The organism is Arthrobacter sp. zg-Y1116, assembly GCF_024385485.1.
Taxonomy (GTDB): domain Bacteria; phylum Actinomycetota; class Actinomycetes; order Actinomycetales; family Micrococcaceae; genus Arthrobacter_B.
Map to the genome: position 1 here is coordinate 632,324 of NZ_JANFLR010000004.1, position 57,342 is coordinate 689,665.

The following is a 57,342-nucleotide window of genomic DNA, read 5'->3' on the forward strand; positions in this document are numbered from 1 at the left end:
GGACACCGTGGACCGTGCCGCCGCCGTACTGCTGGCCGACGCCGCCGAGCAGGCAGGAGCCGGCCGGTTCCTCCAGGTCTCCTCCGGCGGCCTCGACGCCGTCCGAGGCGGCGCCCGCCCGGAGTCGATGGACGAGGTGATGTACGCCTACCTGGTGGCCAAGCTCGCCGCCGAAGAAGACCTGATGGCACGCAGCCAGCTGGATTGGACAATTGTCCGGCCGGGCATCCTGACCAACGACGCCCCCATCGGCCTGGTGGAACTCGCCCCGGAGGTAGACCGGGAGTCCATCCCGCGGCAGGACGTCGCCGCCGTCCTCGCCGAGCTGCTGAAGACCGGCAACGGCGTCCACCAGGCGCTGGGTCTGGTCTCCGGGACCACGCCTGTTCCCGACGCCGTGCAGGCACTGCAGCCGGCCCGCTAGTTCCGGGTACCGGCTTCCCCGGCTTCACTGGCTTGCCCCCGGCTTCCCCGGCGCGCGGCAATGCGGAAGGCCGCCGGGCTGCGGGATACTGGAGGCATGCAGCCTTCCGACTCGATCTCCTCTGAATCCGACTACGTCCGTTCCCGCCGGCCCGGTTCGGACCATCTGCCCCGGCGGGTGGTCCTGCTCGGTTCCACCGGGTCGATTGGAACGCAGGCCATCGACGTGGCCGACGGCGCACCGGAGCGGTTCCGCATTGTGGCGCTGGCCGCCGGCGGGTCCAACCCGGAGCTCCTGGCCCGGCAGGCCGTGCACACCCGGGCGGAGGCGGTAGGCTGCGCCGCCGTCGACTTGCCCACCCTGCACCGGCACATCTCCGACGCTGCCGCCGCCGCCGGCATCACCGGATATACACCTGAACTGTTTGTCGGAAAGTCCGCGGCCACCGCAATCGCCGCCTGGACCGAAGCCGACGTCGTGCTCAACGGCATCACCGGGTCGATTGGACTGGAACCCACGCTGGCGGCCCTGGCCGCCGGGCACCTGCTGGCCCTGGCGAACAAGGAATCCCTCATCGTGGGCGGAGAGCTGGTCAAGCGTGCCGCTGCTCCCGGGCAGCTGGTTCCGGTGGACTCCGAGCATTCGGCACTCGCCCAGGCCCTGCGCTCGGGCACCCACGGCGAAGTGGACCGGCTGGTGGTGACGGCCTCGGGCGGTCCGTTCCGCGGGCGCAAGCGCGCCGAACTTGCGGACGTCACGCCGGAACAGGCACTGGCCCACCCGACCTGGAACATGGGCCGGGTGATCACCACCAACTCGGCCAGCATGGTCAACAAGGCTCTGGAAGTCATCGAGGCGCACCTGCTGTTCGACATCCCGCTGGACCGGATCGACGTCGTCGTCCATCCGCAGTCCATGGTGCATTCCATGGTGCAGTTCGTGGACGGCTCCACCATTGCCCAGGTCTCGCCGCCGGATATGCGGCTGCCGATCGCGCTGGGCATGGGCTGGCCGCACCGGGTGCCCGGCGCCGCACAGCCCTGCGACTGGACCCAGGCCACCGAATGGACCTTCGAACCCCTGGATGAGGAAGCCTTCCCCGCCGTCGCGCTGGCCAAGCAGGCGGCCGCCGCCGGGGGAACGCGCATGGCCGTCTACAACGCTGCCAACGAGGAAGCCGTGGACGCCTTCCATGACGGATTGATCGGGTTCACAGACATCGTTGATACGATCGCCGCCGTACTTGACGACGCCCCGGACTCGGGGCCGCTCACCCTCCAGTCGCTGCTGGCGGCGGAGGAATGGGCACGTGCCGCCGCGCGGAAGCGTTGTGGAAGATGACAAGAGCCGCAGTTGAACTGAAGGAAGCCCGTTGACCATTCTGCTTTTCATCCTTGGCGTGCTGTTCGTGGCGACCGGCATTGCTGCCTCCATCGCCCTGCACGAGGTAGGCCACCTCCTGCCGGCCAAGGCCTTCAAGGTGCGGGTCACCCAGTACATGATCGGGTTCGGACCCACCGTTTTCTCCCGGACCCGCGGCGAAACCGAATACGGTGTCAAGGCACTGCCCTTGGGCGGTTACGTTTCCATGGTCGGAATGTTCCCGCCCAACAAGGAACACGACGGCGAGGTGCGGCGTTCCAGCACCGGCATGTTCCAGCAGCTCGCCACCGAAGCGCGGCAGGCTGAGACCGACCGCCTGGTCGAGGGCGACGAGGACCGGGTCTTCTATAAGCTTCCCGTCTACAAGCGGATCATCATCATGCTCGGCGGGCCGTTCATGAACCTGCTGATCGGCGTCGTGCTTTTTGCGGTCCTGCTGATGGGCTTCGGCACCGCGCAGACCACCACCACGCTGGCCTCGGTCAACGAGTGCGTGATTTCCGCCGAGCAGCAGGCCTCCACCGGACAGACCGACTGCACGGAAGCGGACCCGGCCGCCCCTGCCCATGAGGCCGGCCTGCTTCCCGGGGACACCATCACGAAGTTCGACGGCCGGGACGTTACGTCCTGGGAAGAGCTCACGGGGTGGATCCGCGAGGCTGCCGGACGCACGGTTCCGCTGACCTATGAGCGGGACGGCGTCGAAACCCAGACCAGCATCACGCCGCTGCTCACGGAACGTCCGGTGGTGGGCGACGACGGCGCCGCCAAGACCGACGACGCCGGCAACTACCTCACGGAGGAAGTGGGCTTCATCGGAGTCGGCGCGGAGCAGGAACTGGTGAACCAGCCGGCCACGGCCGTGCTGCCGGCGGTGGGGGACAACCTGGTCAACATCGCCGGCGTGGTGGTCAACCTTCCCCAGCGCCTGGTGGACGTTGCCCAGGCCGCGTTCTCCTCCGAACCCCGGGACCCGAACGGACCCATGAGCGTGGTGGGCGTCGGCCGCATTGCCGGGGAAATCTCCGCCGAGGAAGCCATTCCGCTAACGGACCGGGTGGCAACGCTCATTGGACTCGTTGCCAGCGTGAACCTGGCGCTGTTCGTCTTCAACCTCATTCCGCTGCTGCCCCTGGACGGAGGCCACGTTGCCGGGGCGCTGTGGGAGGGACTGCGGCGCCGCGTGGCGAAACTGTTCCGCCGTCCGGACCCGGGGCCCTTCGACATGGCGAAGCTGCTTCCGCTGACGTACGCCGTGGCGGTGCTGCTGATGGGGATGGGCGCGCTGCTGATCTACGCGGACATCGTGAAGCCGGTCAGCCTGTTCAACTAGGTTTCCCCGGTCCCGGTGCCGGGTGCCCGGTCCCGGTGCCGGGTGCGCGGTGCCGGGTCCGGTGCCGCTCCGGCGTCCGGTCCCGCTCCGGCGGCCGGAACGGCGGCAACGAAATCCCTTGCTCGCAGAGCTCGCCGGGATATTAAAGCCGCCTTATCCGGGCGCCTGCGCGGGTGCTGCGCGGGCACTGAGCCGGTGGTTCCCGCTGGTCCGGTGACCCCGCCTTATCCGGGCGCCTGCGCGGATGCTGTGCCGGTGGTTCCCGCTGCCTGCGGTTTGTCCGGATCCCTGCGGTTTGTCCGGATCCCTGCGCTGCGCGGCGCAGGGATTGCGACAAAACGCAGGGAATCTGAGTCGGGCCTCGGATCCACGTGTTTCAAGGCACGGGGTGGCAGGATGGCAGGCATGAGTTCCGGGAGAGAAGCAGAAACAACCACCTTCCGTACGGGTTTGCCGGCACAGTACCGGCTGATCGTGGGTCTGCTGGGCTTGACGGCTGCAGGCGGGAGCATCCTTGCCGCACTCGAAGCCGGGCCGTTGCCGCTCGTGCTGGGCGTGCTGATAGCCGTGGTGTTCGTCGCCGTCGTGATGATGACAGCTCGGATCCAGGTAGGCCCGGAAAGTGTGCAGATCCAGGTGGCGGTGGTGTTTGCCACCGAGATTCCGTATCGGGACATCACGCGGGCCTCAGCAGGACCGGTTACCGGGCTGACGGAGGGTATGGGGCTCCGGAGCCTGCCGGGGGCCAAAGGCTACCTGGTTGGCGGACCGTCAGTTCGGATCGAATGCGGGCCGAGCGTCGTGCTGGTGTCCTGCCGTGAACCGGCACGGCTCCTGTCCTGCCTGGCCCGTCAGAACGTGCCTACGGCGTAGGCCTTCAGGATTCCAATTCCGGCCGCGCTGCCGCAGAGGGTCCCACTGTCTGGGACAGGTGGGTGCTGCTGGGGTCCCATCCGCCACAGCAGTACCACCGGGTGGGACGCTGTGCCCGCCGCCCGCCGCCCGCCGCCCGCCGCCCGCGCCACGGCACCCCGCGACCCAGGCCCAGCCCCCGCCTCAGCAGCTACCCCTCCCGCCGAGTTGCAAAAGAGAATGAACCCATAAACGGTTGCAATCTGATTTGCATACGCTTACGGTTGCAACATGTTCGTCCTCACGATCGACCAGCGCAACAGCCAGGGCAGCGAAGACAAGGTGCCGCAGCTCCTGGCTGCCCTCGCAGACCTGCCGATGCTGCTGGCCTTCGAACGGTCGGTGGGGGATGAGATCCAGGGCGTCTGCGACTCGGCCCGGACCGCTACCGACGCCGTTCTACGGGTCCTGCGGGACGGGGACTGGTACGTGGGTGTCGGCGTCGGAGGGGTCCATGAACCCCTGCCGGCCAGCCCCCGCGCAGCAGGAGGACCGGCCTTTGTCGCGGCCCGCCGGGCGGTGGACCGGGCCAAGAAAAGCGGCGACCGGCCGCCCGTTGCGGTGGAGGGATCGCCGGGCGCCCCCGAGGCAGAGGCGGTCCTGGTCCTGCTCGGCCGCTTGATCGCCGAACGCACGGACGCCGAATGGCGGATCCTGCAGCACGTGGACCCCGGTAAATGGGGTTCGCAGACTGCTGCTGCCCGTAAGCTCGGCATCAGTTCCCAGGCGGTGAGCAAGGCTGCCAGACGGGGTGGCTGGCAGGAGGAATGGGCTGCACGGCCCGCAGCGGCAGTGTTGCTGGAGCGTGCCGATGACCTCGCCGGCGGAACGGGACCAGCTCAACGAAGGACGGATCAATGACGATTGTGTGGGTTGTGACCGGACTCCTGGCCGCCGCGCTGCTCGGCTGGCCCGTGACTGCCGGCGTGCTGCGCCTGGCCAGTGCAGTCCAGAACCCGCCGCCTCCGCCGCCGGCTGCCATCCTCCGCGGCGGGCTGGCGATCGGCGTGCTGGAACGCCTCGCGGTGGCCGCAGCGGTCCTGGCCGACGAGCCGGTGGCGATCGCCTACGTCGTCGCAGTGAAGGGGCTTGGACGGTACGCCGAGCTCAAGGAGACCCCGGCGGCGGCGGAGCGCTTCATCATCGGCACGCTGGCCTCCATGCTGTGGGCCGTGGCAGTAGCCGTTCCCATCCGCTTGTTCCTGCTGTAACCGTGCGCTGCCGGGCCCCCTGACCCGCTGCAGTCCGGGCATCCCGTAGGCTTTAGGGCATGAGTATTTTTGCAGTTGAGTATGTCTACGACGCCGATTCGGCCGAACTCCGCGACCAGCACCGTCCCGCACACCGCCAGTGGCTGCAGCAGCTTGTGGATGAGGGGCATGTCCTGTCTGCGGGCGCGTTCGTGGACGGCGCCGGAGCGCTGCTGTTGGTTGTTGCAGAGGATGAAACCGGCCTGCTTGCCCTACTGAAGCAGGATCCGTTCGCCGTTGTCGGCGCTATTTCCGGCATGAAGACCACTGCCTGGAAACCTGCCCTCGGCGCATTCTCCGACCTCGCATAGCCCTGACGTTCTAAGCCCACAGTGATATTCGCCCGCCCCCAGCAGTCTCTGTCCGGGGCGGGGTGATAATAGGAAGGGCGCGTTTCATTAGCGCGCGCTTCACAGCCTAATACCTGCCGTTTCGGCACATGGAGGACGTTTTGACCTCGGTCAACCTTGGAATGCCAGCTGCACCGCCGCCCACGCTTGCGCCCCGCCGCAAGACCCGCCAGATCAAAGTGGGCTCCGTTGGAGTCGGCTCGGACTCGCCGATCAGCGTTCAGTCCATGACCACCACCCCCACCACGGACATCAACGCGACGCTGCAGCAGATCGCCGAACTGACGGCGTCCGGCTGCGACATCGTCCGCGTTGCCTGCCCCAGCGCCGATGATGCAGCCGCGCTGCCGATCATTGCGAAGAAGTCCCAGATCCCGGTGATCGCTGACATCCACTTCCAGCCGAAGTATGTCTTCGCGGCGATCGACGCCGGCTGTGCGGCGGTGCGTGTGAACCCCGGAAACATCCGGAAGTTCGACGACCAGGTCAAGCAGATCGCCAATGCCGCGAAGGACGCGGGCGTCTCCATCCGCATCGGCGTCAACGCCGGTTCCCTCGACCCGCGGCTGCTGGCCAAGTACGGCAAGGCAACGCCGGAGGCGCTGGTTGAATCCGCCGTCTGGGAAGCATCCCTCTTCGAGGAACACGACTTCCACGACTTCAAGATTTCCGTAAAGCACAATGACCCCGTGGTCATGGTGCGTGCCTACGAACTGCTGGCCGAACGCGGCGACTGGCCGCTGCACCTGGGCGTGACCGAAGCCGGTCCCGCTTTCCAGGGCACCATCAAGTCCGCCACTGCTTTCGGGGCGTTGCTGTCCAAGGGCATCGGCGACACCATCCGCGTTTCCCTCTCCGCTCCTCCGGTGGAGGAGATCAAGGTTGGAAACCAGATCCTGCAGTCGCTGAACCTGCGGCCCCGCAAGCTCGAAATCGTTTCCTGCCCGTCCTGCGGCCGCGCCCAGGTGGACGTCTACACGCTGGCCGAGCAGGTCACCGCGGGCCTCGAAGGCATGACCATCCCGCTGCGCGTTGCCGTGATGGGCTGCGTAGTAAATGGACCCGGTGAAGCGCGCGAAGCGGACCTGGGTGTAGCCTCCGGTAACGGCAAGGGCCAGATCTTTGTCAAGGGTGAAGTTATCAAGACCGTCCCCGAAGACCAGATTGTGGAAACCCTCATCGAAGAAGCGATGAGGATCGCGGAAGATATGGGAGAACCCGATGGCGAGGATGCTGGGACGGGTGGCCCCATGGTTACCGTCAGCTAAGTCCGATATCCGCAGCGCCTCCTCGAGTGCGGCGCTGCGGATCCTGCGCGACGACGACACCGTTGCACTGTGGGATCTGGCCGCCGCCGACCCGGTCGCCAACATTTTCATGCTTTCCCACTTGGAGACGGCCCGGACGGCAGCCCCCACCTCGGCGGGTGGACGGATTGTGGGAGTGTTCGACGGCGGCACGCTGATCGGTGCGTGCTGGTCCGGTGTGAACGTGGTTCCAGTCGGTCTCGATGCCGATACCGGCCCGGAGGTCGGACAGTATCTGGCCAAGTCGCGGAACCGGTTCTCGTCCATCTTCGGTCCCTCAGAGGCGGTGCTCTCCCTCTGGTCCGAGCTTCGGAATGTTTCCCCGCAGCCGTTCGATGTCCGTCCGGAGCAGCCCCTGCTGCAGATCGCCGAGCCCTCCGCCGTCGTTGCGGCGCCGGGGCTGCGTCCTGCCCGCCTTGAAGAGCTCGATGTGCTGCTGCCCGCCTGCACGGCCATGTTCGAGGAAGAAGTGGGCTACTCGCCGGTCTCCAACGGAGACCGGCACTACCGGCAGCGGGTCAAGGGCCTGATCGAACGCCGTCAGTCGCTGGTGGATTTCGACGCCGCCGGCCGGGTGGTGTTCAAGGCCGAGCTCGGTACGGTCTCCCGGCAGGCCGTGCAGGTGCAGGGTGTCTGGATGAATCCGGAATACCGAGGACAGGGGCTGAGCCGGTCCTACATGTCCGCCGTCGTTGGCGCCGCCCTGGACGTTGCCCCGGTTGTCAGCCTGTATGTGAACTCCTATAACGCGCCGGCCCGTGCCACGTATGAGGCCGTCGGCTTCAATCAGGTGGGTACCTTCGCAACCATCCTCTTCTAGCCTGCCCCCGCCCCAGCCCCTGCCCCGGCCGGTCTGTTCGGCGCGGTGTCCGGGATGCCGTAGGCTCTGGGCACGCACTCGGCACGGGGGAGCAGGTGCAATGCGCCGGCGGCACGCCCGCAGCCCCGTTCCGAGGTGCAGGCGCGGCCAGGCACCCTGTCCGCCGACAACGACGTTGGGGGATCAGGAAGATGAGTGCTTTCACCACAAAAACAACAAGTTCCGCATTGCGGGCCGGATCCCGGCGGGCAGGAGCCGCAGGCGCGGGTCTGGCGCTGGCCCTGGTCCTCACCGGCTGCGGAGGAGGCGATGAGCCTGCTGCCCGCGACGGCGGAGCGGCCGCGACCGGAACCGGCGCAGGAGCACTCAGCGGTGCGGAGCTGGCCGCCGTCCTGAGCGAGGTTAACACCGATCTGGACATCGGCGGCACGGTGCTGGAAGAGGCCCAGCTGAAGCAGAACACGGCCCGGAGCGTGGAGGCCATGAAGGGTGTCGAGTACAGCCCCTGCAACCCGACCGAGGGCATCGATCCGACGAAGGCTCTCCGCGAGGCCAGTATGGGTGCCTTGGCTATCGAGGGCAACGCGCCGGGCATGCCGGACACCATCTCCGTTATCAGCTGGTCCAGTGAAGAGGCCGTTGCGGAAGAATCCAAGATGAGTAAGCGGCAGTTCGCGTCCTGCCCCGAGTACAGCTTGACCGCCAACGGGCGGACGGTTTCCCTGGCTGGTGAAGCGCTTGACATGCCTACCGTCGGCGACGCGTCGCAGGCATACGTCACCCGCCAGACCGCCAACGGCACCACGCAGACGTCAGTGGTACTGACCGCTTGGTCCGGGACGAATTCGGTACAGATCACGCTCCACGAGGCAGATCCCCAGGAAAGCATCCGCTACGTCGCGCCGCTCCTCGAGGAGGTACTGGACCGCATTGGGGGCTAGCACCGATTTAGGGTGAGCCGGATCACGTGGTTAGGATTCTCAGCGGGCTTCCTATCCGGAAGCCATGGCCCAATGCCGGCGGCAAAACAAAAGAAATGTTGCCGGATTGCGGCCGGAGAAACATCCAAAATGGGGGAATAGTGAAGAAAACCATTAAGGCCGGCGCCTTGCTCTTAGCCGGCGTCTTTGTACTTTCGGGCTGCGGCAGCTCCGACGGCGATTCGGGATCCGCGGAGGCAGAGTCCTCACCCGCGCCCACGCTGGCAGTCGGCCAGGACCAGTATTCCGCAGATGAGCTGGAAGACGCGTTGGTGGCCGTCACGGAGGACGGGATCCTGACAGGCGACGTTGAAAACGATGCGATGCTGCGGCCCCAGTTCGAGGACGCGTCCTACACGGACATTTCAATTGAGCCGGAAAAATGCGCTGCCCTGCTTTCGTCCACCTTCGACAGGAAAATCCAGGAAGGCAACCTTGCCTTCGGCGGTGTCAACGACTCGGATGTGCTGACACTGGTCAGCTACGACGACGCATCGGTCCTTGAAGAGCAGGTTGAAGGCAGCGAAACGGCAGTCGCCGACTGTGCGCAAATCCAGATGGCCAACGGGGAAGCGGAGCTCGCCGCATCTTTGGAGAAGATTGAGGCCTCAACGGAGGCGCCCACCACCCAGGCATACCGGACGACGATTGACCGAATCGGTTCCGAGGGAACGGCCATCCACGTGATAGGGATCTCGGGCACCGTCCAAGTCAGCGTTTCCCTGTTCGATCCGGCCGACGAGGACGCAGCCATCGCCGACGCGGAGGAAGCCATCGACGCGGTGTACGCCGAGCTCGAATCGAAGTAGCGGCGTGAACGCACACACAACATCAACCGCGGCCGGATCGGCCCGCGGAGCATTTCAAACTGGGGGAAAAGTGAAGAAAACCATTAAGGCCGGCGCCCTGCTCGTAGCCGGTGTCGTTGTACTTTCGGGCTGCGGCAGCTCCGACGGCGATTCGGGATCCGCGTCGGCAGAGTCTTCGCCCACGCCCGCCACGCAGGCGGTCGGGGAGAAGCAGTACACGGCGGATGAGCTGGAAGACGCACTCGCTGCGGTCATGAAGGACAAGAATCTGGACGGCCCGCTCGGCAACGATGAGACGGTGCGCCCGGACATGATGAACGCCGTCGATCCCCTGGAAAACATCACCATAGCGCCGGCGGCCTGCGACGTGCTCGCCTCGACGAACGTCAACAAGGTGCTGGACAACGCCTATATTGCAGTCCTGCTGCTCAATGAGACCGATTCACTGACAGTCGTCAGCCACTCAGACCCGGCTGTCCTGGAAAAGCAGGTCGAGGACAACGACACACTGTTGGACGAATGCGCCCAATACACCATGGAAGGTCCGGGAGGGCAGGCGACGGTGGTCAATGAAGGCATTGACGCGTCGACAGACGCGGATACCACCCAGGCCTTCCACTCGATCACGTCCAACGGAACCATCGAGGAAGGCATCACCCAGGTTGCAGCCGCCAGCGGCACCACGAACATCGCAGCCCGGTTCGTGAACGCTTCCGATCCCGAGGCTTCCGTAGCCGAGGCCGAGGAACTCATCAACGCGGTGTACGCCGAGCTGGAAAAGAAGTAACCGGCACCTCACCCGGCGTTACCCGATTCCGGCGGGGCCGGACCTGCGCTGCAGGTCCGGCCCCGCCGTCGTCGTACGCCTGTCCGGCATCGACAGCCGGGCGCGTTAGATTAGTAGGGCATACATTCTTGAGAGATGCAGCCGACTGGCTGCAGAAACGGATTCCCAGCGTGGTCCTTCGACTTTCCACCCTTTTCCTGCGCACCCTGCGCGAAGACCCGGCCGACGCCGACGTCGCCAGCCACCGGCTCCTTGTCCGTGCCGGCTACATCCGCCGGGCGGCGCCGGGCATCTACTCCTGGCTGCCGCTGGGCCTGCGGGTGCTGGGCAAGGTGGAGAACATCATCCGTGAGGAAATGGCCGCCATCGGCGCCCAGGAAGTGCACTTCCCGGCGCTGCTGCCGCGTGAGCCGTACGAAACCTCCAACCGCTGGACCGAGTACGGAGAGAACCTGTTCCGCCTGCAGGACCGCAAGGGCGCGGACTACCTGCTGGCACCGACCCACGAGGAAATGTTCACCCTCCTGGTCAAGGACCTCTACAACTCCTACAAGGACCTCCCGGTGTCCCTGTTCCAGATCCAGACCAAGTACCGCGACGAGGCACGGCCGCGCGCCGGCCTGCTTCGCGGCCGCGAGTTCATCATGAAGGACTCCTACTCCTTCGACATGGATGACGAAGGCCTGGACGCCAGCTACCAGGCGCACCGCGGGGCCTACCTGCGGATCTTCGAGCGCCTGGGCCTGGAAATCGTCGTCGTCTCGGCTGTCTCCGGCGCCATGGGCGGGTCCAAGAGCGAGGAGTTCCTGCACCCGATGGCCGTGGGTGAAGACACCTACGTGCGCTCGGCGGGCGGTTACGCTGCCAACGTCGAAGCCGTCACCACCGTGGTGCCCGCGGACATCGATTACACCGGCGCGCCGGCAGCCCGTGTGGTGGACACTCCCGACACCCCCACCATCGAATCCCTCGTAAACGACGTCAACGCCCGCTTCCCGCGCGAAGCAGGCGAATGGTCTGCCGCAGACACCCTGAAGAACGTGGTCCTGGCCGTCACCCTGCCCACCGGGGAACGCCGCATTGTGGTTGTGGGCGTGCCCGGCGACCGCGCCGTCGACCTCAAGCGCATTGAAGCCAACATCAGCTCCCATGTAGGAATGGGCGGCGAGCTGGCCGTCGACGCCGCCACGGACGAAGACCTCAAGAAGCACCCCGGCCTGGTCAAGGGGTACATCGGCCCGGGGCTGAGCACCGACGAGCCCGTGCTGGGCACCGAATCCGCCACCGGTCTGCTGTACCTCGTGGATCCCCGCGTGGTCACCGGCACCAGCTGGATCACCGGCGCCAACGAGTCCGGCAAGCACGTCATCGGCCTGGTCGCAGGGCGCGATTTCACCTGGGACGGCACCATTGAGGCCGTTGAGGTCCGCGAAGGCGACGAGGCTCCGGACGGCTCCGGCCCGCTCGAAGCAGCCCGCGGCATCGAAATGGGCCACATCTTCCAGCTCGGCCGCAAGTACGCCGATGCCCTGGGCCTGAAGGTCCTGGACCGCAACGGCAAGCTGGCCACGGTCACCATGGGTTCCTACGGCGTCGGCGTGACCCGCGCGGTCGCTGCCCTTGCCGAATCCCACCATGACGACAAGGGGATCATCTGGCCCCGCGCGGTGGCACCGGCCGATGTGCACGTGGTGGCCACGGGTCGCGGCTCCGAGATTTTCGACGCCGCCGCCCAGCTGTCCGAAGAGCTCGAGGCTGCGGGACTGGAAGTCATCTACGACGACCGTCCCAAGGTATCCCCGGGCGTGAAGTTCGGCGACGCGGAACTGATCGGCGTCCCGACCATCCTGGTGGTCGGCCGCGGGCTGGCGGACGGCGTCGTGGAAATCAAGGACCGTGCCACCGGGAACGCCGAGAACGTTCCTGTTGCCGAAGCGGTGGAGTACGTGCGCCGCGCCGCAGCGCAGTAGCCCTTCGTGGTCTCCGGTCTCGAGGAGGTCACGCTTGCCACCATCGCGCTTGTGGTGGTGGCAGGCCTGGCTGCCGGCTGGGTGGATGCAGTGGTGGGCGGCGGCGGGCTGATCCAGCTTCCCGCGCTCCTCCTCGTACCGGGGATCAGCCCGGTCCAGGCCCTGGCGACCAACAAGATGGGCTCCATTTTCGGCACTACCACCAGTGCCGTGACCTATTACCGGCGGGCCCATCCGGACCTCCGGACGGCGCTGCCGATGGCGGGCATTGCCTTGGCCGGGAGCTTCGGCGGAGCCATCCTGGCCGCCTCGCTCCCGTCGTCGGTCTTCAAACCCATCATCGTGGTGGCGCTTGTGGCGGTGGCGGTGTTCACTGCAACCAAGCCCACCGTCGGCGAGTTGACGAAACTGCGCCACACCGGGCGCCGGCACTACGGCACCGCAGCCGGTATCGGCCTGGTGATCGGCTTCTATGACGGACTGATCGGCCCGGGGACCGGTTCCTTCCTGATCATCGCCATGGTGACCCTCCTCGGGTACAACTTCCTCGCAGCCAGCGCCAAGGCCAAGATCGTGAACATGGCGACCAACCTCGGGGCCCTGGCGTTTTTCCTTCCGAACGGATCGCTGCTCTGGGGGCTGGGACTGGTGCTCGGCTTCGCGAATATGATCGGCGGCTATCTCGGTGCCCGGATGGCGGTCAAGCAGGGCAGCAAGTTCATCCGGATAGTTTTCCTGGTGGTCGTTGCCGCCCTGATCGTCAAGCTTGGCCACGACGTCTGGGTGGAGAACATCCGCGCCTAGGCGGCCGGCAGCTCCTGCACCGGCGGAATGCCCGGATGCCGCCGGCCGGTCAGTGCCGATGCCACCCAGACGGACCGCTGCGCGTCGCCGTGCTGCCCTTCGCGCACGTAATCCAGCGCGTTGGTGACCTCACGCAGGACGCTCCAGTCCAGCGCCGCGTTCCGGTCCAGGCCCGCGGCGGCGCACAGGCCGTCCAGCCGTGCCAGCAGAGCCTCCTCCGGCGCCGAGGCATCCAGATCATGCAGGCGGTTCCACAGCATCGGAGCCACGGCGTACTCGGCCTCGCCGAAGACCGCCTGCGGGTCGATGGCGGCGTAGTCGCCGGGGTGTCCGGGACGGGCCAGGACATTGGCATAGTGCAGGTCCGCGTGGACCAGGACGTCCCGGCCGGACCGCCGTCCCACCGCGCCGCGGGTCTGGCAGACCTCCAGCGCGGCCTCCAGCAGCCAGCGTTCAAACGGACGCCCCAGGGCGTCCCACTCCGCGGGCAGCTCGTCCGAGAGCTGTTCGGCATGCTGGGCCAGGGAGGGGACGGCGGCCCAGTGGGGCGAATCGGATTCCGGCAGGCTCAGCCGGCGTACGAGCGAACCCCAGATCCGCACGGCAGCGTCCATGTCCACGGACAACAGCGTGCGGACGGGGTCGAGGCGTTCCAGGACAAGGCAGGTTCCGGCCGCGTCCCTGTCCAGCAGCCGTACGGCCCCTCTGCCGTCCCAGAGGGCCAGGGCAGCCGTCTCGGCGGCTGCTTCCGGATGCGGAAACGGGAACTTCAACACTGCGGGGTTCCCGTCGGCGGAACGCACGGGCAGCACCAGTGCTCCGTGCCCGTGCCAGGGCGCGGCCCCGGGCGGATCCGGAACGAGCCGGAAAGCGGCCAGGCTGGTCTCCACCAGTCCCGGCAGGCCAGCCAGCCAGGTACGGCCGTCCCGGGTGCCAAGGTAGCGTCGGCGCAGGGCCTCAGGTACGACGACGGCGGGTGCCATGCAGTTCTCCTCGGAGGTGGCGGCTACGGCTGCGGCGGGGATGGCGGCCGCCGGAACGGGGGAGCGGGCGGCGAAGGATCAGTTCCACGGCAGATCCTCCGGGACGGCGTCGAGGCCGGGAGATGCGGGGACGATTTCGGCCTGCAGATACAGTTCCGCTGAGACAGCGGCGAGCCGGTCGATCGCCCAGCCGCGGAGTTCTCCTTCGCTCAACGCCACCAGGTCAGCGTAGACCGCCGGGAACTGCTGTTCCAGTGGGGGCAGGGCGTCGGCAGGATTGCGCAGGAAACCTGCATCCAGGCGGTAGGCGGCCACCGGAGGCACCGCCGGCAGGCACAGGCCGGGCAGGTAGGCCACCGCGTCCGTGCCACGGGATTGATGCGCGGCCATGCGCGTCTGCCACTGCCCACCGCGGGTTGCGGCGGAAGGATCCTGCGCGAGGGCCACCTCATAGGCATAGGCGGCGCCGAATTCCGCGTCAATGGCGGCCTTCAGGGCAGCGGCTGCGTCGGGGGCCGCGGAACCGGCTGCCGCGCTGCCGGAGGGAGTTCCCGCTGCCGTGTCGGCGGTCTTTTCGCCGGTGCCGGCATCCGGACAGTTGGACAACTTCTTCTCCGCTGCCGGCGCTGCGGTTGCTTCGCTTGCGGCAGCCGGATCTCCGGTGTGCGGGCCGTTGGTCTCCGGCAAGGCCAGGCCGTATAGGCCCGCGGTACGAGTGGCCCAGACCTGCTGGGCGGCCCCGGTCGCGGCGAGCAGGCGCGCCGTGCCGGCGTCCGCCCGCCACGCTGCCTGGAGGTTGGCCGTTGCAGACGCCGCCAGTGCCCGCACATAGGGCTCGAGGTCCTTGGCATCCGGTGCCTCGGGAACTGCGGGCGAGCCCGCCCGGTCCTTTCCCGCCGAGCCGGAAACAATGAGCGGTTCCTCGAAGGTGTTCCGGGCAGCGGCCGGTTCCCGGCCGGTGCTGGTCAGAAGGGCAGCCTGAGTGCGCAGCCCCTCGGCCTGGGCCAGGAGTTCGACTGCTTCGGGGTTTTTCCCGGCAGCGGCCAGTGCCCCCGCCTCGGCGGAAAGGGCCCGGGCGCTGGTTCGCGCCTCGGCCAGGGCAATTTCCGAGAAGGAACGGGTGCGCTCCCGGCCGTCCCCGGTACCGGCCACCAGGCCGAAGCTGAGGATCACCGCCCCGAGTGCGAGGAACAACACAAGACGCAGCGTCCCGGCACCCAAACGGCGGAACCGGCGGGCAGGCGCGGGCTCGGGTCCGGGGTTTTCCAGGGGCTCATCCACAACAGTCGATGATGTCACGAACGCGCTCTCATCTGCATCGATGCCTCAAGGACACAGGAATGTCGGTAGTCTAGGACTACAACAACATCTAGTGGGAGGCAGCTATGGCGGTTCGGCCCAACCCCAAAAAAGACACGTCGTCGGATTACCGCAGGAATGCGATGCGTGCAGAAGTAGCCGCGGAGACGCAGCGGCTCAAGAATTACCTGGCCCCCACGGTAGAGATGCAGGATTTGTTCCTCGAGGACATCGAGATCAAGCTGGCAGGTGCCCACCGCACTGTCCACGTCATCGTGGACCTTCCCGAGGACCAGCCCGGAGGCGTCAGCCTGGACAGGATTTCGTCCGCAGCCCAAGTGATTTCCGAAGCCATGGACAACGATCCGGGCGATGACGGACGTCCCTACAACCTCGAGGTTTCGTCCCCCGGGGTTTCCCGTCCCCTCACCGAGCCGCGCCACTGGCGCCGCAACGCAGGCCGGATGGTGTCCGTTTCCGTTGAGCGCGGGGACGACGTGATGGGACGGCTGATCTCCGTCGAAGACGACGGCATTACGTTGATACCGGAACTCCCGGTCAAGAAAGGGATGAAGGCCAAACAGGGGGACCCGGTCCGCCTGGCATTCGCCGACATCCGCAAGGGGCGCGTTGAAGTCGAATTCGCCCACCTTGAAGACGACCCGGTAGGCGAGGACGCCCCGGATGATGAAACCACAGCTGAGGAGGCCTAGATGGAAATAGATATGAGTGCGCTGAGGCTGCTGGAACGCGAACGGGAGATCCCCCTGGATCTGCTGGTGCCGACCATTGAGCAGGCTCTGCTGGTTGCCTACCACAAGACCAACGGCGCCCAGGAGCAGGCGCGGGCGGAACTGGACCGGAAGACCGGTCACGTAACCATCTGGGCTGCTGAGCTCGACGACGACGGATCCACGGTGGGGGAGTTCGACGACACCCCGGCCGGCTTCGGCCGGATCGCCGCCAGCACGGCCCGGCAGATCATCCTGCAGCGCCTGCGCGATGTCGAGGATGACAACATCCTGGGCGAGTTCAAGGGCCGCGAAGGCGAACTGGTCTCCGGCCAGATCCAGCAGGGCAACAACCCGCACATGATCCAGGTGAACCTCGGTTCGGTGGAGGCACTGCTGCCCCCGCCCGAGCAGGTTCCGGGGGAGAAGTACCTCCACGGTTCCCGCCTGCGCGCGTTCGTCGTTGACGTGCGCCGCGGCTTCAAGGGTCCGTCCATCACGCTGTCCCGCTCCCACCCCGGCCTGGTCCGCAAGCTTTTCGAACTCGAAGTTCCGGAAATTGCCGACGGCAGCGTGGAAATCGTGGCGCTGGCACGCGAAGCAGGACACCGTTCCAAGATTGCCGTCAAGGCCAACGTCCCCGGCATCAACGCCAAGGGCGCCTGCATCGGTGAGATGGGCTCCCGCGTGCGTGCGGTCATGAACGAACTGCATGACGAGAAGATCGACATCGTCGACTTCAGCGAGGATCCGGCGACGTTCATCGCCAACTCCCTCTCACCGTCGCGCGTGAACTCCGTGACCATTACGGACGAGGACCTGAGGTCCGCACGCGTTGTGGTTCCCGACTACCAGCTCTCCCTGGCGATCGGCAAGGAAGGCCAGAATGCCCGCCTCGCGGCCAAGCTGACCGGCTGGCGGATCGATATCGTTTCCGACGCGAAGGCCTCCTAGGCTCCGGTGCCGGAAGCGGATGCAGCGCCGGACAAGAAAGGCGCTAGAATGTATAAGGCCGGGTCACCCTCCGCGTCCCATTCATCGGCAGCCGCTTCCGGCGCTGCCGCGGGAAATCGGGTATCCAGGCACGTTCCATTGCGAACGTGCATAGGGTGCAGGAAAAAGGATGACCAAGCTGTTCTGCTGCGGTTGGTCCGTGTCAGCATGGAAGGCGGCAACGCCGTCCGTGTCGACGAGGACCACCGAATGCCTGGAAGGGGTGCCTGGTTGCACCCCGACACGGCATGCCTGAGATTGGCAGTGAAACGTTCGGGCTTTCCGCGGGCCTTTAGGGGTTCCGTGGAAATATCGGACGTTGAACGTTGGTTCAAGGCCCTTGAGGACGTTCCGACCGGGAACGGACTCAAAACCGTCCAACCTGAAAGCGGGTCAGAAATCTGATGGAAACCCGATGAGTACCCAGCGATGAGTACTTTGTTGTGCTCTGCGATGGGCCCCGCTGCAACTGCAGTGGAAGCCCACAGTAAATAGACGGTTCGTACCTGGCTCGGTGCGGACCGAGACAGGAGAAATGTGGCCAAGGTCCGCGTACACGAGCTTGCTAAAGAGCTCGGCATTACCTCGAAGGATGCAGTTGCAAAACTGCAGGAACTGGGCGAATTCGTCCGTTCCGCCTCATCAACTATTGAGGCCCCGGTAGTCAAGAAACTTCGAGGCGCCTTCCCGGCGTCTGAAAACAAGGCTGCTGCTCCCCCGGCAGCCCCCGCCAAGGCTGACGCTTCCGCGTCCAAGCCTTCGGCCCCGTCCCCCAAGCCCGGCTCCGCGAAGCCTGCCCCGGCAGCTCCCGCAGCAGAGCAGCCCGCCGCTCCGGCACCGGCAGCTCCCGCTGAGGCCGCTCCGGCACCGGCAGCGCCGGCTGCACCCGCAGCCGAGGCTCCGGCAGCACCGGCTCCCGCCGCGGAACCCGCTGCACCCGAAGCCGGCAAGGAAGACGCCGCCAAGGCATCCGCCTCTTCGGCACCCCGCCCCGGCGCACCCCGCCCGGGCGGTGGCGGACCCCGCCCCGGCAACAACCCGTTTGCGCCTTCCCAGGGCATGCCGCGTCCGCGTGGCCGCGGCGACGGCGAACGGGGTACCGGCGCACCGCGTCCGGGCAACAACCCCTTCGCTACCTCGCAGGGCATGCCGCGTCCGGGTGGACGCCGCGATGAGGCCGAACGTCCCGGTACGCCGGGTGCCGCAGGCCCCCGTCCCGCAGCCGGTGCAGGTGGACCCCGTCCCGGCGCACCGCGTCCGGGTGCTCCGCGTCCCGGCGCTCCCCGTCCCGGCGCACCGCGTCCGGGCACTCCCCGTCCGGCAGGAGCAGGCGCCGGCGGCGCACGCCCCACACCGGGCATGATGCCCAACCGCACTGAACGTCCCGCAGCTCCGGGCCGTCCCGGTGCAGGCGGCGGACCCCGCCGCGGACCGGGCGGAGCCCCGGGTACCGGCGGCGGCGGCGCCCCGGTTGGCGGCGGCTTCGGCAAGGGCGGCCGCGGACGCGGCGGCACTGCCGGTGCTTTCGGCAAGGGCGGCGCAGGACGCGGCAAGCAGCGCAAGTCGAAGCGGGCCAAGCGGCAGGAACTGGAGCAGATGTCTGCTCCGTCGCTGGGTGGCGTTTCGGTACCCCGCGGCGACGGCAACACCGTTGTCCGTCTGCGCCGCGGTGCGTCCATCACGGACTTCGCCGACAAGATTGAGGCCAACCCCGCAGCACTGGTGACCGTACTGTTCCACCTCGGTGAAATGGCAACGGCCACGCAGTCCCTGGACGAAGAGACGTTCGGCGTACTGGGTACGGAGCTGGGCTACAAGATCCAGGTTGTCTCGCCGGAAGACGAAGAGCGCGAACTGCTGAGCACGTTCGACATCGACTTCGAGGCAGAACTGGAAGCCGAAGGCGACGACCAGCTTGAGGCACGTCCTCCGGTAGTCACCGTCATGGGTCACGTTGACCACGGTAAGACCCGCCTGCTGGACGCCATCCGCAACTCGAACGTTGTGGAAGGCGAACACGGCGGTATCACCCAGCACATCGGTGCCTACCAGATCGCCTTCGATCACGAGGGCATCGAGCGGGCCGTCACCTTCATTGATACTCCGGGCCACGAGGCGTTTACCGCCATGCGTGCCCGTGGTGCCAAGGTCACCGACATTGCGGTCCTGGTTGTTGCAGCCGACGACGGCGTTATGCCGCAGACGGTGGAAGCACTCAACCACGCACAGGCAGCCAACGTGCCGATCGTGGTCGCAGTGAACAAGATCGACAAGGAAGGCGCCAACCCGGAGAAGGTCCGCGGCCAGCTGACCGAATACGGACTGGTTCCCGAAGAATACGGTGGCGACACCATGTTCGTGGAGGTCTCTGCCCGCCAGAACCTCAACATCGACGCCCTGCTCGAGGCCGTTCTGCTTACCGCGGATGCTGCCCTGGACATGCGCGCCAACCCGAACAAGGACGCCCGCGGTATCGCGATCGAAGCCAACCTGGACAAGGGCCGCGGTGCAGTAGCAACTGTGCTGGTCCAGTCCGGAACGCTGAAGGTCGGCGACACCATCGTGGCGGGTACGGCCCACGGCCGTGTCCGTGCCATGTTCGACGAGAACGGCGACAACGTCACCGAAGCCGGACCCTCGCGTCCGGTCCAGGTGCTCGGCCTGTCCAACGTTCCCCGCGCCGGCGACACGTTCTTCGTTACCGACGACGAGCGCACCGCCCGCCAGATCGCTGAAAAGCGTGAGGCTGCGGACCGCAACGCCGCACTGGCCAAGCGCCGCAAGCGCATCAGCCTCGAGGACTTCGACCAGGCCGTTGCTGACGGCAAGGTCGACACCCTCAACCTCATCCTCAAGGGTGACGTTTCCGGTGCAGTCGAAGCCCTGGAAGACTCGCTGCTCAAGATCGACGTCGGCGAAGGCGTGCAGCTGCGCGTCATCCACCGCGGCGTCGGTGCCATCACGCAGAACGACGTCAACCTGGCGACGGTGGACAACGCCGTCATCATCGGCTTCAACGTCAAGCCGGCCGAGCGCGTTGCCGACCTGGCAGAGCGCGAAGGCGTGGACATGCGCTTCTACTCCGTCATCTACGCAGCAATCGATGACATTGAGCTCGCACTCAAGGGCATGCTCAAGCCCGAGTACGAGGAAGTCCAGCTCGGCACCGCCGAGGTCCGCGAAGTCTTCCGTTCTTCCAAGTTCGGAAACATCGCCGGCTCGATCGTCCGCTCCGGTGTTATTCGCCGCAACGCCAAGGCACGGGTCACCCGCGACGGCAAGCTCATCGGTGACAACCTCACCGTGGACTCGCTCAAGCGGTTCAAGGACGACGCCACTGAGGTCCGGACGGACTTCGAATGTGGTATCGGCCTGGGCTCGTTCAACGACGTGCGCGAAGGCGACATCATCGAGACCTTCGAGATGCGCGAGAAGCCGCGCGTCTAATCCGTGGCCGCAGGCCGCCGGGTCTCCCGGCGGCCTGCGGATACATGTTTCCAGTCTTAGTAAGGAGAGGTAATGGCAGATCCAGCACGCGCTGCGAAACTCGCTGACCGTATCAAGGTAGTAGTTGCCCAGGCGCTCGAGCGGCGGATCAAGGATCCCCGGCTGGGATTCGTGACCATCACCGATGCACGGGTCACCAATGATCTGCAGCACGCCACTTTGTACTACACGGTCTTCGGCGACGAAGAGCAGCAGGCAGATACCAAGGCAGCCCTGGAATCCGCACGCGGAATCCTGCGCGCCGAGGTGGGCAAGAACATCACTGTCCGCCTGACCCCCACGCTTGAATTCGTTGCCGACGAGATCCCGGTTAACGCCGGCCACCTCGAGGAACTGATCCGGGCAGCCAAGCAGCGCGACGCCGAACTGGCAGCGCTCAAGGAAGGTGCCAGCTACGCAGGCGACGCCGATCCGTACCGCAAGGACGAAGAGGACTTCGACGAAGACCTCGAATCCGATGCTCCGGTCGACTCGGACGCGAAGTAGGTCCTAGACCCTCAAAAAGGGAGCGGTTCCGTTTTACGGGGCCGCTCCCTTTTTGCTGCCCAACCTGCCTTACGCAGACTCAGGGCTCCGGCAGCCGGCTCACGCCTTCCAGCAGCTCCGCGCGGTCCCCGCACAGCGCAATCCTGATCCAGCCCTCGCCGATGGATCCGAACGCAGTACCCGGGGCTACGGCGACGCCGTGCTCGTCCAGGAAGCGGAGGGCCCAGTCCCGGACGTTTCCTCCGGTCGCATGGGAGACGTCCGCCCAGAGGTAGAAGGCGCCGCGTGCCTCGAGATACCGGATTCCCTTCCCGGCAAGGACGGAGCAGGCGGCATCCCGGTTGGCCCGGTAATGCGCGGACGCCATGTCTACGTAGTCCTGCGGCCCGGTGAGCGCGGCCAGGGCCGCATACTGCGAGGGGGAGGCCACACAGGACACGATGGACTCCATGACCGTGCTCAGGACCGGTTCCAGTCCCTTGGGCAGCACCAGCGCACCGATGCGCAGGCCGGTCAGGCCGTAGGTCTTGGACAGGGTGAGGGAAGTGATCACGCGTTCCCCGGCGTCGCCGTCGAACGCCAGGGGGCTCACATGCGGCACATCGAAGGTGAACGCCTCGTAACACTCGTCCGAAAGAATCCACAGGTCGTGCCGCCGCGCCAGCTCCACCAGCGCACGGGTCAGTTCCCCGCTGAACACGGCCCCCAGCGGGTTGGACGGGGAATTCAGCAGCAGCACCCGCGTGCGCGGCGTGAGCAGGGCTTCGATGTCTTCGATCCTCGGCTGGAACCCGTGCTCCGGATACAGGGGATACGCCACCGGCACTGCATGCAGGAGTTCGGCGGTCATCGCGAACGTCGGGTATCCCGGGTTCGGCACCAGGATCTCGTCTCCGGCGTCCAGGAGCAGGCTCATGGCCAAATGCAGGCCCTGCTGCGCCCCCGACGTAACGAAGACGCGCTCAGCGCTGATCTCTTTCCCGCAGGCGGCACCCGCATGCCGGGCGAAGGCGGAGCGCAGGGGAGCGATCCCCGCATTAGGGGTGTAACCGGTCTCATCCCGGTCCAGCGTGGCCCGGGCGGCGTCGAGGATATGCCCCGGGGTGGGGAAGCCGGGCTCGCCGATGCTCAGGACAATCGCATCCGGCTTCGCCCAGGCGGCCTGGGTGATTTGGCGGATCTGGTTGGCCGGGACTTTCCGGACGTGGGGTGAGAGCTGTGCCATATCCGAATGCTATCGCCGCCTGCGGGCGGCAGCGGTGCGGAACGGACGCCGGTCGCCGCAACATATACTGAAAGGCGTGAATTCAGGGCAGGTCCGTTCAGGACTGATTATTGTGGACAAGCCGCAGGGATGGACGAGCCATGACGTGGTCGGACGCCTGCGGAGGCTGGCGGGCACCCGGAAGGTCGGACACGCGGGCACCCTGGATCCGATGGCCACCGGCGTGCTGGTGGTCGGCATCAACAAGGCCACGCGCCTGCTGACCTACATTGTCGGCACCACCAAGACCTACGAAGCGACCATCCGGCTCGGCCAGTCGACCGTCACGGACGACGCCGAGGGCGAAGTCACGGCCGAAACCATTGCCGCCGCCGTGACGGACAAGGAAATCCGGGCTGCGGTGGCGAACCTGACGGGCGACATCCAGCAGGTCCCCAGCAGCGTCAGCGCGATCAAGGTCAACGGGGAACGTTCCTACGCAAAGGTCCGCGCCGGCGGCGAAGTGAACCTGCCCGCGCGGCCGGTTACCGTCTCCCGGTTCGAGGTCCACGCCATCCGGCGCGAGAACGGCGGGCGGCTGCGCGACGTCGACGTCACCGTCGACTGCTCCTCCGGCACCTACATCCGCGCCCTCGCCCGTGACCTCGGTGCCGCGCTCGGCGTCGGCGGGCACCTGACCGCGCTGCGCCGCACGTGCGTGGGACCGTTCAGCCTGGACCAGGCCTCCACCCTCGAGGAACTGGCCGAGGACCTGCGGGTCCTGGACCTCGACGACGCCGCCGCCGACCTCTTCCCGGTACGCCGCCTGTCCGCAGCCGAAGCCGAGGACCTCTCGCACGGCCGCCGGATCAGCGCCACCGGCACCGGACAGCCGGGACCGGTCGCGGCCATCGATCCGGACGGCCGGGCGGTGGGACTGCTCGAGGACAAGGGTGAGCAGGCGAAGGCACTGCTGGTCTTCACACCCGGAAACGAGAAGGCGTAAATGGACCCGCTGTTCCTCGTTGGTTCCCTCGTCTGCCTGGTGTCCGTGGTGCTGTGCATCGGTGCCGCCGTCCTGAAGCAGGGACCAAACGACCTCACCATCCTGTCTGCGGCCGCCGTCGAACTCTTCCTGCTGGTCTACGGCGCCGCTTCCCTGATCCGCCTCGCCGGAGGGGAAGGGATCGCCGGCGAAGCCTGGGAGTTCTGGGGCTATCTGCTGACCGCGCTGGTCATCCCGGTCGGTGCGGTCTGGTGGTCGCTCCTGGACCGCAGCCGCTGGAGCAACATCGTGCTTTCCGCCGTGGGAATCACCGTATTTGTCATGCTGTTCCGGATGGAACAGATCTGGGACGGAGCAACACTTCTATGAACCGCAGCATAAATCCCGACGACGCCGAGTCGGCGGACATGTCCGCTCCGGCGGCCCGCAACGCTGGACCCGGCCGCCTGCTGGTAGCCGTTTACGCGATTTTCGCGCTGGCGGCGTCGGCCCGCGCTGCGTTCCAGATCCTCACCAAGTTCGAGCATGCGCCGCTGGCCTACCTGCTGTCCGCTTTTGCCGCCCTGGTCTACATCGTGGCGACCGTCGGCCTGGCCCGCTCCGGCGCCACGGCCTATCGGATCTCCGTGGCGGCAGTGGGCGTGGAAATGGTCGGAGTGCTGGCCGTCGGCGTGTTCGGCCTGATCGACCCGGCCGCACTGCCCGAGGACACGGTCTGGTCCGGCTTCGGCAGCGGTTACGGGTACGTGCCGCTGATCCTGCCGATGATCGGGTTGTGGTGGCTTTACCGGCACCGCGCAGACGCGCGCCGATGAAATAAGTATGCTTACCTAATTCGCGCGGGTGCGTGAGACGATGGCAGGAACAACTTCAGTTCCAACTCCGTCAAAGGGGAGCCATGAGCAACGCAGCGCCGACACCGGGCGACCGGAACAGCCCCACGGGCACGGACGGCCCGGGAAACCAGGCACCGAAGGCGCCGGGGACATCAACACCGGGCGTGCCCGCGTCTGACGCCTCGACCCGCCGGGAGCGGTCCGGCAAGCCGGGCAGGGCAGCAAAGCAGCCCAAGGCTGCCAAGCCCTACAAGAGCAGTGACGACTGGGGCGTTTTCCGCGCCGTCGTCATCGGGGTGGGCATTCTCGTGGCCGGCTTCGGCCTCTATAACCTCATCACCGGCACGGCAGGCCTGCCGGACAGTTCCGGGGGAGAGGTCGATCCGACCCTCGAGAGCCAGTACCGGTTCTTCGCCGCCATGATGGTGGGCGTGGGTGCGGCGTTCGTGGCCATTGCCGTGAAATTCCAGTGGGCGAACATGCTCTGGCTCGTCTGCCTGATGGTGTTCCTGGGCGGCATCGGCCGTGTGCTTTCCTGGGCCTTCTCCGGAACCCCGCATTTCACCTTCATTGTGTTGATGATCGTTGAGCTGGCTTTCCCGCCGGCGCTGCTGGTCTGGCACCGGTTCATCGCCAAGACCTCCGACCTGCGCCGCGAATACAGCCAGCAGGCCGGAGGAGATGCCGGGATTGCGGGCGGTTCCCGGTAAGCGGCGCAGATCGGACATAATGGATAGGTCCCGGCGCGGCGAAAGCCGCCCGGAAACCTGGACCAGCCGTTCGACCGGCGCTGGAAAATGCTGTTAAGGAGCCTGTGTGTACTACTGGAATGACCTGGCGGAAATACCCGCCGATATTGGTCCGACAGTAATCACCATCGGCAACTTCGACGGGGTGCACCTGGGCCACCAGCATGTGCTCAACCGCCTGGTCAAGGTGGCCCGCGCCCAGGATGCCGCCGCCGTCGCCATCTCCTTTGATCCCCATCCGGCGCAGGTGCACCGGCCCGAAAGCGCACCCGAACTGATCATGGGCCTCGTGGACCGGGTGCAGGCGCTGGCGGATACCGGGCTGGACGGCCTGCTGATGATGCATTACACGCTGGATCTGGCGTCCCTGACCGCCGAGGAATTTGTCCGCACGGTCCTGGTCGAGGCGCTCCACGTCAAGACAGTCGTCATCGGCCACGACGTCCGCTTCGGACGGGGCAATGCAGGAGACCTGGACACCATGCGCGGACTCGGCCGCGAGCTTGGGTTCGACGTGGAAGCGGTGGAGGATTTCGGTGCCCTTCCGGACGGACCGGACTCCGGCCGGCGCTGTTCCTCCACCTGGATCCGCGAGGCACTGCGGGAAGGTGATGTCCGCATCGCTGCCCGCCTGCTGGGACGCACCCACCGGATGCGCGGCGAAGTGGTGCACGGGGCGGCACGCGGCCGCGAACTGGGTTTCCCCACCGCCAACCTCGCCCCGGAATCCTCAGGCCTTATCCCCGCCGACGGCATCTACGCCGGCTGGCTGGTGGACGAGGCCGGCGCCCGGTGGCCCGCCGCCGTGTCGGTGGGATCCAATCCCACCTTCGAGGGTGTGAGCCGCCAGGTGGAAGCCCACGTCATCGACCGTCCGGCCGAAGAGGTGGAGGACTTCAACCTGTACGGCCAGCACGTGGTGGTGGAATTCGTGGCCCGGCTGCGGGGCATGGTGGCATACACCGGGCCCGACGCGCTGGTCGCCCAGATGCGACTCGACGTCGAACGCACCCGCGAGGTCCTTTCGACAGAAAGCGGCCCGGGCAGGTAAACTGGTTTCAAATTCGGCTGCGGTCCGTGGCGGCTGAATTTCTTTATGTTCCGGGGCTGACGCCCCAGGGCAAAAAGATTCCCGGCAGCGAAGTGCTGACTCGGGCCTCACGGCACAACTCTAGGAGTTACATTGGCACTCGATCCCGCCGTCAAGCAGGAGATCATTCGGGAATTCGCTCGCGCTGAAGGGGACACCGGTTCCCCCGAGGTTCAGGTTGCTGTGCTTTCACGGCGCATCCTCGACCTGACCGAGCACCTGAAGACGCACAAGCATGACCACCACACCCGCCGCGGCCTGATGGCCCTGGTTGGTCGTCGTCGTCGCATGCTTAGCTACCTGCGCGAGACCGACATCGCCCGCTACCGTGCGCTCATTGAGCGTCTCGGCCTGCGTCGATAGTCTTTGTGAAAGGCGGCACCTGTGCACTGCACGGGGAGCCGCCTTTTGCGCAGGCAGGCATGGACACCGGGAAAGCCGGAAGCGCACCTGTCTGATTCCGGTCCCCCTCGAAGGGGACCGGCGAAGGTAGTTCAGCTGTAAAAGAAGCACCAGCAAACATCACAGGAGTCAGCCAGCATCGCAGCATTCGCGGTCCTCGGTAGTGGTCTCCGGGAGAATCTGCCCGAGGACCTCGATCGAAGACCGGGTGTTGAACGTGCGGCCCGTGCCGCGCGGAAAGAAGTTCGATACGGTGCTGGGTGCCTCCGCCCACAGAAGAAACGGAGGTGACTCTCATATGGAGGGTCCCGAAATTCAGTTCTCAGAAGCCGTTATTGACAACGGCAAGTACGGCAAGCGCGTCATCCGGTTCGAAACCGGCCGCCTTGCCCAGCAGGCAGCCGGTTCGGCGATGGTCTACATTGACGAAGACACCGCCCTGCTCTCGGCCACGTCCGCCGGTAAGTCCCCGCGTGAAGGTTTCGACTTCTTCCCGCTGACCGTGGACGTCGAGGAGCGTATGTACGCTGCCGGCCGCATCCCGGGCTCGTTCTTCCGCCGCGAAGGCCGCCCGTCCACCGAAGCCATCCTGGCCTGCCGCCTGATGGACCGCCCGCTGCGCCCCGCATTCGTCAAGGGCCTGCGCAACGAGGTCCAGATTGTCGTCACCGTCCTGGCGATCAACCCGGACGTTCTCTACGACGTGGTTGCGATCAACGCTTCCTCCATGTCCACCCAGCTGAGCGGCCTGCCGTTCTCCGGCCCGATCGGCGGCGTCCGCGTTGCCCTGGTCGACGGCCAGTGGGTTGCGTTCCCGAAGCACTCCGAGCTGGAGCGCGCCGTGTTCTCAATGGTGGTTGCCGGCCGCATTGCCGGTGACGACGTCGCCATCATGATGGTGGAAGCCGAAGCCACCGACAACGCCTGGAACCTCATCAAGGAAGAGGGCGCCACCGCCCCGACCGAAGAGGTTGTTGCAGAAGGCCTGGAAGCGGCAAAGCCGTTCATCAAGGTCCTGTGCGACGCCCAGTCGGACCTGGCTGCCCGCGCCGCCAAGCCCACCGTCGAGTTCCCGATCTTCCTGGACTACCAGGATGACGTGTACGAGGCCGTTGAAGCCGCTGCCGGCGAGAAGCTGGCCAAGGTCTTCTCGATCGCCGACAAGCAGGAGCGCGACGCCGCCGCCGACGAGCTGAAGAACGAAGTCAAGGCCGCACTGGCTGAGAAGTTCGAAGGCCGCGAAGGCGAAGTCTCCGCCGCATTCCGTTCCGTCACCAAGCAGGTTGTGCGCCAGCGCATCCTCAAGGAGCAGGTCCGTATCGACGGCCGCGGCCTGACGGACATCCGTCAGCTCACCGCCGAGGTAGAGGTTCTGCCCCGCGTGCACGGTTCGGCCATCTTCGAGCGCGGCGAAACCCAGATCATGGGTGTCACCACGCTGAACATGCTGAAGATGGAACAGCAGATCGACTCGCTGTCGCCGGTAACGCGCAAGCGCTACATGCACAACTACAACTTCCCGCCGTACTCCACCGGTGAGACCGGCCGCGTGGGTTCGCCCAAGCGCCGCGAAATCGGCCACGGCGCACTTGCAGAGCGCGCCCTGATGCCGGTGCTGCCCACGCGTGAAGAATTCCCGTACGCCATCCGCCAGGTCTCCGAAGCCCTGAGCTCCAACGGTTCCACCTCCATGGGTTCGGTCTGCGCCTCGACGCTGTCCATGCTCAACGCCGGTGTGCCGCTGCGCGCTCCGGTGGCAGGTATCGCCATGGGCCTGGTCTCCGACCAGGTTGACGGCGAAACCCGCTACGCAGCCCTGACCGATATCCTCGGCGCCGAAGATGCCTTCGGCGACATGGACTTCAAGGTTGCCGGTACCTCCGAGTTCGTCACGGCCATCCAGCTGGACACCAAGCTCGACGGTATCCCCGCCTCCGTGCTGGCAGCAGCACTGAAGCAGGCCCGCGAAGCCCGCCTGCACATCCTCGACGTGATGCAGGCCGCGATCGACGCACCGGACGAGCTCTCCGAGTTCGCCCCGCGCATCATCTCGGTCAAGATCCCCGTGGACAAGATCGGCGAGGTCATCGGCCCGAAGGGCAAGATGATCAACCAGATCCAGGAGGACACCGGCGCTGACATCTCCATCGAAGATGACGGCACCGTCCTCATCGGCGCAACCGACGGCGGCTCCGCCGAGGCTGCCCGCTCGGCGATCAACGCGATCGCCAACCCGCAGGTCCCCGAGATCGGCGAGCGTTACCTCGGCACGGTAGTCAAGACCACCACCTTCGGTGCTTTTGTCTCCCTGACCCCGGGCAAGGATGGCCTGCTGCACATCTCCGAGCTGCGTAAGCTCGCCGGCGGCAAGCGCGTGGACAACGTCGACGACGTCGTCTCCGTGGGCCAGAAGGTCCAGGTGGAAATCACCAAGATCGACGACCGCGGAAAGCTTTCGCTCTCCCCGGTGGTTGCTGAAGACGCCGAAGGCGAAGAAGCAGCAGAAACCGAGTCTGCAGAGTAAATGCCGGACTACTCCGATGGAAACCGTCCCGTGTCCCCTTCCTCACCGAAGGGGCACGGGACGGTTGTCCAGCTTCCGCTGACCACTCTTTCCTCCGACCCGACCCTTGTTGTCGGCACTCCGGGAGGCGCCGTCGTGCGCCGTTCGGTATTGCCCGGCGGCGTCCGGGTCCTGACGGAGGAAATGCCGGGCCAGCGCAGCACGGCCATCGGATTCTGGGTTGGTGTCGGCTCGCGGGATGAAGCCGCGGGCCGGCACGGCTCCACACACTTCCTTGAGCACCTGCTGTTCAAGGGCACCAGCCGCCGTTCGGCGCTGGATATCGCCTCGGCGTTTGACGAGGTGGGCGGCGAGTCCAATGCGGCCACCGCCAAGGAAAGCACCTGCTACTACGCACGGGTGCTGGATACCGATCTTCCGATGGCCATTGACGTCATCACCGACATGGTCACGTCCGCCGTCCTGGATCCTGAGGAACTGGAACAGGAACGCGACGTCATCCTCGAAGAGATCGCCATGGACAATGACGATCCGGCCGATCTCTGCCACGAAAAGTTTTCCGAAGCCGTCCTCGGCGACCATGCCCTCGGCCGTCCCATCGGCGGCACTCCGGACGCCATCCGGAGCGTGTCCCGCGAAGCGGTCCTTGACCATTACCGGCGGTACTACCGTCCGGAGGAACTGGTAGTCACCGCTGCCGGGGGACTGGACCACGAGCAGGTCTGCGCACTCGTGCTGGAGGCGCTGCAGACCGCCGGCTGGGAACTGGACCCGGCGGCAACGCCCGCGCCGCGCCGGGACACCGCGCCGGCGTCGATCTCCGGCACCGCCGGAGTCCACGTCATCAACCGTCCGGTGGAGCAGGCCAACATCGTGATGGGCTGCCCCTCACTGACCGCCACGGATGACCGCCGCTTTGCCATGAGCGTGCTGAACACGATCCTCGGCGGGGGCATGTCCTCCCGCCTGTTCCAGGAGATCCGCGAGAAGCGCGGACTGGTGTACTCCACCTACTCCTTCTCGGCGTCGTACGCGGACGCCGGCTACTTCGGCATGTATGCGGGCTGCTCGCCTGCCAAAACCCGCCAGGTCATCGATTTGCTCGGCAGCGAGCTCGAGCGACTGGCCGCCGACGGCGTTGAGCCGGCCGAGCTGGCCAAGGCACTGGGCCAGATCTCCGGCGGCATGGTGCTGGGCCTGGAGGACTCCGGCTCGCGGATGTCCCGCCTGGGCAGGGCCGAGCTGGTCAGCGGCGAGTTCATCGACATTGATGAGTCCCTGCGCCGGATCCATTCGGTCACCGCGGAACAGGTCCAGGAACTGGCCGTCGAACTGGCCGCCGCGCCCCGCACCATCACCGTGGTGGGTCCGTTCGAATCAGCGGCCGAACTGGGCTTCTAGCCGTTATACGAAAGGCACACCCGAACCGCGCCAAGCGGATCGGGTGTGCCTTTGCCGGTTAACCGCCGCGGGCGCTGCTTGTACCCGCCGTGAAGGGCGGCCTTCAGCGCCGTTGATATCAGTCAGGGTGTTGCCCGTTCGCGGAGCTCTCGCGGGGCAGGTATGGGCGCCAGCCCACGGTGGATTCCACCATGACGGCGTACGCGGCTTCGCGGTCCCGCCTTTCCAGGGCAGCGGTCATCCGCGTAAAGAATGCCAGGCGAGCACGAAGACCTTCTTCGGTTAAGGCACGGCCCATGGTTGAGATCGGCACCGCTTCACGCTCCAGGATGTCCAGGAGCGCGCCGAAGACCGGGCGCAGCATGGCGTTCGGCGACAAAGAGAGCACGTGTCTTTGATATTTGGTGCAGGCCTTCATGAAGCCGTTTATGTCCCAGGTTTCAATCGACTGTTCCATCTGGTCCAGATGTTCGTGCAGTCGGGCGATGTCGGCCATGGTCGCGTGATCCAGTGCATCCGACACCACGAGCGGATCGAGGGTATTCCGCATTCGCAGGGCCTCAGCCACGCTGGGGTCGCCGGTGTCCAAGGTCATCAGCTCGCCGCCGAGGCGTCCAAGAACGGTCCGTTCAACAGCAAAGATGCCCCCGCCGGGCCCTCGGCGGACCTCCACGGCGCCTCGGTCCTGCGCGATTTTGAGACCTTCGTTGAAGGACCCGGAAGATGCTCCGCTCCGTTCGCGGAGCTCATCCTTCTGCCCCAGGCGCGCCCCGGGCTGGGAGCTCTCGGAAAGGGATACCAGCAGGGCAGCCACGTCATGGGCGCGACTGCTTGGTTGGATCGACATCCGACCCTCCTTCCGCCCTGCGAGTTCGGGCCCCTTGGGTTCACCCTTGACGGGAATGTGCACCCAGTCTAGGCTCGAATTCATAGTGATGAATTTCACATTCATTATATCTTATTGGGTTGTCCTTCACTTATTGGGTGCGAGGCCCTGATTTCACCCCAGTACATCTTTCAAAGGAGAACGATGACCGAGGTCACTAATCACGTAGATGTCCTGATTATCGGAGCCGGCCTGTCCGGTATTGGTGCCGCCGCCCATCTCGTAAGGGAGTGTCCCGGTAAGCGGTACGCCGTCCTGGAGTCGCGCGGTGCCATTGGCGGGACCTGGGACCTGTTCCGCTACCCCGGCATCCGCTCCGATTCGGACATGTACACCTTCGGCTACTCCTTCAAGCCATGGAAGGAGCCGAAGGCGATCTCCGACGGGGAGTCGATCAGGCGCTACGTCGAGGAGACCGCCGACGAGTATGGAATCACCAGCTCCATCCGGTTCCACCACCGGGTCCTGTCAGCGGACTGGTCCACGGCGGATGCCCAATGGAGGGTGACCACAGAGCGGACGGACACGGGGGAGACCATTGAATTCACCGCCTCGTGGGTTATCGGTGCCACCGGGTATTACCGCTACGACGAGGGCTACCGCCCGGCATTCAAGGGCGAGGAGGGCTTCCGCGGCCAGATCGTGCACCCCCAGCACTGGCCGGAGGATCTGGACTACACGGGCAAGCGCGTGGTTGTCATCGGCAGCGGCGCCACCGCTGTGACACTGGTCCCGAACATGGTCGAGAAGGCCAAGCACGTGACCATGCTGCAACGCACCCCCACGTACATCGCGTCCGTGCCAACCGTCGATCCTCTGGCTGATGTGCTGCGGCGCGTACTGCCGGCCTCCCTGGCCTATTCGGTCCTGCGGTGGAAGAACTGGCTGAACCTGCACCTGCGATACACCCTGAGTCGCAGCAAGCCCGACATGGTCCGCGCCAAGATCCGTCAGGACGCCATCAAGCTGCTCCCCGCGGGGTACGACGTCGATACGCACTTCAATCCGCCCTACAACCCCTGGGACCAGCGGTTGTGTGCGGTCCCTGACGGCGACCTGTTCACGGCATTGCGTGGCGGCAAAGCCTCTATCGTCACCGGCGGCACCCGGACCTTCACCGAGGACGGGATAGAGCTTGAGTCCGGCGAGCAGCTTCCCGCCGACATTATCGTGACTGCCACCGGGCTGAACCTGCAGTGGCTGGGCGGCATGACGTTGAGCATCGACGGCGAGAAGGTCAATGTCGGCGAGCGGTTCGCCTATAAGGGCATGATGATCTCCGGTGTGCCCAACCTGAGCGTGGTCTCGGGGTACACCAACGTTTCCTGGACCCTGAAGGCCGACCTGATCAGCCGATACGCATGCCGTCTCCTGCAGCATCTGGACGCGAACGGGTATGCCAGCGCGACCCCGCTCACCCCCACCGATGAAACTCCCCATCCTTTCCTCGACCTCGACGCCGGCTACATCCGGAGGGGAGTCGACGGGATGGCCAAGCAGGGTTCGCGGGTGCCCTGGCGGCTGCACCAAAACTATATTAAGGACATCCGGCTCTTCAACGGCCGACGGCTTGAGGACGGGTCCATCAGCTTCCAGCGCAGGGGCGGCGCCCCGGTCCCGGCGCCGGAGGTGGCAGAGGGGCTGAATACTCCTCATACTCGGAGCATCCTGGTCGGGGGCGGACAGGTCCGGTATCGGGACGAGGGGGAAGGCACTCCGGTCGTGCTGGTGCACGGAATCGGCCGCAGCCTCGAGGACTGGACCGAGCAGCACGAGTTGCTCGCCGGCCACGGGTACCGCGTCGTAAGCGTCGACCTGGCTGGCTTCGGTGAATCCGCGCCTTTGCGCGAACCGTACACACTGCCGGCCCTGGCCCGCTTTATGGCGGCCTTCCTGGACGCGGTGGGTATCGCTTCGCCCGCGCACCTGGTGGGCAACTCCCTCGGTGGAGCCGTCGCCATGCAACTGTCGCTCCAGTCTCCCGAGCGGGTGCGCAGCCTCGTGCTCGCCGGCAGCGCCGGCTTCGGCCGCGAGGTCGCCCTGCCGGTCCGGCTGATGTCGGTCCGGCCGCTGGGCAAACTGCTCATGGGCAAACCCAGTCCGGCCTCGGCGCGACGCGTCGAGCTCAACCTCTTCCACGACCCTGCACTGGTCACAGACGAGAGGGTTAGCCGTGGATTCCGTTTGGCCTCGAGACCGGACGCCACCCGTGTCTTCCTGGACACCGCTGCGGCACTCGGCACAATCCGTGGTTCCCGCGATGCCTGGCGAGAGGAGCTGATGGCCGGAGTCGCGGCGCAGCGCGTGCCCGCCCTGGTCGTGTGGGGTGACAAGGACAGGATCTTCCCGTTCGCCCAGCTCGCCGCCGCCGGCAAACACTTGCCGCAGGCCCGCACCCACGCCTTCCGGGACACCGGGCACATGCCGCAGATCGAGCGGGCCGAAGAGTTTGCCGGTCTGATCCGCGGCTTCTGGGCCGAGGCGCCCCTCCCGCCCGCATCCGGCGGCGAAGATACCCTCACCGCATCCCGCTGAACCGCATCCCGCTGACCGGACGCGCCTAAGACACCCCTTCTCAAAACCGAAAGCAGACCACACGACATGCCCAGCCTTCAGAACTTAGGAATCGGATCCTGGCCGCGCCGGCGGGCGATGCTGAGCCCCAATCGAGTAGCAGTGGAGTTCGAGGGTGCAGCGCTGACATTCGCACAATTCGCTGCCCGGGTGGAGGCACTCTCCGCTTGGCTGGCCCGTCAAGGCGTCCGTCCGGGTGACCGGGTGGCCTACTGGGGCGTAAATCATCCGGCGCTGCTCGAGACTTTGTTCGCCACGACGCGGATCGGGGCGATCTCCGTGCTGGTCAACGCCCGCCTGGCGCCCGCAGAGGCGGAGTACATCCTGACGGACAGCGGTGCGCTCGTGCTGTTCTTCGGACGGGAGCAGGCCGAAGCCAGCAGGATGATCGCCGGGAGGATCCCCGCCGCCGTCCTGGTGGACATCGATGGCAGCGGGACCGCAGGAGTTGCATACGGGCAGCTGCCCGTTGATTCACAGCCGGTGCCGGAGGTCAACTGTGGCCTGGAGGATCCCGCGGTGCTGATGTATACCTCCGGTACTACCGGCCGGCCCAAAGGAGCGCTGCTCACTCACGGCAACCTGTTCTTCAATGACATCAATGTCCTCATCGATTCGGACATCCGTCCTGACGAGGTGTGCCTCGCGGCAGCCCCGCTGTTCCACATCGCCGGGCTCAACGGGCTCGTGCTGCCGACCTTCCTCAAAGGCGGCACCATCGTGGTGCACCGGCGGGTGGAGGCGGAAGCCATCTTCTCGGCAATCCAGGATCGAGGGGTGACCAGCCTGTTCGCAGTTCCTGCGATGCTCGACGCTCTGGCCCACCATCACCTGTTTGGCACATCGGACCTGTCATCGCTGCGGACCATTATCGTCGGCGGGGCGCCGGTACCCGAACGTATTCTGCGCAGCTGGGCCGCACGGGACGTCGCTGTCCAACAGGGCTACGGTCTGACTGAAACCGCCCCGGCGGTGCTCAAACTTAACGGCCAGGACGGGGTCAGCAAGGCCGGCTCCGCAGGCAAGCCGCAGTTTCTCGTCGATGTGCGACTCGTCGCCCCGGGCGGTGAGCCGGCGCGGCCGGGGGAGATCGGGGAAATCCAGACTGTAGGACCCAACGTGATCCGCGAGTATTGGCAGCGCCCCGACGCTACCGCTGCGGCGTTTACCGACGGGTGGTTCTGCACCGGGGACGCCGCGGAGAAGGACGAAGAGGGCTATTACTGGATCAGGGACCGGTACAAGGACATGTATGTCTCCGGTGGGGAGAACGTGTACCCGGCCGAAGTGGAGACCGCGTTGCTGAACGTGCCCGGTGTCGCCGAAGCCGCCGTCGTCGGGGTGCCCGACGAACAATGGGGCGAAGTCGGCAAGGCATTCATCGTGCCCGAGGCACGCGGTGAACTCATGAGCGGGGAAGGCATCCGCGAGGCGGTGGCTCCCCTCCTGTCCCGGTTCAAGATCCCTAAGTACATCGAGTTCATCGACCACATGCCGCGCACCTCCACCGGCAAACTGCTCAAGACGGATTTGCGCAACCACCAGGGAGTTTCCGGGTGAGCCTGCCCGGCAAAACCATTGCCGGGCTCCTGCGCCTACCCGCCTGCGAAGGGCGGGAGGATGTCCACGACGTCCCCCGGCTGCAGCAGCAGGTCCGGGTTCCGGGCAGCCGTTTCATTGACCAGGAACGTGCTGCGCGCAATCACCGTACCGAGAGCGGGGATGCCTGCACCCGGTGACGGGTACCGGGCGGCAAGCTTTTCCGCCAGCTCGGCCAGCGTCAGCGGCCCTTCATCCAGGTGTTCTTCTTCCGTGCCGGCTGCTGCCTTCGCAGCGCCGAAGTATCTGATCAGCACTTAGCCGCCTATCGCACTCATGGTTCGTTCGGGCTGGACATAGTCGGAGTCGCCGAGCCCGGCATGGCCCATGCCGTGTGCCCTGGGCTTGCCCCACATGGCTTCCTGCCAGCGGCGGACGACGGCGTCGTCGTCCACGCCGCTGCGCAGCAGTGCCAGCAGGTCCGTCTCATCGTGGGAAAACAGGCAGCTGCGGACCTTTCCCTCGGCCGTGATCCGGGTGCGGACACACTCGGCGCAGAAGGGTTCGGTGACGGAGGCAATGATGCCGACCGTCCCGACAACCGTTGCCGGGTCCGCGTGCCGGCGGACCTCCCAGCGCTGGGCCGGTGCGCCGTTGCGCTCCCGGGGGTCGGGCGTCAGGACGAAGTCACGTTCCAGCAGGGACCGCATCTCGGCGGCGGTGATCATTCCGTCCCGCGTCCAGCCGTGGTCCGCATCCAGGGGCATCTGCTCAATGAACCGCAGTTCGAAGCCGCGGCTGACCGCCCACTCCAGCAGGTCCGGTGCCTCGGCGTCGTTGATTCCCCGCATCAGCACGGCATTGATCTTGACCAGGCCCAGGCCCACCCGGGCGGCTTCCTCCACCCCGCGCAGCACCCGGTCTAGGAACGGGCGGCGGGTGAGCTGGGCAAAGGTATCCGGGTGGAGGGAATCCAGGGACACGTTGATACGGGTCAGGCCGGCGTCCTTGAGTGCCTGGGCTTTCTTGTCCAGGCCGAGCCCGTTGGTGGTCAGGGAAATCGGCAGCTCCGGGTGGTTGGCCCGGATACCGGCAACAATGTCCACCAGATCCGCACGCACCAGCGGTTCACCGCCGGTCAGGCGAAGCTCGCGCACGCCCAGCCGGTCGACGCCGAGCCGGACGAGGCGCACGATTTCGTCCCGGGCAAGTACCTTGTCCCGGGCCAGCCAGTCGAGCCCTTCGGCGGGCATGCAGTACGTGCAGCGCAGGTTGCATTTGTCCGTCAGCGACAGCCGCATGTCCGTGGCCCGGCGGCCGTGCCGGTCCAGCAGACCGTCTGCCGGGGAAAGCGCCAGGGCAGACGCGGGGGAGGGCAGCGCCGACGCGGCGGCGGAGGAACCGCTGCCCGGTGCCGCGGCTTCCGCCGGGCTGATTTCTGGTGTACTGGGGGAAGGGCGTACTGCAGGCATTCCCAGCTGTGTTCCCATTCCTCGAGGTTACGCCCTTTGACAGTTAGGCTCTATAAATGCGCTTTGTTCCGCGGGGCCGCCGGACCCTGGCAGCGTGCGCCGTGACGGTTCTTGCAGCTTCCACAGCCGCGTGCACGTCCCCGGACTCCACCGGCGCCGCCGCGCGCAGCGGAGCCGGCATCACGGTTTTTGCGGCGTCCTCGCTCACCGACGTGGTCGGGCAGCTGAATGCGGCGTACGACGGCGGCGGGCGCCTGCGCGTCAACATCGGCTCCAGCAGCCAGCTTGTAGCGCAGCTGCAGTCCGGCGCCGAAGCGGACGTGGTGATTACGGCCGACCTCGAGGCACTCGACCCCCTGCGGACCGGGCTGGACCGGGAGACGGTGCTGGCCAGCAACAACCTGGTGCTGGCCCTGGCCGCGGACAACCCGGCCGGGATCCGAGTGTTACGCGATGTTGCGGGCGACGGCGTCCGGGCCGCCCTGTGTGCACCCTCGGTTCCGTGCGGGCGGGCAACCTCACGGGTCCTGGAGGCAGCCGGCGTAGCCGTTCCCGCACCGAGCCTGGAGGACAGCGTCCGCTCGGTGCTGACCAAGGTCGCCACCGGCCAGGCCGACGCCGGGTTTGTCTACCGGACCGATGCCCTGGCCGCAGCCGGGTCCGGCGTGACCTACCTGCCGCTGGAGGATCCCGCCCCTAACCGGTACCCCGCGGGACTGACCGCTGAAGGGGCCGGCAACGCCGATGCGGCAGCATTCTACGAATGGCTTACGGGCCCGGAAGCGGCAGCCATCCTCGCCGAGGCAGGGTTCGGCCCGGCGGACCCGGGGAGCAACGATGCCCCTTAGGACGCAGGAATTCCAAGCGGCACCGGGCTCCGCATCCGCCATGAGCCGGGAGGCACGCGCCACGACGCCCGCCTGGCTCTGGGTGCCGGCCGGCGTCGCGCTGCTCCTGTGCGCCGGACCGGTCGCGGCGCTGCTGCTGAATGTCCCCTGGACATCGCTGCCGGAACTGCTGGGCTCCGACGCGGCCCGCACCGCGCTGGGGCTCTCCCTGGCCACCTCGGCCTGCTCCACGCTGCTCTGCGTCCTGCTGGGCCTGCCGCTGGCCGTGCTGCTCAGCAAACTGGAGGGGCCATGGATCCGGCTGATGCGCGGAATCCTGCTGATCCCGCTGGTGCTCTCACCCGTTGTCTCCGGCATCGCCCTGCTGTATTTCTGGGGCCGGCAGGGGATAGCCGGGAAGCTGCTCGGCACCGTGGGACTGGACGTGGGGTACTCGCCGGCCGCCGTCGTTATTGTCCAGGTATTTGTTTCCCTTCCATTCTTCGTGGTCGCGTCGCTGAACAGCCTGTCCGCCGTTGACCGGGACCTGGAAATGGCCGCCGCCACGTCCGGAGCGGGTCCCACCGCGATCCTGCGCCACATCACCTTGCCGCTCGCGCTTCCGGGCATCGTGGCGGGCACGTTGCTGGCCTTCGCCCGGTCACTGGGCGAATACGGAGCCACCATCACCTTCGCGGGGAGCATTGAAGGGAGCACCCGGACCCTGCCGCTGCAGATCGAACTGAGCCTGAACTCCAACCAGCCGCAGGCGGCCTTGGGCATCTGCCTGATGCTTATTGCCCTGTACCTGCTGGTCCTGCTGCTGGCCCGAATCGCCACCGGACGGCTGCTGCCGCGATGAGCACCCGGGGACGGCCCGCCCGGGGGTCCGCCGGAGGCCCGGAGCGGACCAACCGGTGGTGGGCGGCGGCTGCAGGACTGGTCGCCGCGGGACTCGGCGTGGCTTCCGGGGAGCTGCTCGCCGCCATTGCCAGTCCGTCGCTGTCCCCGGTTTCCGCCGTCGGTTCGGTGGTCATCGACGCCGTCCCCGGCCCGGTCAAGGACGCCGCGATCAACCTCTTTGGGACGGCTGACAAGGCCGCGCTGCTGGTGGGGATGGGACTGATCATCGCGCTTGCCGCCGTCGCTGCCGGTGTCTTGGAGCTGCGCCGTCCGCCGACGGGCGCCGCGGTGCTGGGGCTCTTCGGGGCCGCCGGGCTGGCGGCAGTACTTACCCGGCAGCAGTTCTCGCTGCTGGCCCTCCTGCCGCCGATAGCCGCTGCCGGCGTGGCCGTCCTGGTCCTGCGGGCGCTTACGGCGCGGATCCGGGACCTCGCCGCGGCGCAGACGAACGACGACGCCGCGGTGCGCCGCCGTACGGTGCTCACCTCGGTGGGCGGGGGCGCGGCGGTGGCCCTGCTCGGTGCCGCGCTGGCAGGGATAGCCCGCGGGGGTCAGGTGGGCGTCACGGCCCTGCGCGAAACGGTCCGGCTGCCGGTGCCGTCCCGGCGTGCGGCAGCGATACCCGCCGGAGCCGAGCTCGCCGTCGACGGCCTGGCGCCGCTGGTGACTCCCGCCGCCGATTTTTACCGGATAGACACGGCCCTGAGCGTGCCGCTGATCGACCCGGCGGACTGGCGGCTGCGGATCACCGGCATGGTGGACCGCGAAGTGGAACTGGGCTACGCGGAACTCCTCGCGGCGCCGCTGCAGGAAAGCTACGTCACCCTCGCCTGTGTTTCCAACGAGGTGGGCGGGAACCTGATCGGCAACGCCCGGTGGCTGGGGCTGCCGGTCCGGGACCTTTTGGCCCGGGCCGGGGTGCAGCCGGGCGCGGACATGGTGCTCTCCACCAGCCGGGACGGGTGGAGCGCTTCCACCCCTTTGGAGGCACTGACCGATGACCGGGACGCGCTGCTGGCCGTAGGCATGAACGGGGAACCGCTGCCGCTGGAACACGGTTTCCCCGTCCGGCTGGTTGTGCCCGGACTGTACGGATACGTGTCGGCGACCAAGTGGGTCACCGAGCTGCGGGTCACCCGGTTCGCGGATGAGACCGCCTACTGGACGGACCGGGGCTGGGGCGAGCGCGGCCCGGTCAAGCTCTCCTCCCGCATCGACGTTCCCGGCCGTACGCCGGTCTCCGCCGGCACGGTCACCGTGGCCGGCGTGGCGTGGGCGCAGCACACCGGCATCAGTGCCGTACAGGTGCGCGTGGACGACGGCGGCTGGCAGGACGCGCAGCTGGCTCCCGGGATCTCCGCGGATACGTGGCGGCAGTACCGGATCGCAGTGGAGCTTGCCCCGGGCGGGCACGACATCACGGTCCGGGCCGTGGACGCGAACGGCGTCCGGCAGGCGGAAGAAAAACGGCCAGTGCTTCCCGACGGAGCCACCGGCCTGCATACAATTCGGGTGACGGTGCGCTGAGGCCTTTCCAGCCCTCGACTTCCTGCCCACCCATCTCCCAAGGAGGAACATGTCGGTAGAACCGGCTCCACAAGGTGTCCCGGCACCGGCATCCGCTGCACCGTCCGACACCGCCGGACCCCGGCAGGCAGCGGCCCACCGGCAAGCCGTGGAGGACCTCCTGCGGACCTGGTTCCAGGCGCATCCGCCCGCCCACGAGACCGTGGCACTGAACGCCGCGGCCGGGCGGCTCCTTGCCGCCGAAGTGCGTGCACCGGGGAACCTGCCGCCCTTTACGAACTCGCAGATGGACGGTTACGCCGTCCGGGTTGCCGACCTCGCTGCCGCGGGGGACCTGCCGCCGGCCCCCGGCAGGGTCCGCCTGGCCACGGCCGCACCCATCCCGGCCGGCTCGGCACCGCCGCCGCTGCTCCCCGGCACCGCCGCACCCGTGATGACCGGTGCCATGCTGCCCGAGGGTGCCGACGCCGTCGTTCCGATCGAGGCCTGCACGCCCGACACCTTCGTGCCCGCCGCGGAGCCCCCTGGCACCGTGGCGGTCCCCGCAGAGGTGCCCGCCGGGCAGTTTGTCCGCAGGGCAGGCAGCGATATTGCCGCAGGAACCCCGGCGCTGCCCGCCGGTGCCGTGCTGGGTCCGCTGCAGCTGGGCCTGCTCGCGGCACTCGGCCTGGACCGCGTCACCGTCCGGACACGGCCGCGGGTGCTGCTGCTGACCACCGGAGACGAAGTCATCGAACCGGGCCGGCCGCTCGGGCCGGGCCAGATCCACGACGCGAACACCACCCTGCTCCGCAGCTCGCTCGAGGAGGCGGGCGCGGAGGTACTCCGGTCCCGGATCCTGGCCGACTCCCCGCAGGAGTTCACTGACCGGCTCCGTGCCGACGTCGCGGCAGACGCCCCGGACCTGGTCCTCACCTCGGGCGGCATCAGCAAGGGAGCCTACGAGGTGGTGCGCCAGGGCCTCGCCTCGCAGGACGTGGCGTTCCTGTCCGTGGCCATGCAGCCCGGCGGTCCGCAGGGCATCGGCACGGTCGACGGCGTCCCGTTCCTCGGGTTCCCGGGCAACCCGGTCAGCTCGCTGGTCTCCTTCGAGATGTTCCTGCGTCCGGCCCTGACGGCCGTCACCGGCGCGCCGCGGCCTCGGGCGGAAGTGCCCGCCCGCCTCACCGCCCCGCTCGGCAGCCCCGCCGGCAAGCACCAGGTGCGCCGCGGCCGGTACACGGCCGGAACGGTGGAACCGGTGGGCGGACCCGGGTCCCACCTGGTCCATGCCCTGGCCTCCTCCAACGCCCTGATCTCCGTCCCCGTGGGGACGGAGCACCTCGAAGCCGGCGCAGAAGTGACAGTATTGCTACTGGAATAACCGCAACTGTGTCCCGCCCGGACGCCGTGCCCGAAAGGACCCTGCCGTGAGCGCCGAACCCGAAGACCTCCACCCCGCCGGCCTGACCCACGTCCGCGAGGACGGCTCCGCGCACATGGTGGATGTCTCCGCCAAGACCGAAACCACGCGCCAGGCCACGGCACAGGCCGTGCTGCGCAGCACCGCCGAGGTGGTACGCCTGATTGCCGACGGCGGGCTGCCGAAGGGCGACGCGCTGGCCGTGGCCCGGGTGGCCGGCATCATGGCCGCCAAGCAGACGTCCAACCTCATCCCGCTGTGCCATCCGCTGCCCCTGACGAAGGTCACCGTGGACTTCACCCCGCGGGAGGGCGACGTCGTCGTGGAAGCCACCGTGAAGACCAAGGCACTCACCGGCGTCGAAATGGAAGCGCTGACCGCCGCCTCCGTGGCCGCACTGACGCTCTACGACATGATCAAGGCCGTCGACAAACATGCCCGCATCACCGACATCATGGTGCGGGCCAAGTCCGGCGGCAAAAGCGGAGACTGGGCGTTGTGAGCACTCCGTCATCCCGCCGCACCGCAGGGGTACTGATTGCCTCCACCCGCGCCGCCGCCGGCACCTACCAGGATGAATGCGGCCCGCTGATTGCCGACTGGCTGTATGCCCTGGGCTATGACATTGTGCTGGCCGAAGTGGTGCCCGACGGCGTGGAGGTCGCCGCGTCGCTGCAGCGCATCCTCGCCCTCGAACCTTCGGTCCTGCTCACCAGCGGAGGCACCGGGCTCAGCCCGGACGACGTCACCCCCGAGTCCACCGAGCCCCTGCTGGACCGGCACGTGCCCGGAGTCATGGAAGCCATCCGTGCCAAGGGGCTGGCCTCGACGCCGATGGCCGCCATCAGCCGCGGGTTCGCCGGCACCGCCGGCCGCACCTTTGTGGTGAACCTGCCCGGTTCCCCGGCCGCGGTGGCGGACGGGCTGGCCGTACTGGAACCGATCATCGGCCATATCTGCGGCCAGTTGGAAGGAAAGCGTGAACACTAGCGAAGTTGTCCGTGCCACCGTCTCCGCCGAGCCGCTGAGCAGCACCGAGGCCGAACAGAACGCGTGGTCGCCGGACTGCGGCGCCGTGGTCCTCTTCAGCGGCATCGTCCGCAACCACGACGACGGCAAGTCCGTCACGGCACTTGCCTACAGCGCCCACCCCACGGCACAGTCCGTGCTGGGCGAGGTAGCCGCCGGAATTGCGGCGAAATACGACGGCGTCCGGATCTGGGTGGCCCACCGCACCGGGGACCTGGACATCGGTGACGCCGCCCTGGTGGCTGCCGTCGCCTCGGCCCATCGAGGCACCGCGTTTGCGGCCTGCTCCGAGCTCGTGGACACGGTCAAGGCGAACGTGCCCATCTGGAAGGAGCAGGGCTTCACGGACGGCAGCACCGAGTGGGTGGGCGTCAGCGACCGGCCCTGACCGGTAATCTGGAGCCTATGAGCGAAAAACTTGCCGTAGCGGTCCTCGGGGCCGCAGGCCGCATGGGGTCCGAGGCCGTTGCCGCCGTCGAGGCCGCCGAAGACATGGAACTCGTTGCAGCGCTGGGCCGTACCGACCCGCTGGAAACCCTCGTCTCGGCCGGTGCCCGGTACGTAGTGGACCTGACCGTGCCGGACAGCACCGAGGCCAACGTCCGCTTCGCCGTCGAGCACGGCATGCACGCCGTGGTCGGCACCACCGGATGGGATGCCGAGCGGCTGGGCCGCCTGGCGAAGCTGCTGGAAACGTCCCCCGCTACCGGTGTGCTCATCGCGCCGAACTTCGCCCTCGGCTCCGTGCTGGCCTCGGCCTTCGCCGCCAAGGCCGCCCGCTACTTCGAATCGGTGGAACTGATTGAGCTGCACCACCCGGACAAAGTGGACGCCCCCTCGGGAACGGCCGTACGCACCGCGCAGCTGATCGCCGCCGCACGCGCCGAGGCCGCTGCGGCTCCCTCTCCGGATGCCACAACCAAGGCACTGCCGGGAGCGCGCGGCGCGGAGGTGGACGGAGTGCACGTGCATTCCGTGCGGCTGCGCGGGCTGGTGGCCCACCAGGAAGTGCTCCTGGGCGGGCCGGGCGAGCAGCTGACCATCCGGCATGATTCCTTCGACCGCGCCTCCTTCATGCCCGGTGTCCTGCTGGGCCTGCGGCAGGTCGCCGGCCATCCCGGACTGACCGTCGGACTTGACGGCTACCTCAACCTGAACGACTAAGGAACACGTTGTCTTTCTTCACCGGCCTTTTCTCCAACCGCGCCAAGCTCGGCGTGGCCCTGGTGACCCTGCTGCTCTTCTTCTACCTGTGGGTCTCGGCGCAGCGCGGCTGGCTGCTGCTCACTTCTGACGAAATTTCGGCCAAACTGATGGGCCTTGCCTACCTGGTGCTGCCGGTGGTCGGCGCGTGGGCGCTCATCCGCGAGCTGATGTTCGGCAACCGGACGGAGCAGATGGCCCGGATCCTGGCCGAGGAAGGCCGGCTGCCGGTGGATGACCTGCCGCGTACGCCTGCCGGACGGATTGTGCGGGAAGCCGCGGACGCCCAGTTCCCCGTGTACAAGGCCGAGACCGAGGCCGCCCCCGAGGATTGGCGCAGCTGGTTCCGGCTGTCCTGCGCCTACGACGCCGCCGGGGACCGCACGCGCGCCCGGCGCACCATGCGGCAGGCCGGCAGGCTCTATGCGGGAACCCGGAACCAGCCCGGAGCCTAGCGCTTCTGCCGGGCCGGGGCCGCGGTCCGGCCGCCCTTGCCGCGGGCCAGCCGGGAGGCGCCCGAGGTGACCAGTTCCAGCGGGCCGCGTGCGTCGATGCGTTGGAACAGGACGGCCAGCACCACCAGGATCGCCGCTTGGATCCAGTACACCGGCATCGGTTCCAGGGGCGGGCTCTGCTGGTCCACCATGGTCATCACCCACACGTGCAGGCTGTACAGGGTGAGGGTCATGGCGCCGGCCGCGGAGAGGGGCAGCAGGAGGTTCGGCCGGGCACGCGTCAGGAGCAGGCAGGCGCCCAGCACGGCGGCTGCGGTGCCGGCGGTGTGCAGCATGTCCAGGCTGGTGTTGGAATGCGGTCCTGCCAACGCGAGCCACCACCAGGAACCGGTCTGCTCCACCGAACTGAGATTGACCTCCAGCATCCGTGCCAGCGGCCACTGCTGCCCGGACTCGGTGGCCCGGAGGGCATCAAAACCGCCCAGCTCACCAAGCAGGTAATAGGAGGTCAACTTTGCGGTCACGGCGGCAAACACCCCGCCCGTGAGCAGTCCCACCTGAACCGGCAGGCTGGTCAACGCCAGCCGCCCGATCACCAGCCCCAGCAGGATATAGCTCAGCCACTGCAGCACCGGGTAGAACCCCGTGACGAAGACATCCGCTGCCAGCGCGGCGGGGGAGAGGAACGCCTCCCAGGTGATGTTTCCACCGATATCCGACGGCGAGAGGTTCCGCAGCAGCCAGTCCCGCGCCACGTAGGCAAGCACCGGGGACAGGAGCAGCCAGGCCCCGGCCCAGACGGCCAGCCGGCGAAGCGGCATACCCAGGAACGGCAGCGCCAGCAGGAACAGGACGGCGTAATGGAAGAGGATGACGGCGATGGTGGTTTCCAGTCCGCCCAGGGCCAGGCCCACCAGGGCGATGATGAGTGCCCGCACCGCAATTCCGCGCCGGTCCCGGTTCACTGCCTTCGCCTCATGGGGTTCGCTGCCGCCGGTCAGCAGCGCCAGCCCGACGCCGGCAACCACCGCGAACAAGGCCGAGGAACGTCCGGAGAACACCAGCCCGGTCAGGCTGGGATCGCCGGTTTCCTGGTTGTAGAGCGGCAGCACGTGCGTGGCGATCATGCCCAGCAGGGCGATCCCGCGGGCAGCATCGATGCCGGTCAGGCGGCGTTGGTTCATGCACAGAATCGTCTCACAGGCCGCCGGGCCGGCTGCCGCTTCCACATACTGTTGCCCCATTGCGGTGCGTAACGGGTAACGTTTCACCCATGGATTTCCAAAACAGCACGCTTCCTTTCGGCACCCTCGTCACCGCCATGGTGACCCCGTTCACCGAGGACGGGGAAGTGGACTTCGACGCCACTGCCTACCTGGCGAACAAGCTCGTCGAAGACGGCTGCGACGGCCTGGTGGTATCCGGCACCACCGGTGAAACCTCCACGCTGGAAGACAGCGAGAAGGAAGACCTGTTCCGCGTGGTCGCCCAGACCGTGGGCGGCCGTGCCAAGGTCATTGCCGGCACCGGCACCAACCACACGTCCCACTCGGTGGAGATGGCCCGCCGTGCCGAGCGTGCCGGCGTCGACGGCCAGCTGGTGGTCACCCCGTACTACAACAAGCCCACGCAGGCCGGCGTGCTGGCGCACTTCGACGCCGTCACCGCGGCCACCGACCTGCCGGTCATGGTGTACGACATTCCCGGCCGCGCCGGCATTGCCCTGAGCACCTCCACCATCTTCCGGCTGGCCGAGAACCCCCGGATCCTGGCGCTGAAGGACGCGAAGGCGGACTTCGCCGGCATCACCCGCGTGCTGGCCAACACCACGCTGGACGTCTACGCCGGCGACGACGGGCTGACCCTGCCGTGGATGGCCGCCGGTGCCGTCGGCGTCGTCAGCGTGTCCGCGCACGTGGCCACCGCGCAGTTCCGCGCCCTGGTCGACGCCGCCGCAGCCGGGGACTTCGCCACCGCCCGCCGCATCCACTTCGAACTGGATCCGGTGGTCCGTGCCGTAATGACCCACATTCCGGGCACCGTTTCGACGAAGCAGATCCTGGCGATGCAGAAGGTCATTCCCACTGCAGCGGTCCGGTTGCCGCTGGTGGCCCCCGACGCCGTCGAGATGGAAGCCATCCTGACCGACCTGGCCGAAGCCGGCATGGACTTCTCCCGGACCGAGGCGTAAGCAATCATGAGCGAAACTGCCGAAACCGCCGGACCCGGCCTGTTGACCCCGCCGCCGCTGGAGGCGGAAACCCTGAGGATCGTCGCGCTGGGCGGCCTGGGGGAGATCGGCCGGAACATGGCCGTCTTCGAAATCGACGGCAAGCTGCTCATCGTGGACTGCGGTGTCCTCTTCCCCGAGGAAACCCAGCCCGGCGTGGACCTCATCCTGCCGGACTTCTCCTACATCGAGGACCGCCTGGATGACGTGGTCGGCGTGGTGCTCACCCACGGCCACGAGGACCACATCGGCGCGGTGCCGTACCTGCTGCGGCTGAAGAACGATATTCCCCTGATCGGTTCGCAGCTGACGCTGGCGCTGGTGGAAGCGAAGCTGCAGGAACACCGCATCAAGCCGTTCTCCCTGACGGTCACCGAGGGGCAGATCGAGCAGCTCGGCCCGTTCGAATGCGAATTCGTGGCGGTCAACCACTCCATCCCCGACGCGCTGGCTGTGTTCATCCGCACCGCTGCCGGCACGGTGCTGCACACCGGCGACTTCAAAATGGACCAGCTGCCCCTGGACGGCCGGATCACGGACCTGCGCGCCTTCGCCCGGCTGGGTGAAGAGGGCGTGGACCTGTTCATGGCAGACTCCACCAACGCCGACGTCCCCGGGTTCACCACCGCCGAACGCGAAATCGGCCCGGTGCTGCAGGAACTGTTCGGCAAGGTGGACAAGCGCATCATTGTCGCTTCCTTCTCCTCCCACATCCACCGCGTCCAGCAGGTCCTCGACGCTGCCGCCGCGGACAACCGCTTCGTCTGCTTTGTCGGACGGTCCATGGTGCGCAATATGGCGATCGCCGAGAAACTCGGTTACCTCCACGTGCCCGAAGGCATCCTGGTCGACCTGAAGAACGTCGACGAGCTGCCGGACAACAAGGTGGTGCTGATGTCCACCGGATCCCAGGGCGAGCCCATGGCGGCCCTGTCCCGGATGGCGAACGGCGACCACCGGATCCGCATCGGCAAGGGCGACACCGTCATCCTCGCCTCATCCCTGATTCCCGGCAACGAAAACGCCGTGTTCCGCGTGATCAACGGGCTTATGCGGCTGGGCGCCGACGTCGTACACAAGGGCAACGCGAAAATCCACGTCTCCGGGCACGCAGCCGCCGGTGAACTGCTCTACTGCTACAACATCCTGCGGCCGAAGAACGCCATGCCGGTGCACGGCGAGACCCGGCACCTCATCGCCAACGGCCGCCTGGCCGCTGCCACCGGTGTCCCGGAGCAGAACATCATCCTGGCCGACGACGGCACGGTGGTCGACCTGCGCGACGGCAAGGCCCGCGTGGTGGGCGAAGTGGAGTGCGGCTTCGTCTATGTGGACGGGTCCAGCGTCGGAGCGATCACCGACACCGACCTGAAGGACCGGCGGATCCTCAGCGAGGAAGGCTTCATCTCCATCATTTCCGTGGTGAACCGCAGTACCGGCACCATCGTCTCCGGCCCGGAAATCCACGCCCGCGGCTTTGCCGAGGGTGACGCGGTCTTCGACGAGATCATTCCCAAGATCAGTGCGGCCCTGGAAGAAGCGGTGCGCTCCAACACCGACCACACCACCTACCAGCTGCAGCAGGTGGTCCGGCGGGTCGTGGGGACCTGGGTCAACCGCCGGCTGCGGCGCCGTCCCATGATCGTGCCGGTAGTGGTCGAGGCCTAGTCCGGGCCGTGGTACAGGGTGGGCAAGTAGCCCGAAAACCGTTCCCGGCCGCGTAAATTCAGGGTATCCGGGGCCCCATCGGGTAGCGTGGCTCGTATGGCGACTCGTACTTCCCCTGCCGCACGCAGCGGTGCCTCCGGCCGGACCTCGGCCCGGAGCGCCGGCGGCAGCTCAAGCAAGACATCAGGCAAGTCCAGCGCGCGCGGCGGATCCGGAGGCCGGGGGACCTCTGCGTCGCGCCAGGCGCCCCCGGACCAGCTGCCGCTGCCGCTGCGCGCGGTGGAGAGCGCCTGGATGGGCATCTCCCGCATCGCAGGGGCCGGCGTCCGCAAGCTCGGCGCCGATGTATCTCCCGAGCGCGAAATCCGCCGCGACGGGACCGGATTCTTCCTGATCCTGCTTGCCCTCGCCGTCGCCACCGTCGAGTGGTGGGCCCTGCGCGGTCCCGTCGCCGACGTGATCCACGCCGGCGCGGCCGGAACATTCGGCTGGATGGCCGTGGTGCTGCCCTTTATGCTCACCGCCGGCGCAGTCCGCCTGTTCCGCTACCCGGAGCGGCACCGAGCCAACAGCAGGATCAGCATCGGCCTCGTGATCATGCTGCTCGCCGGCTCCGGCATCACGCACATTGCGGGCGGCCTGCCCGCACTGTCGGACGGGTTCGACCGGCTCTGGGCCTCCGGCGGCATCGTCGGCTTCCTCGTCGCCGGACCGTTGTCCGCCGCCCTGACTCAATGGCCGGTGCTGGTCCTCCTTTCGCTGCTGGTGTTCGTGAGTGTCCTGATCATCACGGCCACGCCGTTCCGCCATATTCCGCTGCGCCTGCGGGCAATGTATGAACACCTCATGGGCCAGGACCTGGACCCCGATGATCCTGAAGCGCACGACCAGAGCTACCTCTACGGCACGCCTAAGCCGGAAAAGGTCCGCAAGCCGCGCAAGAGCCGCCGCGAAAAGGAAGCCGAGGCCGCTGCCGCGCAGGACGGTTTCGCCGGCGACGAAGCATTTGAACGCGCGCTGCTGCAGGACGAGGAAGATGAAGCAGCAGCCGCTGCCGCGGCCGCGCCGGCAGTACCCCCTGGAGTCCGGCGTCCCACGCAGTCCGAACTGGCCACGCAGAAGATCCGCCGCAACCAGGGCCTGCCCGTCGACGGCGGCATGGACACCGCCGAGCCGCCCACCGAGGCCATCAGCACCGTCCCCGGCGCCACCGAAGTCCTGAACCTGGCCGCCGTTCCGCCCGTAGCACCCGTGCCGTCCCGGCCGGTCCAGCCGGTCCCGCCGAACACACCCATCCCGCAGCGCACCGAGCAGCTGCAGCTCTCCGGCGACATCACCTATACGCTGCCGCCGTCGGACTTCCTGCCCCCGGGACCGCCGGCGAAGGAGCGCTCCGAAGCCAACGACGCCGTCGTCGCCGCACTGACGCACACGCTCGAGCAGTTCAACGTGGACGCGAAGGTCACCGGATTCTCCCGCGGCCCGACGGTCACCCGCTACGAGATCGAACTCGGCGAAGGCACCAAGGTGGAACGCGTCACCGCGCTGTCCAAGAACATTGCCTACGCCGTGGCGAGCTCCGACGTACGCATCCTGTCGCCCATTCCGGGTAAATCCGCCATCGGCATCGAAATCCCCAATGCGGACAAGGAAGTTGTTGCCCTGGGCGATGTCCTGCGGTCCAACTCCGCCCGGAAGACCGAGCACCCCATGGTCATGGGTGTGGGCAAGGACGTCGAAGGCGGCTTCGTGGTGGCCAACCTGGCCAAGATGCCCCACCTGCTGGTGGCCGGAGCCACCGGTGCCGGTAAATCCTCCTTCGTGAACTCGATGATCACGTCCATCCTGATGCGCTCCACGCCGGATGAAGTCCGCATGGTGATGGTGGACCCCAAGCGTGTGGAGCTGACCGCCTACGAAGGCGTGCCGCACCTGATCACCCCGATCATTACCAACCCGAAGAAAGCCGCGGAAGCGCTGCAGTGGGTGGTCCGCGAAATGGACACCCGCTACGACGACCTCGCAAACTTCGGCTTCAAGCACATCGACGATTTCAACAAGGCCGTCCGCAACGGCAAGGTGGTGCCCCCGGCCGGATCCAAGCGGGTCATCCGGGCCTACCCGTACCTGCTGGTGATCGTGGACGAGCTCGCCGACCTCATGATGGTCGCCCCGCGGGACGTCGAAGACTCCATCGTGCGCATCACCCAGCTTGCCCGCGCCGCCGGCATCCACCTGGTGCTGGCCACGCAGCGGCCGTCCGTCGACGTCGTGACCGGCCTGATCAAGGCGAACGTCCCCTCCCGCATGGCGTTCGCGACCTCCTCGGTCACCGACTCCCGCGTGGTGCTGGACCAGCCCGGCGCGGAAAAACTCCTCGGCCAGGGCGATGCCCTGTTCCTGCCGATGGGATCCAACAAACCCATCCGCGTGCAGGGAGCCTGGGTTACCGAGTCCGAGATCCACCGGGTCGTTGAGCACGTCAAGGGCCAGCTGCAGGCCGTCTACCGCGAAGACGTCGCCGTCACGGCACCGAAGAAGCAGATCGACGACGACATCGGAGACGACCTCGACGTCCTGCTGCAGGCGACCGAACTGGTGGTGACCACGCAGTTCGGTTCCACCTCCATGCTCCAGCGCAAGCTGCGCGTGGGCTTCGCGAAGGCCGGCCGGCTCATGGACCTGCTGGAATCCCGCGGCGTGGTGGGACCGTCCGAGGGTTCCAAGGCCCGCGACGTGCTGGTGAAGCCCGATGACCTGGCCGCCACCCTCGCTGCCATCAGCGGCGGCGAAGCTCCGGCGCCGTCCGGGGGAGCCGGAGCCGCGGCGCTGGCGGACAACGCCAATGCCAACCACGGCTTCGACCCTGCCGGGCCGGTGGACCTGGTTGCCGCGGACCTGGAGGGCAGGCCGCAGGCGAGCGACTACCACGACGACGCGGACGACCCGGACGGTTCCGAAGATGCCTGGAACCTCACCGGCCGGTGAATCTTCGCTAGGCTGAAGGCGTGAGCAATTCTCCTACCGATAGGGTTCCGACCCTCAATATCGCCAATGCCCTGACGGTGGCGCGGATCCTGATGGTTCCGCTCTTTATCTGGTTCCTGGCGTCCGACGACGGCCGTGACGGCCTGTTCCGTTGGCTCGCCGTGGCAACCTTCGCCGTCGCCATCTACACCGACAAGCTCGACGGCGATATTGCCCGCAGCCGCGGGCTGATCACCGACTTCGGCAAGATCGCCGATCCGATTGCCGACAAGCTGCTGATCGGTTCGGCGCTGGTGATGCTTTCCCTGCTGGGCGAGCTGTGGTGGTGGGTCACCATCGTTATCCTCGTCCGCGAACTGGGCATCACGCTGATGCGCTTCGTTGTGATCCGGTACGGCGTTATGGCCGCCTCCCGGGGCGGCAAGCTCAAGACCGTGGTCCAGACCTTCGCCATCTTCGTGTTCCTGCTTCCGCTGACCGCGTGGCTGGGTGCCTGGGCCTGGTGGATCGGAGCCGTCTTCATGTCTGCCGCGCTCGTCATCACAGTCGTGACCGGCGTCGACTACGTCCTGCAGGCCGTCAAGCTGCGCCGCGCCGGCAAGCGCGCATGAGCGACGCGCCTGCCGCCGTCCTGGCGGGCGAGGTTGTGGCCGTTGCCCGGGACACGGGGCGGACCGTCGCCACTGCAGAGTCGCTCACCGCGGGCATGCTCTGCGCCGAGCTGGGGTCGGTCCCCGGTGCCTCGGCGGTTTTGCAGGGCGGCGTGGTTGCGTATCAAAATGGAATCAAGCTGTCCGTCCTCGGGGTTCCGGCCGAGCTCCTGGCCCAAGCCGGATCCGTCGACGGTAGGGTGGCGGAGCACATGGCGGCCGGGGCGCGGCGGGTTCTTGGCGCCGACGTCGGGGTATCCACCACCGGCGTCGCCGGACCTGATACACACGACGGCAAGCCGGTTGGTACCGTGTTCCTTGGGATCGCTACTTCCGAAGGGACCTCCTTCCGGGAGTTTCTGTTCGCGGGGGACCGTACGGCCATCCGAACGGCGGCATGCAGGGAAGCACTCGCCATGCTGGCGTCAGTGCTGGAAGACCGCTAGCGGGGCGGAAATCGGGAAGCTGCGCAGGCGGGAACAAAACCGGCAGGGCGTCAGTTGTTAGTATCAGGAACCGCCAAGGTTCCTTTATTACGATCTTTGGACAGTCTGCGGTACCGCCGCAGTCCGTACTCACAGGGAGCAGGACGATACACATGGTTAAGCAACCCGTATCCGTGAACGGCGTGATCCGCTGGCGGGATGTAGGGTTGGCGGAAGACGCACACCGGGAGCCTAAGGAGCGCAAGATGGTAGTTCTTCGTCACGAGATTGGTGATGTACTCCGCGACGTGCGCCAGCGCCAGGGCCGGACCCTGCGCGAGGTGTCGCATAGCGCCCGCGTTTCTCTCGGCTACCTCAGCGAGGTTGAGCGCGGACAGAAGGAAGCATCATCCGAACTTCTGTCTTCAATCTGCAGTGCCCTCGATGTGCCCCTGTCCCTGATGCTCCGAGAGGTCAGCGACCGGGTGGCAAACGCCGAAGGCGTTGCCATTCCAGACACCGTGCCATCTGAGTTTTCGCGGGAGTTCGCCCGCGAATTCCCCGAAGACCTGGCACGGGATCTGGCCCGCACATCCTAAAAACCGCACACCGCACACCGCAGCGCGTCACGCAGGCCGAACGGAATCGGCCGTAGCGACCGTGTTGCCCCATAGACATACCCCTTGACGCTGTTGCATCAGGGCGAAGAAATCTCCAGAGGAAACCCCCGCAGGCGCGGTGCCTGCGGGGGTTTGTTCTGTCCGGTGCCTGAACTGTCCGGGGCCTAGCGGCCTTCCTCCACGGGAGGCTCGTCCTCCAACTGATCCCCGACGGGCCGGACGGAAGCATTCAGTTTGTGCAGCAGCCGGACCAGGGTATGCAGTTCCTCCGACTCCCACCCCGTCCAGGTACGCCGGAAGTGCTCCTTGCGCGCAGTGGCCGTTCCTTCCAGACGGGCAGCACCAACCTCGGTGAGATTGATCGGCTGTGCCCGTCCGTCCTCCGGGTCCGCATGCTTTTCCACCAGCCCCAGCGACTGCAGCATGGCTACCTGACGGCTCAGGGAGGGCTTGCCCACGCCGACCGCTGCGGCCAGATCCGTCAGGCGCATGGGCCCCTGCTGATGGAGCAGGACCATCAGGCCGTAGGCCGAAGGTTCCATATCCGGGTGCACCTCCCGGGCGATCCGGTGGGAGCTGGCCCGGGCGCGGCGCCACAGCACGCTGAGTTCCTGCTCAAGGTCCTCTATGGCCGTGTCCTTGTCCGGTTCGGCGCCGGAGGGAGGGTTGCCGTCGGGTAAAGCGGCGGGACCGGATGTTTCGGTCATCCTCCCATTGTAGGATCGCCGCCCTTCCACGGCACTGGAATACCTCGGGCTTTTGGAGCCGCGGGCCGGTTCGCTGCCGTGTTTCGTGCGTGAGAGGATTAATCGATGCGTATCAGCGATTTCTGGCGGCTTATGGATGACGAGTTCGGTGCGGCCTACTCCAGGGTCCTGGCCGCGGACCTGGTGCTCGGGCAACTCGGAGGGGTCACGGCCGCACAGGCCTTGGACAAGGGCATGGAACCCAAATCCGTATGGCTGGCGGTATGCGACATCCAGGACGTTCCTCCCGAACGCCGGCTGGGCCGCGACGTCAAGCCCAAGGCAAACTAGGGCTGCCGCCGCTCCCGGCCAACGGACACGCCGGGGTCCGCTGTTCGAATATTTGTTCGGATAAAGATATGCTCCTACACAGGGGCCCGTCCTAGCCGATGCGGCCCGGGATATCCACAAGACAACGAGTTATACGTTCCGGTCAGCCGTTTTGTCAGTGCCGCCGGATAGGGTCGTAGATAAGAAATGACGACCGGCCTACGGGCCGCCCACAACCACAACACGAGGTGAAGAATGGCTGCTCCAGCCGACCGCGCAAAAGCCCTAGAGGCAGCGCTGGCCCAGATTGACAAGCAATACGGCAAGGGCTCGATCATGCGCCTGGGCGACGAAGTGCGCGCCCCTGCCGAAACCATTTCCACCAGCTCCGTGGCGTTGGATGTTGCGCTGGGTATCGGTGGCCTGCCGCGTGGCCGCGTGGTGGAGATCTACGGACCTGAATCTTCCGGTAAGACCACCCTCGCGCTCCACGTTGTCGCCAACGCGCAGAAGAACGGCGGCATTGCCGCGTTCATTGACGCCGAGCACGCACTGGACCCCATCTATGCGGCCAAGCTGGGCGTGGATACGGACTCGCTGCTCGTTTCGCAGCCGGACACCGGCGAGCAGGCCCTGGAGATCATGGACATGCTGATCGGCTCCGGCTCGGTCGACGTCGTGGTCATTGACTCCGTTGCCGCACTGGTTCCGCGTGCCGAAATCGAAGGCGACATGGGCGACAGCCACGTGGGCCTGCAGGCCCGCCTGATGAGCCAGGCACTCCGTAAGATCGCCGGCCGCCTGAGCCACACCAATACCACCGCAATCTTCATCAACCAGCTGCGTGAAAAGATCGGTGTCTTCTTCGGCAGCCCGGAAACCACCACCGGTGGCAAGGCGCTGAAGTTCTATGCTTCGGTCCGTATCGACGTCCGCCGCATCGAGACGCTGAAGGAAGGCACCAACCCGGTGGGTAACCGTACGCGTGCCAAGATCGTCAAGAACAAGATGGCTCCGCCCTTCAAGCAGGCCGAGTTCGACATCATGTACGGCGTCGGTATTTCCCGCGAAGGCGGACTGATTGACATGGGCGTGGAACACGGCCTGGTCAAGAAGTCCGGTGCCTGGTTCACCTATGACGGTGACCAGCTGGGCCAGGGCAAGGAAAACTCGCGCAACTTCCTGAAGGACAATCCCGATCTGGCGGACGAGTTGGAGCGCCGTATCCGCGAAAAGCTCGGAATCGGTGTTCCTGCCGCTGAAGAGCCCGCAGCACCCAAGCTGAAGGCAGTCGGAAAGGACTCCTAGCAGCGGCCCGCGGACCCGGGGACACCTGTCCTGGGACAGCAGGATCAGGGAAGCCGCTCCCGCATGGGGGCGGCTTCCCGTCCGGTCGGTCCGGTCGGTCCGGTCGGTCCAGTCCGCACGGAACGGCGCTACGGCGCAGCTACTCTCCGCGGCGGTCCGGGGGAGTGGAAGTCCGGGGAGGAAAAGGGAACAAGGCCCTGGAGCGGATGGTTATGGATACCTCGCAGGAAGAGACCCTGGCAGAGCTGAAGCGACGGCTTGCCGAAATCAGCGCTGCGGCGGCGGCAACTGCGCCCGCCGGTGACGGGGACGCTCCGGGCGGCGCGAAGGGAACGCGCACCGCACCCGAGCCGGTGGACGCCAAACCTGGCGCTTCCAGGCCTGCCCGCCGCCGCAAGACGCCCGCGAAGACGCCCGATACCTTCAAGGAAGACGGTTTCGGTGAGGAAGCTCCCGCCGACGAGCCCTGGGCGGAACCCGGTACAGGCGGCTCCGGGTCGAAGCGGGGAGGGAAAAAGTCCGGCCGCGGGCGGCAGGGCTGGGGGCAGCAGGGTGCAGACGCGGACCAGCCGGAGGAAGCCGTCCCGCTGACGCCGGAGGAAGCTTACGCCGAGGCAAAAGCCATCGTCCTGCGCCAGCTGACTGCCTCTCCCAAGAGCCGCAAACAGCTTGAAACCAAGCTTGCGGAAAAGGAAATCCCGCCGGAAGCCGCAGCTGCGGTCCTTGACCGTTTCGAAGAAGTGCAACTCGTGGATGATGCCGAGTTTGCGCGGCTGTGGGTCCGCAGCAGGTCCCAGAGCAAGTCCCTTGCCCGCGGGGCCCTGCGGCGCGAGCTGACGGAAAAGGGCATTGCACCGGATCTCGCCGCTGAAGCGCTTGAACAGGTCAGTGCCGACGACGAACTCGAAGCGGCGCGCGCCCTGGCGAGGAAAAAGCTCCAGGCGTCCGCCGATCTTTCCGACCGCAGCGTGCGCGATAAACAGACCCGCCGACTGGTGGGGATGCTGGCCCGGAAGGGTTATTCCCCGTCGCTCGGCTTTCGGGTAGCGGCTGAAGTCATCGGTGAAGTCCGGGATGCCAGGGGGGACTCCGTCTAACCGGCGGACTGCGGGCCGGCGCCCGGCCGGCCTGGGGAACGCGGCGAAACAGCGGCGCTATTAGTCGTGGTGTCAATCCGACGCGCCGTATCGTATGCTGTGCCAACTATGTTAAAGATGAGGTTGGCGGGGCCCATGTTGCATCCAGTAGGTCGATTCTCTCCGTTGCGTGCCCGGAGGACCCCGTTCTATGCCCTGGTCCTTACGGGCGTGCTGGCCTCGGCGGTCCTCACTGCCGCCCCTGGTTCCGCCGCGGATCCCTACCCTTCCTGGGATGATATCCAGCAGGCAAAATCCTCTGAGTCGGCCAAAGCCGCTGAAGCAGAGAAGCTGGAGGGTCTGCTTACGGACCTGCGCGAGGACGCCGGATCCCTGGGCGACGCGGCAGTGGAGGCAGCGAACCGCCACAACGAGGCCAGGGATGCCCTTGCCGCCAGCGACAAGGAGCTTGCTGCCCTGGCCGCGCAGCGGGAAGCCGCCGCGCAGCAGTCCGACGAGTTGATGCGGCAAGTCGCCGGGCTTGCGGCCGAGACCTACAAGTCCGGCGGGTCCGCCGCCGACAGCATGACTTTGATGCTGCTCGACACGGATGCCTCGGCAGATGCCCTGCACGGCGCAGACCTTATGGACAGGGTCTCATCGCGGGCGGGCAACCTGTATGCCGGTGCAGTGGCGTCTGAAAAAGTCGCTGACGGATTCCGGGAGCAGGAACAGGAAGCAAGGAATGCCCGGGCCAAGCTTGCCGCCGAAGCGGAAAAGGCACTCCAGGAGGCAGGAGCCTCGGCCGCGGCCGCAGGCAAGGCAGTGCAGGACGAAGAAGCCCGCAAAGCCGTCCTGCTTGCACAGTTGGCGGATCTGCACGGCAGCACAGCCGCCGCGGAGGAGGCCCGGCTCCGCGGGATAGCCGCTGAGAAGGCGTTTCAGGAACAGCACAATGCCGCGGAACGGGCGGCTGCAGGAGGAACCGTACCGAAGGGGCAGCAGCCGGCTAATCCGCCGGTCGGCACAGCACCCAACCCGCCGGGAGCGCAGCCCCCGGAAGTCGCGGTGCCTGCGCCTCAGCCTGCCCCCGCCCCCGCACCTGCCCCGGTCCAGCCTGCCCCGCCGCCCGCGCCCGCACCGGGACAGCCGGTGAACGATCCGGCGGGTGCACAGAACTACGCATCCGGGCGCATGGGCGACT

General features: G+C 66.9%; 56 protein-coding genes (2 of these 56 only partly in view). 48 read left to right on the forward strand and 8 right to left on the reverse strand.

All coding sequences use genetic code 11. From position 1 onward, the window contains the following. The 14 genes from NNX34_RS14285 to NNX34_RS14350 form a co-directional block, all read left to right on the forward strand. On the forward strand, positions 1-424 hold the 3' portion of the coding sequence (locus NNX34_RS14285) for an NAD(P)-binding oxidoreductase (protein ID WP_255767161.1). The gene continues 254 nt to the left of window position 1, outside the view; the window shows 424 of its 678 coding nt (coding positions 255-678); its start codon lies beyond the left edge, outside the window; it ends in the stop codon at positions 422-424. Between the two features lie 96 nt (positions 425-520). After that, positions 521-1,765, forward strand: a complete 1,245-nt coding sequence (dxr, locus tag NNX34_RS14290) for a 1-deoxy-D-xylulose-5-phosphate reductoisomerase (RefSeq protein WP_255767162.1) — start codon at positions 521-523, stop codon at positions 1,763-1,765. 31 nt (positions 1,766-1,796) lie between these two features. Beyond that, positions 1,797-3,140 (forward strand): RIP metalloprotease, encoded by a 1,344-nt coding sequence (locus NNX34_RS14295; RefSeq protein ID WP_255767163.1) that lies wholly within the window; start codon positions 1,797-1,799, stop codon positions 3,138-3,140. Between the two features lie 405 nt (positions 3,141-3,545). Beyond that, positions 3,546-4,013, forward strand: coding sequence for a hypothetical protein (locus tag NNX34_RS14300; protein WP_255767164.1), 468 nt, complete (start codon positions 3,546-3,548; stop codon positions 4,011-4,013). Between the two features lie 270 nt (positions 4,014-4,283). After that, positions 4,284-4,913 (forward strand): helix-turn-helix domain-containing protein, encoded by a 630-nt coding sequence (locus NNX34_RS14305; protein WP_255767165.1) that lies wholly within the window; start codon positions 4,284-4,286, stop codon positions 4,911-4,913. Beyond that, a complete protein-coding gene (locus NNX34_RS14310) occupies positions 4,910-5,263 on the forward strand; it encodes a hypothetical protein (RefSeq protein ID WP_255767166.1) in 354 nt (117 codons plus the stop codon). The genes NNX34_RS14305 and NNX34_RS14310 overlap by 4 nt, the downstream gene beginning before the upstream one ends. A gap of 59 nt (positions 5,264-5,322) precedes the next feature. After that, the gene (locus NNX34_RS14315) at positions 5,323-5,613 is read left to right on the forward strand and encodes a YciI family protein (protein WP_227924459.1); all 291 of its coding nucleotides are present in this window, start codon (positions 5,323-5,325) and stop codon (positions 5,611-5,613) included. 140 nt (positions 5,614-5,753) lie between these two features. After that, positions 5,754-6,920: a flavodoxin-dependent (E)-4-hydroxy-3-methylbut-2-enyl-diphosphate synthase gene (ispG, locus tag NNX34_RS14320; RefSeq protein ID WP_230026182.1), complete on the forward strand. Its 1,167-nt coding sequence runs from the start codon at positions 5,754-5,756 to the stop codon at positions 6,918-6,920. Continuing rightward, entirely contained in the window at positions 6,895-7,779 is an 885-nt protein-coding gene (locus NNX34_RS14325; RefSeq protein WP_308219741.1) for a GNAT family N-acetyltransferase, read from the forward strand. The genes ispG and NNX34_RS14325 overlap by 26 nt, the downstream gene beginning before the upstream one ends. A gap of 191 nt (positions 7,780-7,970) precedes the next feature. Further along, a complete protein-coding gene (locus NNX34_RS14330; protein WP_255767167.1) occupies positions 7,971-8,720 on the forward strand; it encodes a hypothetical protein in 750 nt (249 codons plus the stop codon). A 140-nt stretch (positions 8,721-8,860) separates the two neighbouring features. Beyond that, positions 8,861-9,568 (forward strand): hypothetical protein, encoded by a 708-nt coding sequence (locus NNX34_RS14335; protein ID WP_255767168.1) that lies wholly within the window; start codon positions 8,861-8,863, stop codon positions 9,566-9,568. A 70-nt stretch (positions 9,569-9,638) separates the two neighbouring features. Further along, complete coding sequence (locus tag NNX34_RS14340; protein WP_255767169.1) at positions 9,639-10,355, forward strand: hypothetical protein; 717 nt, start codon at positions 9,639-9,641, stop codon at positions 10,353-10,355. Positions 10,356-10,525: 170 nt separating this feature from the next. Beyond that, positions 10,526-12,325, forward strand: a complete 1,800-nt coding sequence (locus tag NNX34_RS14345; protein ID WP_255767282.1) for a proline--tRNA ligase — start codon at positions 10,526-10,528, stop codon at positions 12,323-12,325. 6 nt (positions 12,326-12,331) lie between these two features. Further along, positions 12,332-13,129, forward strand: a complete 798-nt coding sequence (locus NNX34_RS14350) for a TSUP family transporter (protein WP_227924473.1) — start codon at positions 12,332-12,334, stop codon at positions 13,127-13,129. Here the strand turns inward: NNX34_RS14350 and NNX34_RS14355 are convergent. Both NNX34_RS14355 and NNX34_RS16205 read right to left on the reverse strand, forming a co-directional pair. Next, complete coding sequence (locus NNX34_RS14355; RefSeq protein WP_255767170.1) at positions 13,126-14,112, reverse strand: aminoglycoside phosphotransferase family protein; 987 nt, start codon at positions 14,110-14,112, stop codon at positions 13,126-13,128. The genes NNX34_RS14350 and NNX34_RS14355 overlap by 4 nt on opposite strands. A 78-nt stretch (positions 14,113-14,190) precedes the next feature. Continuing rightward, on the reverse strand, positions 14,191-15,411 hold the full coding sequence (locus tag NNX34_RS16205; protein WP_255767171.1) for a DUF4439 domain-containing protein: 1,221 nt from the start codon (positions 15,409-15,411) through the stop codon (positions 14,191-14,193). Positions 15,412-15,497: 86 nt separating this feature from the next. On the opposite strand from NNX34_RS16205, the gene rimP reads away from it, so the two are divergent. From rimP to rbfA, 5 genes are all read left to right on the forward strand, one after another. Then, positions 15,498-16,124, forward strand: coding sequence for a ribosome maturation factor RimP (gene rimP / locus NNX34_RS14365; protein ID WP_370647078.1), 627 nt, complete (start codon positions 15,498-15,500; stop codon positions 16,122-16,124). Further along, positions 16,125-17,096, forward strand: a complete 972-nt coding sequence (gene nusA / locus NNX34_RS14370) for a transcription termination factor NusA (protein WP_227924477.1) — start codon at positions 16,125-16,127, stop codon at positions 17,094-17,096. It begins immediately after the preceding gene. Between the two features lie 48 nt (positions 17,097-17,144). Further along, complete coding sequence (locus NNX34_RS14375; protein WP_227924581.1) at positions 17,145-17,540, forward strand: YlxR family protein; 396 nt, start codon at positions 17,145-17,147, stop codon at positions 17,538-17,540. Between the two features lie 132 nt (positions 17,541-17,672). Further along, a complete protein-coding gene (gene infB, locus NNX34_RS14380; protein ID WP_255767173.1) occupies positions 17,673-20,582 on the forward strand; it encodes a translation initiation factor IF-2 in 2,910 nt (969 codons plus the stop codon). A 72-nt stretch (positions 20,583-20,654) separates the two neighbouring features. After that, on the forward strand, positions 20,655-21,128 hold the full coding sequence (gene rbfA, locus NNX34_RS14385; protein WP_255767174.1) for a 30S ribosome-binding factor RbfA: 474 nt from the start codon (positions 20,655-20,657) through the stop codon (positions 21,126-21,128). Positions 21,129-21,207: 79 nt separating this feature from the next. Here rbfA and NNX34_RS14390 read toward each other — a convergent pair whose 3' ends face one another. Further along, positions 21,208-22,353, reverse strand: coding sequence for a pyridoxal phosphate-dependent aminotransferase (locus NNX34_RS14390; protein WP_255767175.1), 1,146 nt, complete (start codon positions 22,351-22,353; stop codon positions 21,208-21,210). Positions 22,354-22,429: 76 nt separating this feature from the next. Here NNX34_RS14390 and truB point away from each other — a divergent pair, with 76 nt between their 5' ends. The 8 genes from truB to NNX34_RS14430 all read left to right on the forward strand — a co-directional run bounded on the left by truB (position 22,430) and on the right by NNX34_RS14430 (position 30,340). Beyond that, on the forward strand, positions 22,430-23,338 hold the full coding sequence (gene truB, locus NNX34_RS14395) for a tRNA pseudouridine(55) synthase TruB (protein WP_255767176.1): 909 nt from the start codon (positions 22,430-22,432) through the stop codon (positions 23,336-23,338). Next, a complete protein-coding gene (locus NNX34_RS14400; protein ID WP_227924482.1) occupies positions 23,339-23,707 on the forward strand; it encodes a hypothetical protein in 369 nt (122 codons plus the stop codon). Further along, a complete protein-coding gene (locus NNX34_RS14405; RefSeq protein ID WP_255767177.1) occupies positions 23,704-24,153 on the forward strand; it encodes a hypothetical protein in 450 nt (149 codons plus the stop codon). The genes NNX34_RS14400 and NNX34_RS14405 overlap by 4 nt, the downstream gene beginning before the upstream one ends. An 83-nt stretch (positions 24,154-24,236) precedes the next feature. Next, positions 24,237-24,884 (forward strand): DUF4345 domain-containing protein, encoded by a 648-nt coding sequence (locus NNX34_RS14410; RefSeq protein ID WP_255767178.1) that lies wholly within the window; start codon positions 24,237-24,239, stop codon positions 24,882-24,884. Between the two features lie 106 nt (positions 24,885-24,990). Beyond that, complete coding sequence (locus NNX34_RS14415) at positions 24,991-25,974, forward strand: bifunctional riboflavin kinase/FAD synthetase (protein ID WP_255767179.1); 984 nt, start codon at positions 24,991-24,993, stop codon at positions 25,972-25,974. A gap of 132 nt (positions 25,975-26,106) precedes the next feature. Beyond that, entirely contained in the window at positions 26,107-26,376 is a 270-nt protein-coding gene (gene rpsO, locus NNX34_RS14420; RefSeq protein WP_146363312.1) for a 30S ribosomal protein S15, read from the forward strand. A 337-nt stretch (positions 26,377-26,713) separates the two neighbouring features. Next, positions 26,714-28,939 carry a polyribonucleotide nucleotidyltransferase gene (locus tag NNX34_RS14425; RefSeq protein ID WP_227924486.1) on the forward strand — a complete coding sequence of 742 codons (2,226 nt, stop codon included), beginning with the start codon at positions 26,714-26,716 and terminating at the stop codon, positions 28,937-28,939. After that, on the forward strand, positions 28,940-30,340 hold the full coding sequence (locus NNX34_RS14430; protein ID WP_370647279.1) for a M16 family metallopeptidase: 1,401 nt from the start codon (positions 28,940-28,942) through the stop codon (positions 30,338-30,340). 118 nt (positions 30,341-30,458) lie between these two features. Here the strand turns inward: NNX34_RS14430 and NNX34_RS14435 are convergent, their stop codons facing one another. Continuing rightward, positions 30,459-31,187: a FadR/GntR family transcriptional regulator gene (locus NNX34_RS14435; RefSeq protein ID WP_255767180.1), complete on the reverse strand. Its 729-nt coding sequence runs from the start codon at positions 31,185-31,187 to the stop codon at positions 30,459-30,461. Between the two features lie 183 nt (positions 31,188-31,370). Between NNX34_RS14435 and NNX34_RS14440 the strand changes: the two genes are divergently transcribed. Beyond that, positions 31,371-33,761, forward strand: a complete 2,391-nt coding sequence (locus tag NNX34_RS14440; RefSeq protein WP_255767181.1) for an alpha/beta fold hydrolase — start codon at positions 31,371-31,373, stop codon at positions 33,759-33,761. 66 nt (positions 33,762-33,827) lie between these two features. Beyond that, positions 33,828-35,360: a long-chain fatty acid--CoA ligase gene (locus tag NNX34_RS14445; RefSeq protein ID WP_255767182.1), complete on the forward strand. Its 1,533-nt coding sequence runs from the start codon at positions 33,828-33,830 to the stop codon at positions 35,358-35,360. A 35-nt stretch (positions 35,361-35,395) separates the two neighbouring features. Here the strand turns inward: NNX34_RS14445 and NNX34_RS14450 are convergent, their stop codons facing one another. Continuing rightward, entirely contained in the window at positions 35,396-35,656 is a 261-nt protein-coding gene (locus NNX34_RS14450; RefSeq protein ID WP_227924487.1) for a MoaD/ThiS family protein, read from the reverse strand. After that, positions 35,657-36,829 carry a GTP 3',8-cyclase MoaA gene (gene moaA / locus NNX34_RS14455; protein ID WP_370647081.1) on the reverse strand — a complete coding sequence of 391 codons (1,173 nt, stop codon included), beginning with the start codon at positions 36,827-36,829 and terminating at the stop codon, positions 35,657-35,659. 38 nt (positions 36,830-36,867) lie between these two features. Between moaA and modA the strand changes: the two genes are divergently transcribed. Genes modA through NNX34_RS14500 form a run of 9 tightly spaced genes read left to right on the forward strand, consistent with a single transcriptional unit; the run spans position 36,868 to position 44,157 of the window. Then, a complete protein-coding gene (gene modA / locus NNX34_RS14460) occupies positions 36,868-37,659 on the forward strand; it encodes a molybdate ABC transporter substrate-binding protein (RefSeq protein WP_255767184.1) in 792 nt (263 codons plus the stop codon). Further along, on the forward strand, positions 37,649-38,500 hold the full coding sequence (gene modB / locus NNX34_RS14465) for a molybdate ABC transporter permease subunit (protein ID WP_255767186.1): 852 nt from the start codon (positions 37,649-37,651) through the stop codon (positions 38,498-38,500). The genes modA and modB overlap by 11 nt, the downstream gene beginning before the upstream one ends. Next, positions 38,497-40,068 carry a molybdopterin-dependent oxidoreductase gene (locus NNX34_RS14470; protein WP_255767187.1) on the forward strand — a complete coding sequence of 524 codons (1,572 nt, stop codon included), beginning with the start codon at positions 38,497-38,499 and terminating at the stop codon, positions 40,066-40,068. Before modB ends, NNX34_RS14470 begins: the two co-directional genes overlap by 4 nt. A 49-nt stretch (positions 40,069-40,117) precedes the next feature. Beyond that, positions 40,118-41,431 (forward strand): gephyrin-like molybdotransferase Glp, encoded by a 1,314-nt coding sequence (glp, locus tag NNX34_RS14475; RefSeq protein ID WP_255767188.1) that lies wholly within the window; start codon positions 40,118-40,120, stop codon positions 41,429-41,431. A 46-nt stretch (positions 41,432-41,477) separates the two neighbouring features. After that, entirely contained in the window at positions 41,478-41,972 is a 495-nt protein-coding gene (gene moaC / locus NNX34_RS14480) for a cyclic pyranopterin monophosphate synthase MoaC (protein WP_227924493.1), read from the forward strand. After that, positions 41,969-42,460, forward strand: a complete 492-nt coding sequence (locus NNX34_RS14485; RefSeq protein ID WP_227924494.1) for a molybdenum cofactor biosynthesis protein B — start codon at positions 41,969-41,971, stop codon at positions 42,458-42,460. The genes moaC and NNX34_RS14485 overlap by 4 nt, the downstream gene beginning before the upstream one ends. Then, complete coding sequence (locus NNX34_RS14490; RefSeq protein ID WP_255767189.1) at positions 42,450-42,887, forward strand: molybdenum cofactor biosynthesis protein MoaE; 438 nt, start codon at positions 42,450-42,452, stop codon at positions 42,885-42,887. Before NNX34_RS14485 ends, NNX34_RS14490 begins: the two co-directional genes overlap by 11 nt. A gap of 17 nt (positions 42,888-42,904) precedes the next feature. Next, a complete protein-coding gene (dapB, locus tag NNX34_RS14495) occupies positions 42,905-43,663 on the forward strand; it encodes a 4-hydroxy-tetrahydrodipicolinate reductase (protein ID WP_255767190.1) in 759 nt (252 codons plus the stop codon). 8 nt (positions 43,664-43,671) lie between these two features. Continuing rightward, positions 43,672-44,157: a hypothetical protein gene (locus NNX34_RS14500; RefSeq protein ID WP_255767191.1), complete on the forward strand. Its 486-nt coding sequence runs from the start codon at positions 43,672-43,674 to the stop codon at positions 44,155-44,157. Here NNX34_RS14500 and NNX34_RS14505 read toward each other — a convergent pair. Then, positions 44,154-45,341: a heparan-alpha-glucosaminide N-acetyltransferase domain-containing protein gene (locus NNX34_RS14505; RefSeq protein ID WP_255767192.1), complete on the reverse strand. Its 1,188-nt coding sequence runs from the start codon at positions 45,339-45,341 to the stop codon at positions 44,154-44,156. The genes NNX34_RS14500 and NNX34_RS14505 overlap by 4 nt on opposite strands. Positions 45,342-45,430: 89 nt before the next feature. Between NNX34_RS14505 and dapA the strand changes: the two genes are divergently transcribed. From dapA to NNX34_RS14535, 6 genes are all read left to right on the forward strand, one after another. Continuing rightward, entirely contained in the window at positions 45,431-46,348 is a 918-nt protein-coding gene (gene dapA / locus NNX34_RS14510; RefSeq protein WP_255767193.1) for a 4-hydroxy-tetrahydrodipicolinate synthase, read from the forward strand. Between the two features lie 6 nt (positions 46,349-46,354). Then, a complete protein-coding gene (locus NNX34_RS14515; RefSeq protein ID WP_255767194.1) occupies positions 46,355-48,055 on the forward strand; it encodes a ribonuclease J in 1,701 nt (566 codons plus the stop codon). Between the two features lie 96 nt (positions 48,056-48,151). Continuing rightward, positions 48,152-51,043: a DNA translocase FtsK gene (locus NNX34_RS14520; RefSeq protein ID WP_255767195.1), complete on the forward strand. Its 2,892-nt coding sequence runs from the start codon at positions 48,152-48,154 to the stop codon at positions 51,041-51,043. A 20-nt stretch (positions 51,044-51,063) separates the two neighbouring features. After that, complete coding sequence (gene pgsA / locus NNX34_RS14525) at positions 51,064-51,654, forward strand: CDP-diacylglycerol--glycerol-3-phosphate 3-phosphatidyltransferase (protein ID WP_255767196.1); 591 nt, start codon at positions 51,064-51,066, stop codon at positions 51,652-51,654. After that, positions 51,651-52,139 carry a CinA family protein gene (locus NNX34_RS14530; RefSeq protein ID WP_255767197.1) on the forward strand — a complete coding sequence of 163 codons (489 nt, stop codon included), beginning with the start codon at positions 51,651-51,653 and terminating at the stop codon, positions 52,137-52,139. Before pgsA ends, NNX34_RS14530 begins: the two co-directional genes overlap by 4 nt. Positions 52,140-52,291: 152 nt before the next feature. Further along, the gene (locus NNX34_RS14535; protein WP_269436632.1) at positions 52,292-52,717 is read left to right on the forward strand and encodes a helix-turn-helix domain-containing protein; all 426 of its coding nucleotides are present in this window, start codon (positions 52,292-52,294) and stop codon (positions 52,715-52,717) included. Positions 52,718-52,902: 185 nt separating this feature from the next. On the opposite strand, the gene NNX34_RS14540 is transcribed toward NNX34_RS14535, so the two are convergent. Beyond that, positions 52,903-53,445, reverse strand: a complete 543-nt coding sequence (locus tag NNX34_RS14540; RefSeq protein WP_255767198.1) for a MarR family winged helix-turn-helix transcriptional regulator — start codon at positions 53,443-53,445, stop codon at positions 52,903-52,905. A 105-nt stretch (positions 53,446-53,550) separates the two neighbouring features. On the opposite strand from NNX34_RS14540, the gene NNX34_RS14545 reads away from it, so the two are divergent. The 4 genes from NNX34_RS14545 to NNX34_RS14560 form a co-directional block, all read left to right on the forward strand. Next, a complete protein-coding gene (locus NNX34_RS14545) occupies positions 53,551-53,775 on the forward strand; it encodes a DUF3046 domain-containing protein (protein ID WP_227924506.1) in 225 nt (74 codons plus the stop codon). A gap of 234 nt (positions 53,776-54,009) precedes the next feature. Next, the gene (gene recA, locus NNX34_RS14550; protein WP_227924507.1) at positions 54,010-55,062 is read left to right on the forward strand and encodes a recombinase RecA; all 1,053 of its coding nucleotides are present in this window, start codon (positions 54,010-54,012) and stop codon (positions 55,060-55,062) included. A gap of 212 nt (positions 55,063-55,274) precedes the next feature. Next, positions 55,275-56,159, forward strand: a complete 885-nt coding sequence (locus NNX34_RS16210) for a regulatory protein RecX (RefSeq protein ID WP_308219739.1) — start codon at positions 55,275-55,277, stop codon at positions 56,157-56,159. A gap of 135 nt (positions 56,160-56,294) precedes the next feature. Further along, positions 56,295-57,342: the 5' portion of a lytic transglycosylase domain-containing protein gene (locus NNX34_RS14560; protein WP_255767199.1), read on the forward strand. 260 nt of this gene lie beyond the right edge of the window; 1,048 of the gene's 1,308 nt are visible here — the first part of the coding sequence; the start codon lies at positions 56,295-56,297; its stop codon lies beyond the right edge, outside the window.

What these genes read in the sequence shown, in the direction of transcription:
- NNX34_RS14375 (WP_227924581.1), top strand. Translation starts at nt 17,145, where the DNA reads ATGTATAAGGCCGGGTCACCCTCCGCGTCCCATTCATCGGCAGCCGCT.
- NNX34_RS14535 (WP_269436632.1), top strand. Translation starts at nt 52,292, where the DNA reads ATGGTTAAGCAACCCGTATCCGTGAACGGCGTGATCCGCTGGCGGGAT.
- NNX34_RS14330 (WP_255767167.1), top strand. Translation starts at nt 7,971, where the DNA reads ATGAGTGCTTTCACCACAAAAACAACAAGTTCCGCATTGCGGGCCGGA.
- NNX34_RS14530 (WP_255767197.1), top strand. Translation starts at nt 51,651, where the DNA reads ATGAGCGACGCGCCTGCCGCCGTCCTGGCGGGCGAGGTTGTGGCCGTT.
- modB (WP_255767186.1), top strand. Translation starts at nt 37,649, where the DNA reads ATGCCCCTTAGGACGCAGGAATTCCAAGCGGCACCGGGCTCCGCATCC.
- dapB (WP_255767190.1), top strand. Translation starts at nt 42,905, where the DNA reads ATGAGCGAAAAACTTGCCGTAGCGGTCCTCGGGGCCGCAGGCCGCATG.
- NNX34_RS16210 (WP_308219739.1), top strand. Translation starts at nt 55,275, where the DNA reads ATGGATACCTCGCAGGAAGAGACCCTGGCAGAGCTGAAGCGACGGCTT.
- NNX34_RS14545 (WP_227924506.1), top strand. Translation starts at nt 53,551, where the DNA reads ATGCGTATCAGCGATTTCTGGCGGCTTATGGATGACGAGTTCGGTGCG.
- NNX34_RS14505 (WP_255767192.1), bottom strand. Translation starts at nt 45,341, where the DNA reads ATGAACCAACGCCGCCTGACCGGCATCGATGCTGCCCGCGGGATCGCC.
- NNX34_RS14435 (WP_255767180.1), bottom strand. Translation starts at nt 31,187, where the DNA reads ATGTCGATCCAACCAAGCAGTCGCGCCCATGACGTGGCTGCCCTGCTG.
- NNX34_RS14405 (WP_255767177.1), top strand. Translation starts at nt 23,704, where the DNA reads ATGAACCGCAGCATAAATCCCGACGACGCCGAGTCGGCGGACATGTCC.
- NNX34_RS14410 (WP_255767178.1), top strand. Translation starts at nt 24,237, where the DNA reads ATGAGCAACGCAGCGCCGACACCGGGCGACCGGAACAGCCCCACGGGC.
- moaA (WP_370647081.1), bottom strand. Translation starts at nt 36,829, where the DNA reads ATGGGAACACAGCTGGGAATGCCTGCAGTACGCCCTTCCCCCAGTACA.
- nusA (WP_227924477.1), top strand. Translation starts at nt 16,125, where the DNA reads ATGGAAATAGATATGAGTGCGCTGAGGCTGCTGGAACGCGAACGGGAG.
- NNX34_RS14540 (WP_255767198.1), bottom strand. Translation starts at nt 53,445, where the DNA reads ATGACCGAAACATCCGGTCCCGCCGCTTTACCCGACGGCAACCCTCCC.
- NNX34_RS14390 (WP_255767175.1), bottom strand. Translation starts at nt 22,353, where the DNA reads ATGGCACAGCTCTCACCCCACGTCCGGAAAGTCCCGGCCAACCAGATC.
- NNX34_RS14315 (WP_227924459.1), top strand. Translation starts at nt 5,323, where the DNA reads ATGAGTATTTTTGCAGTTGAGTATGTCTACGACGCCGATTCGGCCGAA.
- dxr (WP_255767162.1), top strand. Translation starts at nt 521, where the DNA reads ATGCAGCCTTCCGACTCGATCTCCTCTGAATCCGACTACGTCCGTTCC.
- NNX34_RS14400 (WP_227924482.1), top strand. Translation starts at nt 23,339, where the DNA reads ATGGACCCGCTGTTCCTCGTTGGTTCCCTCGTCTGCCTGGTGTCCGTG.
- NNX34_RS14425 (WP_227924486.1), top strand. Translation starts at nt 26,714, where the DNA reads ATGGAGGGTCCCGAAATTCAGTTCTCAGAAGCCGTTATTGACAACGGC.
- rbfA (WP_255767174.1), top strand. Translation starts at nt 20,655, where the DNA reads ATGGCAGATCCAGCACGCGCTGCGAAACTCGCTGACCGTATCAAGGTA.
- NNX34_RS14310 (WP_255767166.1), top strand. Translation starts at nt 4,910, where the DNA reads ATGACGATTGTGTGGGTTGTGACCGGACTCCTGGCCGCCGCGCTGCTC.
- NNX34_RS14520 (WP_255767195.1), top strand. Translation starts at nt 48,152, where the DNA reads ATGGCGACTCGTACTTCCCCTGCCGCACGCAGCGGTGCCTCCGGCCGG.
- NNX34_RS14515 (WP_255767194.1), top strand. Translation starts at nt 46,355, where the DNA reads ATGAGCGAAACTGCCGAAACCGCCGGACCCGGCCTGTTGACCCCGCCG.
- NNX34_RS14440 (WP_255767181.1), top strand. Translation starts at nt 31,371, where the DNA reads ATGACCGAGGTCACTAATCACGTAGATGTCCTGATTATCGGAGCCGGC.
- glp (WP_255767188.1), top strand. Translation starts at nt 40,118, where the DNA reads ATGTCGGTAGAACCGGCTCCACAAGGTGTCCCGGCACCGGCATCCGCT.
- rimP (WP_370647078.1), top strand. Translation starts at nt 15,498, where the DNA reads ATGGCGGTTCGGCCCAACCCCAAAAAAGACACGTCGTCGGATTACCGC.
- modA (WP_255767184.1), top strand. Translation starts at nt 36,868, where the DNA reads ATGCGCTTTGTTCCGCGGGGCCGCCGGACCCTGGCAGCGTGCGCCGTG.
- NNX34_RS14355 (WP_255767170.1), bottom strand. Translation starts at nt 14,112, where the DNA reads ATGGCACCCGCCGTCGTCGTACCTGAGGCCCTGCGCCGACGCTACCTT.
- NNX34_RS14445 (WP_255767182.1), top strand. Translation starts at nt 33,828, where the DNA reads ATGCCCAGCCTTCAGAACTTAGGAATCGGATCCTGGCCGCGCCGGCGG.
- recA (WP_227924507.1), top strand. Translation starts at nt 54,010, where the DNA reads ATGGCTGCTCCAGCCGACCGCGCAAAAGCCCTAGAGGCAGCGCTGGCC.
- NNX34_RS14300 (WP_255767164.1), top strand. Translation starts at nt 3,546, where the DNA reads ATGAGTTCCGGGAGAGAAGCAGAAACAACCACCTTCCGTACGGGTTTG.
- NNX34_RS14305 (WP_255767165.1), top strand. Translation starts at nt 4,284, where the DNA reads ATGTTCGTCCTCACGATCGACCAGCGCAACAGCCAGGGCAGCGAAGAC.
- NNX34_RS14470 (WP_255767187.1), top strand. Translation starts at nt 38,497, where the DNA reads ATGAGCACCCGGGGACGGCCCGCCCGGGGGTCCGCCGGAGGCCCGGAG.
- dapA (WP_255767193.1), top strand. Translation starts at nt 45,431, where the DNA reads ATGGATTTCCAAAACAGCACGCTTCCTTTCGGCACCCTCGTCACCGCC.
- NNX34_RS14430 (WP_370647279.1), top strand. Translation starts at nt 28,940, where the DNA reads ATGCCGGACTACTCCGATGGAAACCGTCCCGTGTCCCCTTCCTCACCG.